This is a genomic window from Acinetobacter sp. NIPH 284, assembly GCF_000369425.1.
Taxonomy (GTDB): domain Bacteria; phylum Pseudomonadota; class Gammaproteobacteria; order Pseudomonadales; family Moraxellaceae; genus Acinetobacter.
On record NZ_KB850006.1, the window covers coordinates 1 to 57,671 of the forward strand.

General features: G+C 36.5%; 42 protein-coding genes and 9 pseudogenes (1 of these 51 running past the window's edge). 21 read left to right on the top strand and 30 right to left on the bottom strand.

The genetic code is table 11. The features are described from left to right. Window positions 1-95: 95 nt before the first annotated feature. Window positions 96-1,123: pseudogene (locus tag F908_RS00340) on the bottom strand (ISNCY family transposase); the annotation flags it as partial. A 314-nt stretch (window positions 1,124-1,437) separates the two neighbouring features. On the opposite strand from F908_RS00340, the gene F908_RS00350 reads away from it, so the two are divergent. Next, window positions 1,438-1,725 (top strand): BrnT family toxin, encoded by a 288-nt coding sequence (locus F908_RS00350; protein ID WP_005155676.1) that lies wholly within the window; start codon window positions 1,438-1,440, stop codon window positions 1,723-1,725. Continuing rightward, window positions 1,712-2,023, top strand: coding sequence for a BrnA antitoxin family protein (locus tag F908_RS00355; protein WP_005155677.1), 312 nt, complete (start codon window positions 1,712-1,714; stop codon window positions 2,021-2,023). The genes F908_RS00350 and F908_RS00355 overlap by 14 nt, the downstream gene beginning before the upstream one ends. Window positions 2,024-2,101: 78 nt before the next feature. Here the strand turns inward: F908_RS00355 and F908_RS15815 are convergent. Further along, window positions 2,102-3,193 (bottom strand): annotated as a pseudogene (locus F908_RS15815) (IS4 family transposase). 130 nt (window positions 3,194-3,323) lie between these two features. Further along, window positions 3,324-3,545: a helix-turn-helix domain-containing protein gene (locus F908_RS00370; RefSeq protein ID WP_034602463.1), complete on the bottom strand. Its 222-nt coding sequence runs from the start codon at window positions 3,543-3,545 to the stop codon at window positions 3,324-3,326. Window positions 3,546-3,740: 195 nt separating this feature from the next. Between F908_RS00370 and F908_RS00375 the strand changes: the two genes are divergently transcribed. Next, window positions 3,741-3,992: a hypothetical protein gene (locus F908_RS00375; RefSeq protein ID WP_005155685.1), complete on the top strand. Its 252-nt coding sequence runs from the start codon at window positions 3,741-3,743 to the stop codon at window positions 3,990-3,992. 65 nt (window positions 3,993-4,057) lie between these two features. On the opposite strand, the pseudogene F908_RS00380 reads toward F908_RS00375, so the two are convergent. Next, window positions 4,058-5,107, bottom strand: a pseudogene (locus F908_RS00380) (RNA-guided endonuclease InsQ/TnpB family protein). A 144-nt stretch (window positions 5,108-5,251) separates the two neighbouring features. Between F908_RS00380 and F908_RS00385 the strand changes: the two are divergent. Next, window positions 5,252-5,431 (top strand): annotated as a pseudogene (locus tag F908_RS00385) (IS5/IS1182 family transposase); the annotation flags it as partial. An 11-nt stretch (window positions 5,432-5,442) separates the two neighbouring features. Here the strand turns inward: F908_RS00385 and F908_RS00390 are convergent. Continuing rightward, window positions 5,443-5,634 (bottom strand): transposase, encoded by a 192-nt coding sequence (locus F908_RS00390; protein WP_034602465.1) that lies wholly within the window; start codon window positions 5,632-5,634, stop codon window positions 5,443-5,445. After that, window positions 5,635-6,831 (bottom strand): tyrosine-type recombinase/integrase, encoded by a 1,197-nt coding sequence (locus tag F908_RS00395; protein ID WP_005155689.1) that lies wholly within the window; start codon window positions 6,829-6,831, stop codon window positions 5,635-5,637. A 241-nt stretch (window positions 6,832-7,072) separates the two neighbouring features. Here F908_RS00395 and F908_RS15295 point away from each other — a divergent pair. The 3 genes and pseudogenes from F908_RS15295 to F908_RS00410 form a co-directional block, all read left to right on the top strand. Beyond that, window positions 7,073-7,997: pseudogene (locus tag F908_RS15295) on the top strand (IS5 family transposase). A gap of 249 nt (window positions 7,998-8,246) precedes the next feature. Then, window positions 8,247-8,996 carry a metallophosphoesterase family protein gene (locus F908_RS00405; RefSeq protein WP_005155690.1) on the top strand — a complete coding sequence of 250 codons (750 nt, stop codon included), beginning with the start codon at window positions 8,247-8,249 and terminating at the stop codon, window positions 8,994-8,996. 31 nt (window positions 8,997-9,027) lie between these two features. Continuing rightward, window positions 9,028-9,246: pseudogene (locus tag F908_RS00410) on the top strand (S16 family serine protease); the annotation flags it as partial. Window positions 9,247-9,440: 194 nt separating this feature from the next. Here F908_RS00410 and F908_RS00415 read toward each other — a convergent pair. Further along, complete coding sequence (locus F908_RS00415) at window positions 9,441-10,142, bottom strand: IS1 family transposase (RefSeq protein WP_005155693.1); 702 nt, start codon at window positions 10,140-10,142, stop codon at window positions 9,441-9,443. Window positions 10,143-10,389: 247 nt separating this feature from the next. Between F908_RS00415 and F908_RS00420 the strand changes: the two genes are divergently transcribed. The 10 genes from F908_RS00420 to F908_RS00465 all read left to right on the top strand — a co-directional run bounded on the left by F908_RS00420 (window position 10,390) and on the right by F908_RS00465 (window position 28,285). Then, a complete protein-coding gene (locus tag F908_RS00420; protein ID WP_005155694.1) occupies window positions 10,390-15,165 on the top strand; it encodes a hypothetical protein in 4,776 nt (1,591 codons plus the stop codon). Between the two features lie 102 nt (window positions 15,166-15,267). Then, window positions 15,268-19,320, top strand: a complete 4,053-nt coding sequence (locus tag F908_RS00425; protein ID WP_005155695.1) for a DEAD/DEAH box helicase — start codon at window positions 15,268-15,270, stop codon at window positions 19,318-19,320. 4 nt (window positions 19,321-19,324) lie between these two features. After that, the gene (locus F908_RS00430; RefSeq protein WP_005155696.1) at window positions 19,325-19,948 is read left to right on the top strand and encodes a hypothetical protein; all 624 of its coding nucleotides are present in this window, start codon (window positions 19,325-19,327) and stop codon (window positions 19,946-19,948) included. 53 nt (window positions 19,949-20,001) lie between these two features. Further along, window positions 20,002-21,030: an IS701 family transposase gene (locus F908_RS00435; RefSeq protein WP_081399852.1), complete on the top strand. Its 1,029-nt coding sequence runs from the start codon at window positions 20,002-20,004 to the stop codon at window positions 21,028-21,030. A 228-nt stretch (window positions 21,031-21,258) separates the two neighbouring features. Then, a complete protein-coding gene (locus F908_RS00440; RefSeq protein ID WP_005155699.1) occupies window positions 21,259-22,416 on the top strand; it encodes a PIN domain-containing protein in 1,158 nt (385 codons plus the stop codon). Beyond that, window positions 22,403-22,867 carry a PIN domain-containing protein gene (locus F908_RS00445; RefSeq protein ID WP_005155701.1) on the top strand — a complete coding sequence of 155 codons (465 nt, stop codon included), beginning with the start codon at window positions 22,403-22,405 and terminating at the stop codon, window positions 22,865-22,867. The genes F908_RS00440 and F908_RS00445 overlap by 14 nt, the downstream gene beginning before the upstream one ends. A gap of 10 nt (window positions 22,868-22,877) precedes the next feature. Beyond that, a complete protein-coding gene (locus F908_RS00450; protein ID WP_005155702.1) occupies window positions 22,878-23,981 on the top strand; it encodes a coiled-coil domain-containing protein in 1,104 nt (367 codons plus the stop codon). Window positions 23,982-23,998: 17 nt separating this feature from the next. Further along, window positions 23,999-25,840, top strand: a complete 1,842-nt coding sequence (locus F908_RS00455) for an AAA family ATPase (RefSeq protein ID WP_005155703.1) — start codon at window positions 23,999-24,001, stop codon at window positions 25,838-25,840. Then, on the top strand, window positions 25,840-26,427 hold the full coding sequence (locus F908_RS00460; protein ID WP_005155704.1) for a 4Fe-4S single cluster domain-containing protein: 588 nt from the start codon (window positions 25,840-25,842) through the stop codon (window positions 26,425-26,427). The genes F908_RS00455 and F908_RS00460 overlap by 1 nt, the downstream gene beginning before the upstream one ends. Before the next feature lie 7 nt (window positions 26,428-26,434). After that, window positions 26,435-28,285 (top strand): HAD-IA family hydrolase, encoded by a 1,851-nt coding sequence (locus F908_RS00465; RefSeq protein ID WP_005155705.1) that lies wholly within the window; start codon window positions 26,435-26,437, stop codon window positions 28,283-28,285. An 18-nt stretch (window positions 28,286-28,303) separates the two neighbouring features. Here the strand turns inward: F908_RS00465 and F908_RS00470 are convergent, their stop codons facing one another. The 8 genes from F908_RS00470 to F908_RS00505 form a co-directional block, all read right to left on the bottom strand. Further along, window positions 28,304-28,774, bottom strand: coding sequence for an IS5/IS1182 family transposase (locus tag F908_RS00470; RefSeq protein WP_005155706.1), 471 nt, complete (start codon window positions 28,772-28,774; stop codon window positions 28,304-28,306). After that, window positions 28,722-29,117 (bottom strand): transposase family protein, encoded by a 396-nt coding sequence (locus tag F908_RS00475; RefSeq protein ID WP_005155707.1) that lies wholly within the window; start codon window positions 29,115-29,117, stop codon window positions 28,722-28,724. The genes F908_RS00470 and F908_RS00475 overlap by 53 nt, the downstream gene beginning before the upstream one ends. Window positions 29,118-29,240: 123 nt before the next feature. Continuing rightward, window positions 29,241-29,945: an HAD family hydrolase gene (locus F908_RS00480; RefSeq protein WP_034602477.1), complete on the bottom strand. Its 705-nt coding sequence runs from the start codon at window positions 29,943-29,945 to the stop codon at window positions 29,241-29,243. Continuing rightward, a complete protein-coding gene (locus F908_RS00485; RefSeq protein ID WP_005155710.1) occupies window positions 29,923-30,486 on the bottom strand; it encodes a histidine phosphatase family protein in 564 nt (187 codons plus the stop codon). The genes F908_RS00480 and F908_RS00485 overlap by 23 nt, the downstream gene beginning before the upstream one ends. Next, window positions 30,479-31,051, bottom strand: coding sequence for a D-sedoheptulose-7-phosphate isomerase (locus F908_RS00490; protein WP_005155712.1), 573 nt, complete (start codon window positions 31,049-31,051; stop codon window positions 30,479-30,481). The genes F908_RS00485 and F908_RS00490 overlap by 8 nt, the downstream gene beginning before the upstream one ends. Then, the gene (locus F908_RS00495; RefSeq protein WP_005155716.1) at window positions 31,029-32,273 is read right to left on the bottom strand and encodes a DUF6270 domain-containing protein; all 1,245 of its coding nucleotides are present in this window, start codon (window positions 32,271-32,273) and stop codon (window positions 31,029-31,031) included. Before F908_RS00495 ends, F908_RS00490 begins: the two co-directional genes overlap by 23 nt. After that, window positions 32,263-33,432, bottom strand: a complete 1,170-nt coding sequence (locus F908_RS00500) for a hypothetical protein (RefSeq protein ID WP_005155718.1) — start codon at window positions 33,430-33,432, stop codon at window positions 32,263-32,265. The genes F908_RS00495 and F908_RS00500 overlap by 11 nt, the downstream gene beginning before the upstream one ends. Window positions 33,433-33,434: 2 nt before the next feature. Continuing rightward, the gene (locus tag F908_RS00505) at window positions 33,435-35,117 is read right to left on the bottom strand and encodes a carbamoyltransferase family protein (RefSeq protein WP_322782732.1); all 1,683 of its coding nucleotides are present in this window, start codon (window positions 35,115-35,117) and stop codon (window positions 33,435-33,437) included. A gap of 213 nt (window positions 35,118-35,330) precedes the next feature. On the opposite strand from F908_RS00505, the gene F908_RS00510 reads away from it, so the two are divergent. Beyond that, entirely contained in the window at window positions 35,331-35,825 is a 495-nt protein-coding gene (locus F908_RS00510) for a hypothetical protein (RefSeq protein WP_005155723.1), read from the top strand. Here F908_RS00510 and F908_RS00515 read toward each other — a convergent pair. From F908_RS00515 to F908_RS00535, 5 genes and pseudogenes are all read right to left on the bottom strand, one after another. Next, window positions 35,814-36,035: a type II toxin-antitoxin system RelE/ParE family toxin gene (locus F908_RS00515; RefSeq protein WP_228127610.1), complete on the bottom strand. Its 222-nt coding sequence runs from the start codon at window positions 36,033-36,035 to the stop codon at window positions 35,814-35,816. The two genes, F908_RS00510 and F908_RS00515, sit on opposite strands and share 12 nt — an antisense overlap. 141 nt (window positions 36,036-36,176) lie before the next feature. Further along, window positions 36,177-36,758 (bottom strand): annotated as a pseudogene (locus tag F908_RS00520) (recombinase family protein); the annotation flags it as partial. Between the two features lie 27 nt (window positions 36,759-36,785). Next, window positions 36,786-37,457, bottom strand: coding sequence for a BREX protein BrxB domain-containing protein (locus tag F908_RS16470; RefSeq protein WP_005155727.1), 672 nt, complete (start codon window positions 37,455-37,457; stop codon window positions 36,786-36,788). A gap of 16 nt (window positions 37,458-37,473) precedes the next feature. Next, window positions 37,474-38,085 carry a DUF1819 family protein gene (locus F908_RS00530; protein WP_005155728.1) on the bottom strand — a complete coding sequence of 204 codons (612 nt, stop codon included), beginning with the start codon at window positions 38,083-38,085 and terminating at the stop codon, window positions 37,474-37,476. 10 nt (window positions 38,086-38,095) lie between these two features. After that, the gene (locus F908_RS00535) at window positions 38,096-38,962 is read right to left on the bottom strand and encodes a WYL domain-containing transcriptional regulator (RefSeq protein WP_005155729.1); all 867 of its coding nucleotides are present in this window, start codon (window positions 38,960-38,962) and stop codon (window positions 38,096-38,098) included. A 207-nt stretch (window positions 38,963-39,169) separates the two neighbouring features. Here F908_RS00535 and F908_RS00540 point away from each other — a divergent pair, with 207 nt between their 5' ends. Next, the gene (locus F908_RS00540; protein WP_004726791.1) at window positions 39,170-39,499 is read left to right on the top strand and encodes a DUF4236 domain-containing protein; all 330 of its coding nucleotides are present in this window, start codon (window positions 39,170-39,172) and stop codon (window positions 39,497-39,499) included. Between the two features lie 277 nt (window positions 39,500-39,776). On the opposite strand, the gene F908_RS00545 is transcribed toward F908_RS00540, so the two are convergent. The 8 genes from F908_RS00545 to F908_RS00585 all read right to left on the bottom strand — a co-directional run bounded on the left by F908_RS00545 (window position 39,777) and on the right by F908_RS00585 (window position 50,620). Further along, window positions 39,777-41,009, bottom strand: a complete 1,233-nt coding sequence (locus F908_RS00545) for an ATP-binding protein (protein ID WP_005155730.1) — start codon at window positions 41,007-41,009, stop codon at window positions 39,777-39,779. A gap of 227 nt (window positions 41,010-41,236) precedes the next feature. Continuing rightward, window positions 41,237-42,312 (bottom strand): IS3 family transposase gene (locus F908_RS00550; RefSeq protein WP_155756587.1). Its coding sequence is split into 2 segments (ribosomal slippage): window positions 41,237-42,060 and window positions 42,060-42,312, totalling 1,077 coding nucleotides; the frame shifts between segments, so codons are not numbered across the junction. A gap of 199 nt (window positions 42,313-42,511) precedes the next feature. Then, the gene (locus tag F908_RS00560) at window positions 42,512-43,858 is read right to left on the bottom strand and encodes an ATP-binding protein (RefSeq protein ID WP_005155734.1); all 1,347 of its coding nucleotides are present in this window, start codon (window positions 43,856-43,858) and stop codon (window positions 42,512-42,514) included. After that, complete coding sequence (locus F908_RS00565; RefSeq protein WP_004827102.1) at window positions 43,858-44,520, bottom strand: response regulator; 663 nt, start codon at window positions 44,518-44,520, stop codon at window positions 43,858-43,860. The genes F908_RS00560 and F908_RS00565 overlap by 1 nt, the downstream gene beginning before the upstream one ends. 144 nt (window positions 44,521-44,664) lie before the next feature. Next, window positions 44,665-45,972 carry a TolC family protein gene (locus F908_RS00570; RefSeq protein ID WP_005155736.1) on the bottom strand — a complete coding sequence of 436 codons (1,308 nt, stop codon included), beginning with the start codon at window positions 45,970-45,972 and terminating at the stop codon, window positions 44,665-44,667. After that, complete coding sequence (locus F908_RS00575) at window positions 45,969-46,295, bottom strand: DUF3240 family protein (RefSeq protein WP_004827107.1); 327 nt, start codon at window positions 46,293-46,295, stop codon at window positions 45,969-45,971. The genes F908_RS00570 and F908_RS00575 overlap by 4 nt, the downstream gene beginning before the upstream one ends. After that, complete coding sequence (locus tag F908_RS00580; RefSeq protein WP_005155737.1) at window positions 46,288-49,371, bottom strand: efflux RND transporter permease subunit; 3,084 nt, start codon at window positions 49,369-49,371, stop codon at window positions 46,288-46,290. Before F908_RS00580 ends, F908_RS00575 begins: the two co-directional genes overlap by 8 nt. Window positions 49,372-49,381: 10 nt before the next feature. Beyond that, entirely contained in the window at window positions 49,382-50,620 is a 1,239-nt protein-coding gene (locus F908_RS00585; protein WP_004907155.1) for an efflux RND transporter periplasmic adaptor subunit, read from the bottom strand. Between the two features lie 103 nt (window positions 50,621-50,723). On the opposite strand from F908_RS00585, the pseudogene F908_RS00590 reads away from it, so the two are divergent. Both F908_RS00590 and F908_RS15305 read left to right on the top strand, forming a co-directional pair. Further along, a pseudogene (locus tag F908_RS00590) lies at window positions 50,724-51,653 on the top strand (IS5 family transposase). Window positions 51,654-51,754: 101 nt separating this feature from the next. Continuing rightward, window positions 51,755-52,000: pseudogene (locus F908_RS15305) on the top strand (IS30 family transposase); the annotation flags it as partial. A 359-nt stretch (window positions 52,001-52,359) separates the two neighbouring features. Here the strand turns inward: F908_RS15305 and F908_RS00600 are convergent. Both F908_RS00600 and F908_RS00605 read right to left on the bottom strand, forming a co-directional pair. Next, window positions 52,360-57,411 (bottom strand): tyrosine-type recombinase/integrase, encoded by a 5,052-nt coding sequence (locus tag F908_RS00600; protein ID WP_005155744.1) that lies wholly within the window; start codon window positions 57,409-57,411, stop codon window positions 52,360-52,362. Beyond that, on the bottom strand, window positions 57,408-57,671 hold the 3' portion of the coding sequence (locus tag F908_RS00605) for a hypothetical protein (RefSeq protein ID WP_005155746.1). 408 nt of this gene lie beyond the right edge of the window; only the last 264 of its 672 coding nucleotides appear in the window; its start codon lies off the right edge, out of view; it ends in the stop codon at window positions 57,408-57,410. The genes F908_RS00600 and F908_RS00605 overlap by 4 nt, the downstream gene beginning before the upstream one ends.

A 57,671-nucleotide genomic window follows, 5' to 3' on the forward strand; every position in this document is an offset into this window, starting at 1 on the left:
ATCGTCTATCGTGGAATAGCGATACCTATTGTTTGGACATTGCTCAATAAACGTGGAAATTCAGATACAAAAGAGCGTATTGCTTTGATTCAACGCTTTTGATTTTCTTCGGTGTTTTCCAGGAGATATACGCATTTATCATAAGTAATCGTCAGGCTATTCGTGACTCTGCGGGGTTCACGCCAAGTAAAAATATCATCTAATTCTTCGGCTGTTTCAGTGATAGGCCGATGTGGATTCTTAGGATTAAAAGCCAGCTTGGCGAACTTCTGATTGAACTGCTCAATGAAGCAGGGTAGCCAGGCATTAGCTTGCTCAATCGAACAGATACATTTCAGGTGCATCTCCTTGATCAGACGATCCTGAAGGGTTCTGTTAGCACGTTCCACACGGCCTTTGGCCTGCGGTGAATTAGCGAAGATGATATCGATTTCAGGGTGCTGAGTACACGTCCAAACTGGGTAATCTTAGTGTCTTTCTTGCTGCTTTGATTCACTCTAAAGACTGAATGTTTGTCGCTGTAAAATGCTAAAGGCTTACCGTGCTGTTCGACATATAAGCGTGTTGAAATCATATAGTCAAAGGTTGATTCTGACTCACAGAAGCGTAAATGCTGCAATTTTCCTGTAGCATCATCGATAAACACCAGCAGACAGCATTTAGCAGCGCGTCCTTCAAACCAGTCATGGTGTGAGCCATCAATTTGGATCAGTTCACCAAAGCAATCCCGGTTGTAACGAGGCTGATACGGGCGTTTCAGGCGCTTGGATCGAGGAATCCATAAGTCAGCTGCAATCATCCAGGAACGCAGGGTTTCTACTGAAAGATCGAGTCCATGTACGGTGGTGAGCTTTTCATGCGCTAAAGTGGGCCCGAAACCATGGAGTTGGTCAGAAACAATATTGAGGCATTTGAGTCTGAGTTCTTCAGGAAGTTTGGAATTGCTGATTTGGCCACGACCGGCATGGGCTAATGCAACTGGACCTTGGGCTTTGTATTTCTGCAGTAAGCGTCTGATCTGACGTTCTGAAATATGAAGTAGCTGAGCAGCCTAGGATTGAGTTATGCGTTGATCGCAGATTTCCTGCAAGACCGACAATCGTTTAAGTTCTTTATCCGACATAGACACCAACATATCAAACCGTCCGCTAAGGAAATTGCAGAAGTGCATATTCTAAAAGCGGACATTTTTACTTTGGAGAAACCGGACATTTCTATTTTGGAGTTACAGTTCTTTAAAAAATTATTGTTTTTCATATAGTTAAAAAATTTCAACCACCCTAAAAAACAGCAAAAGGCCGATTTTGAAACAAGTCGGCTTTTTATTCAGCGAAATTGTCACTTTCAGCCAATAAAATTGACCAAAAAAAACTCTATTCAGCTTGAGCGATACAATTATGTGATACATTATTGTATATACAAATTTGAATGTTTTTTATGGAACAGTATTTCGAATGGGATGAGGCAAAGAATCGAAAGAATCAGAAAAAGCATGATATCTCTTTTGAAACTGCAAGCCTTGTTTTTGAAGATCCTCTACGGATCTCAATCCAAGACAGACATACCAATGGGGAAGAGCGTTGGCAAACCATTGGTAAGGTTAAAGGCGTACTGATGTTATTAGTCGCTCATACCATCTTTGATGAAGATGACTGTGAAATCATACGAATCATTAGTGCAAGACAAGTAACCAAAGCGGAGCGCAATCAATATGAGCATGGTTAGATATACACGCGAAGAGCTGAATGAAAATTTCAGCAACAAGCAAGATGCTGAAGTTGAACACTTGCTTGCTAAGGGAACGGTTCCTGACGATCAGCTAGATCTATCAGATATTCCTGAAATTACAGACTGGAGTAATGCTATTCGTCATGGGCAATTTTTTCGTCCAGTGAAGCAACAAACGTCAGTTCGTCTTGATGCGGATGTATTAGCATGGTTAAAAGCACAAGGAAAAGGTTATCAAACACGTATGAATAAAATTCTGCGTGAAGCAATGCTAAAAGATTTAAAAAATCATTAATAAAAATGGGAGCTTAGGCTCCCATTTTTAATTTAGTATAACGTGTATTATGCTAATTTTCTCTGTAAACGACAAATTTCATAGGGACCTTGTCCTATCAGGCTTTTTCTTCCTTAAAATTGCGAGCACTTTCTTAAATTTTTCTTTTTTTCCAAAACCAATCAAACGTAGAATAGCCATTTGAACATAGTCCAAACCGTAGCGAAATAAACTTACTGAAAGTCGTCCATGCTTCTTTCGTTTTATCGCTTTTTTTTTGATCATGTTGCCATTCACCTGTTAAATAGCACCAACAGAAACCGATCGCTAGCACTGCTATCAATTTCTTGACTCGTCTAGGGTCTGTTAAACGAGTATTTTCAAGATTGAATCCACGTCCTTTGAGACAACTAAATAAGGTTTCGATTTCCCAGCGTAATGCATAATCACGAATAGCAGAAGCATTAAACATAGGAGAAACAACAAGTAAAAGTTCTCGATCTTCTAATCGTAGCGCACTAATATACAGTTTCACTCGACCAACCCAAATACGTCGTTTACGACATTCAATTTGACCAACTTGAAGATGATGAAATAAATCACTAATTTTATGATTCTTGGCTAAGTGATTGGTCACAATAAAGTTTTTTTAACACGTATACAGAAGCTAATGTCATTTTCAATTAACCATGTAAACCATTTCTCACCGATAAATTCTCTGTCTGCAAACACATTTACAATATGATCTTTACCAAAAATGGAGATAAAGCGTTGAATCAAAGCAATACGCTCTTTTGTATCTGAATTTCCACGTTTATTGAGCAATGTCCAAACAATAGGTATCGCTATTCCACGATAGACGATGGCTAACATCAAGATATTGATGTCTCGTTTTCCCCATTTCCAGTTGGTTCTATCCAAAGTTAATTGGACTTTATCGAATGAAAATATATTGAAAATTAACTGAGAAATTTGACGATAATTGAAATACTGATCTGCAAAGAAGCGTTGTATACGTCGATAAAATGATTATGGTAAGCACTTGATGGGTAAGGCTTTAGATGCAGAAGAAAGATTACATGTCTGTTTTACAATTAATGCCAGCATAATCAGTGTAAAACATTTTACATGTGCCTTGTTCCACTTTAGATATTTGTTTAAGATGATATGTAACCCATTGAAATGTGTCATCATATTCGTCGTCAGAAAACAAGTATTATGCCATTATTTCAATGAGTTATCTTTTTTTGTCGTGTACAAAGTTATATTTTATAAACTCAGCATGAGACCAGTCGAGTAAACTTATCAAACGAAGTATTCATTAATTCTGCTCTTCAAGAGCATCTACATACTCAAACAAGTCACTCATCGTACAGTTAAAGTATTTACATAACTTATCAGCGACTGGTAATTCAATACGTACAGCACGGTCATAATACATACTTGTGAGCGTATTGCGATTGATACCTGTTGCATGCACCACCTCACTTAATTTTAAAATTTTTCTATCGCCCATGAGCCTAGATAACTTACAAGTAATCATATTTAAATTAACTTACAAAAAAATAACTTGCTGCGGGTTATTTTAAGTTGTTGCCTGAGTAATACTTTGCTAAAATTAACCTACAGCAGGTTATTACAACTTATAGAAAGTATATTTTATCCATTTCAAATAAATTATAACTTTTTAAATATAAGGATTGAACCTGCATTAGATTATTTTGTGGAGATGACCGCCGTGCTACCGAATGAGTTATTGATCAGCCAGCAAGCTCGTGACTTAGGAAACCAATTAATTAAAGAAATGAACATCAATAGAAGTTACGGAATGGCTAATTTTCTTGGAGTAAATACTTGCTATGATAATCATCAGGCTGTACTTATTTGGACATTTCAACTTCTTGAAAGGAAACCTACCTTAAACGAATTAGCAGAAATTAAAAAATATTTTCTTTTAATCTTTCCAGATAGTGTTTATCAATTAGCCTAAGTTGTTTTTAAAAATTAGACCTCTTGCGAAAGTAAAAACCACCTCAATTTGACATCCTCCCCGACCTAAAGGACGGGGATTCCTCCTCCGAGACGCTCATGTCCGAGCGCAAGAATATTCAGTGCGGAATTTATATCCCGATCCCATGAGCTACCACACTCACGACACTGCCATTCTCTTATTCCAAGTCCTGCTCTACCTTTCGGACTACTGGAGCGTGAGCCACAGCACGAGCAAGTTTGGGTGGTATAGGCCTCATTGACTTCTTCATAACATACCCCTGCGTTCTCGCATTTATACTTGAGCATGGTTCTTAGTGTTGTCCAACTGGCATCTAGCACTGATTTAGCCAATCTAGTCTGTACTAACGCTTTGGCATTCACATTGCCAACGAAGATGGCTGCATGTTCATTCACCAGTTTATGGCTGAATTGATGCAGCATATTTTGACGGATATTCTTGATCTTGGCGTGAATCGCTTTGACACGTTTCTTGTTTTTTGCACGGTGTGCTATGCCAAGTTTTTATTCATATTGCCGATAGATTTTAGGGGCTTTCAGCTTTACACCGTCTGAACAAGTCGCTAAATCTTTTAAACCTAAGTCTATGCCGATTGATGTTTTGGCGGTGGTTTTTTCAGTTTTAATTGAATCCACAACCAAACAAACGTACCAACGCCCACGGCTATCTTCTACGAATGAGCCTGTTTTGACAGTGTATTTTGATAGTCCATAGCTATCCCATAGCTTGAATTGGTGTTTACCATATTGAATATAGCCATCAGCATATTTAATTGCTACTTTCTTGAATGGAATCCAACCTAAAGAACGCCTAGCTGATTTTTTATTACTGACACGCCATTTTAGTTTTGCTTTCTTAAATTGCTTACGTCTTGTCACTAACTCTTCGGTCACTGCCTGTATGGTTTGGCTGTGCAAGTTACATTCTCTTGATGTACCTTTAGTATATTTCGCTACATCATAGGCTGAAAAGAATTGCTATTTGCGCTTGAAACACAAATCATTGACATAATTCCAGACAAAATTTACTTCGGACGCTAACTGATTTAGCACCTTGTAATGTTTGTCTTTTATGCGTAATTTGAGTGTCTTCATCCAATTATTTTAACAGTATTTTTCTTAATAGTGACTATAGTACAAGGATTTAAAACGACATTTCATGTCGTTCGTATGGCTTACACTAGTCGCTTATATCCTCGGGCTAAACCCCGAGGTTTTACGCTCCAGTGGATAAATTTCATGAGATATCAGAAATTAAATCGTTTTTCAGATTCTGAATTCAAACGCTTGGTTGGTGTACCTCGACAAGTTTTTACTGAAATGGTAGAGGTTTTAGAAAAAGCAGAATCACTCAAAAAGAAATCAGGCCGTCCTCATACTTTAGATATAGAGGATCAGTTGTTATTAACTCTCAATTATAGTCAAACCGCTTAATTACTCATACACTCGTTAAAGAAACGACCAAAAAGCTTATCTATTGAGTTAACCAACCATTTTTTCCTTTTTGCTTTCACCCATGCCCACATTTTTTCAATAGGATTAAGGTCAGGACTATAAGGTGGTAACCAAAGTATTTGATGCCCATGTTGGAGAGTTTTTCTATATAAAAGTATAGTAATCACCTAGCCATTACTTAAATAATCACCCCACCACTGCATCATTTCAGTCCGTTGAACTAAGTAATCAGCATGATTATAACTGGCACGGGTACGGTTCTTATCAATATGTGAAAGTTGTGCCTCAATCCAATTATCTTGAAACAAACCTGAGTCATTCAAAATGGTACTAAAAGTGGAACGTAGTCCATGAGAGGATAATTGATGTTTTCCATAGCCCATCTTACGTATAGCCATATTTAATGTATTAAAATGAATCGGTTGATTGTGTTTCCGTGGGCTAGCAAAAATGTACTTTTCACCGTATGACCATTGCATGACGTCTTTTAAAATATCTAAAGCCTGATCTGAAAGTGGAACTAAGAAGTCGGGAATCTCATGGCCTAATATGACTTTTCGTCGAAACTGTTTAATATGCAAGGCAGGTATTTTCCAGATTTTTTCATTTAAATCAAAATGATGAGGCTCAGCCAATAACAATTCAGCCCCTCGCACGCCAGTATGTAATTTGAACAGCAGTGCTTTTTTAATAATCGGATGGGCATCCAATTTTAATAAATTTTTCTTAAAATCTGATATATCCTCCGCTTTCAAATACGGATAATTCTTCTTGATTTTACTGTTAATGGCGATTTTATTTAAACCATGCGCGATGTTGAATTCACAATAACCCATCGCTACAGCGTAGTCATAAATTTGGTTCAAATAACTACAAGCTTTCTTGACAGGTTCTTTTACTTGGCGTCCCTCTATTTTTTTGATTACTGAAACCAGGTCATAACGCTTGATGTTTTGAAAAGGTAAATCCTGAAGGTCTGGATAAATATCTTGCTGTAAACATCTTTCTGCTAACTGTAGTACACCGCAGCGGGGTGAATCATTAAATGCATTTTTCAGTTTGAACTGCAGCCACTCCTCCCCTACCTTACGAAAGGTGATGACATTAGAGACAGTATCATGCTCAAAACAATAATTATTGTCTTTAAAGTCATCTTTGACTTGTCGTGCCTTTTTCAGCGATAAATCAGGATAAAGCCCCAACTGAATGCGGCGACGTTTTTTTGTTTGTGGATCTGTATAGCGATAGCACCAAGATTTTCTTCCAGTCGGCTCAATCTTCAGGCTAAGTCCATCTTCATCGGATAAAAAACAAGTTTTTTCCTTGCAATGAGCTTGGCGAACTTTAATTTCAGTAAGACTCATGAAATTTAAATGAAACCTATCAGCGGATTGACGAGATCCATTATATCAAAATAGAAGAAAATATATATGATGCGTACCATACGCATCATATATAAATGTAATATATTGTTTTATATATTTATTATTGAAAATGCTATGGTTTTAGTAACCAGTATAGTTACCATCATTACATACTTAAATATCCAACGGCTTTGTTGCACAAACCTATCTCTAAAGGCTTATTCCACAATATAATTTTGAGATGAATAAGCCTACACCTAAAATCTACCGTCAACCAATTGGTCAACATACAACCGAGCTCTCATTAATCGTGGGAATATTGCCATTTGGTTTGATCCAAAAACACAATGGTATGCTCAACCAAAAAGCAAACATGGTCGAAATCAAACTTACTCCAACACAGCCATCCAATGCTGTTTAATGATTAAATCCATATTTCGTCTTTCTCTACGCATGGTCACTGGCTTTGTGCAAAGCCTGATTAAACTTTGCGGATTAGATTGGGCGGCACCAGATTACTCGACCATTTGCAGAAGACAAAAGCATATTGATATTCAAATTAACTATTAACAGAGTTGCAATGGGCTGCATCTACTTATCGACTCCACTAGTTTGAAATTTCTAGGTGAATGGAAGCGCAAGAAACATCAGCCTGAATATCGTCGACAATGGCGTAAACTACATATTGGTATAGATGCTAAAACCCTACAAATACGTGCAGTTCAGCTCACTATGAATAATGTGAGTGATTCAAAGTCCTCGGGGATTTACTTGATCAAATCCCGTTGGATGAACAGATTGATTCAGTTTATACAGACGAGGCTTATGACATAAAACAATGCCGTCAGGTCATTGTAGATTGACAAGCGCATGCAATTATTCCACCCAGAAAAAATGCAAAGCCGTGGAAAGATACAAAAGTTCATTCGCAAGAGAGAAATGAATTACTAAAAATAGTTAAGCGCCTAGGACGAGTCCTTTGGAAAAAGTGGTCTGGTTATCATCGGCGAAGTTTGGTCGAAACCAAGCTGCATTTCATCAAATTGTTAGGCGATAAACTCTGCTCAAGGAATTTTGACAGCCAAGTGAACGAGATCTATGCACGTGTAGCCGTATTAAATAAATTTACAGAATTAGGCAGATCTCATACCCAAGTTGTAACCTAAATTTTAGCAACTTAGGAATACTTTACCTTCAATGGCTTTATGCAACAAAGCCTCTTATGTGCATAAATTCAATTGGTCAAATTTTATGACTAATATTTAATCAATTAATTCAAAAAAATTAACTATATTCTTAAAGGCTTAAGCATACAGATGAATATCTTCTAAACTCTACAATATTTAGTTGATGCATAAAGTGATCAGCTACTTAACCCTATAAATTTAGTAATTCGATTTAATCAAGGAAATATATTGAAACTGCAAATTTTATCGGATACTCACAATTCCAAATATTCAATATCAGAAGAAGCTGACGTAATTATTCACGCTGGCGATTTTTCTAATCGTTTGAGTGGTGTAATTGAGTTTACAGAAATATGTAAAACGCTGAATAAAAAATTTATCTTTGTTTTGGGTAATCATGATTACTATTACTCTAACTACAATTCAGTCGTAGATTTCTTGAAAGAAAACTACCCTGAAAATGCACTACTTGATCACAACCATATCAAGGTACAAGATAAAGTATTTGTAGGTGGCACACTATTTTCGAACTTCCGCTCCAATTCCCCACTTACATCTCATAAGGTACTTTTACAGTCCCAAAAAGTTGCTGAACAATCGATTTATGATTTTGATCAAATCATGATTGGCAGTGATCATCGAACTATAACTGCTAATGACTACCTAGAACTATTTAAAAAATATCACCAAAATATTATGCAATTTAAGGGTCAAGATAATGTGATCGTCATTACTCACTTTCCACCTCATTTAGCTTGTCTTGATCCATATTGGGGAAAGCATCCTATTGCATCAGCCCTAAATCCTTATTTTATAAATGACTTGGATGTTAAAGGTTTCAAACTTTGGATTTCAGGGCATACGCATACATCAGTGGATACTTTAGTCGACGAATGTAGATTAGTAATCAATCCTTTAGGTTATCCACAAGAACAAGGAAAAAATGGGTTTAGAGAAAATTTGATCATCGAAGTTTAAATTGTCATACTCGTATTAAACCCATTCAACCCTACTGGGGAATATGAGTCTGGGTGGAAACGTCACACCGGTTGAAAGTATTGCTGAATGTCTTCAGGTTGCATTCGATGCCGGAGCCAAGAAAGTCGCTTTGCCAATGAGTAGTGCCGCAGATATCCCAACCATTCCAGTTGAGCTGTTTACCAAGTTCCAGACCAGTTTTTATGCTGATCCAGTAGATGCTGTGTTTAAAGCTTTGGGGGTGGATTAAGTTAAATTTGTGTAACTAAAATAAGATATTCCAAAATCATGATGATTTTGGAATAGATCTATACTGTATATGAGCTATTTAAAAATTCGGTTGCACTCGCAATTAATCCAATTTCTTGTTTTATTTTTCATATATATATTTATAATTTCTTCACTAAATAATTATTTGGCAGTGTTTCAAAAAGTATGCTGGCATTAGACGAATCCATTGTTGATATAAAAGAACTCTAAATCAAAGGCTTTGAGATGATTCTCAAGCTTTTTGGAGAAGTTGCAACTTCTCCTAAATCCTCGCCTGATTCGATGTCGTAATCGACAATTATTGCCTTCAATACCCACAGTGAAAAACTTACCAATCAATTGTTTACACTTTTGAAAGGTTGTAACAAAACTATCCCAGTTGTCACTCGATATTCGAGCATAGCTTATTCCTAGCTGCTTTAATCTTGCCTTAAGCCGTTTTGCAGTCGCTAAATCTCGCTTACCCCAAACATAAGCAACTATCTCACCTGTTTCTCGATGATAAGTATAAATCAACCATTGTTTATTCTGCTTATTGCCAACAAAAGTCCAGAACTCATCTACTTCAAGGGTTTCATAATGACTTTGCTGTGCTTGGATCTGATATTTTGATTGACTCAGTGTACGTAGAACTTTACCAATACTGACTCTTTCAACTTCTGCGATATCTCTAACGCCACTACCTCGCGCCATGAGGTGTAATATTTTGGTTTTTATGCCTGAGTGGCAACCTTGATAGCTAAGTGCATGATCACCGATAAACTGACGTTTACATATTTTACATTGGTAATTTTGTTTACCATCCACTTTTGTGCCATTTTTCTTTATACTGTCGCTCAGGCAGGTAGGACATTTGATCTGTAGAGTGATTAGCATTTCTCTATAGTATCAAATTCTTACCTGTTTTTTTTATTTCAGCATACTTTTTGAAACACCATCAAGATAAGATAAGATAAGATAAGATAAGATAAGATATTTACGATAGATCATGAATGAGCAACTTATTCAATAATTTAGTATTTTTTTGTATAATAATTGTGTTTGATAAAATATTTTATGTGAGATTGTATGTATGGCATACAAATATTAAGAAAAGAAGAATTGTTCTTAAAAGCTGGTGGTTATGTACGTTTATATTTCAGAAACTTGTCAACAAGAAGCGAAACTTTATCAAATCGAACAAAAACTTGAGGAATTGGCAAATTGGGTAAAAAAAGGCAGCCGCCCAGATTTTTTTAAACTCTTTGAAATATTTCAGCATCCTTATTATGTACGAAAGAGCATTGGTTACCGCTATCGGCTCTTAGCTAAAATGATTGATGTACCTTTTGAGGAAAAAAATTACCAAATTGTGGTATTTTTTCGCTTATTTTTGCGAGGTGATGATGAGTATAAAACGTTGTTCTGTCAAGCAGATAAGCATGGAGATTTCTTTTATAACCAACAAAATCTATATATAGAAATCGCTAGCTATGTCGCAAATATTGCGAATTCTAGCTACAAGTCATCAAATGGGCCAGTTGCTGTAAGAATTAGTCACAGTGACAGTTTAGCCTATTTTATTCAAGCAAAGACTAATCTCTTACAACTTAGTCAACGCGCTAATAATGAAGAATATTACCAAGAAGACATAGGATGGTATTATGGTGCACGTCCCTTTTTGACTGAGGATGATTTACAAACAATATATCAACATATTCAAAAAGGTCTGGATACCCTAGAGCCACAATATTTTGACATTAATGACACCTCATTAGAGTTTCAAACATCACCACTACGGCTAAATTTAGCACATGATGCACCTTTAGAAGCCTTTAAGCGTTATTTGCCGTCTGATACAGTATTTGACAGCGATAGTTGGTTAGCACAGCAGCGAAACGCTTTACCGTTATATCTCAATGCTTTTCAGCAAACCGTCTGTGATGCAATCTTTCAGCAAAATGATAGTTTTCCTTTATTGGTAAATGCACCTGCCCTACATGGTAAAACGAGTCTCCTTGCCATATTGACGGCTCATTACCTCTTGCAACTGCCTGGTGTTAACCAAAATGTATTACCTGTCTTATTCATTTGCCAGACGCATGAGAAATTACCATTGCGATTAGCTATTGCTAATTACTTGTATTATCAAGCCAATAATAATAGTAGCATTCAATTGGATTTCAGCACGCTTACAAGAAAAATTGAAGCATGTTGCATGGATATACAGGAACTTGCTGAAAGTTTAGTAGCGAATCTTAATGCAAATTTTGATCAAGACTTATTTATTGACCGTCATAAATTTGACAAGCTATGGAACAAAGCTCCTTTTATTAAAAATCAAAAACTTAGTTATATTCCTGCTGAGTTAGCGTGGTTTGTAATACAACATATCATCAAAGGCAAACAAGACATCTTGGGTGAAGGTAAAGCTTTTGGTGAGAGCTTAACAAACTATTCAGGATCAACAACCGAACTGCATCAGCTAATCCATGATGAGATTTGGCTTGATTGGTATCAGCCACTGCAAGAAGAGGGCTATTGGGATTTACATGACCTCTTAGCCTTTGTTAATCGACAAAGCGATTTTTCACAACGCTATGCCAGCATTTTGGTGGACAATGCTGAGCAGTATTCGAATCTAGCTATGCAAGTCATGTTGCGCTGTAGCGAGTGGTGGGAGCGACCTAACTTATTTATTCAAGCTCCGATTGTCTTTATTGGCAATATCTACGCTAGTATTCCTCATAAGATTTACCACTGGCAAAACGAATTAAATACCCTGTTGTATCGCTTATACCGTGATCAAAGCAATGATGAACAATTACAAACGCAACGTATCGAGTATGACGTAGCCGACTTCGTAACCACCACGAGTTATGCATTGCAAACTCAACGCAGTAAAACCAATCTGATAGCATTCGATAAGAGCTTAAATGCTGAAACGGTATTAATGGAAACGCAGCTTTTATTTATCGATACCAATGATGCTGCTTTAACCCAAGCTTTATTACTCAATCATAAAATAGCCTTGGTTGTGAATAGTAATAGTCGTGATGCTAAAAATATTTTAAAAAACACCAAAATGGTAGGTGATTGGTTTTACTATGCAGATGTCACACAGATAGAACGAAGTTGTTATAGCCTAACGTTGCTACCCACTAAGCAGCATAGTTTGGCCTTGTTTGGCTTTTCTCATCAAGATTTTTCCTATTTTAAGCAAGATAGTAAAGAATTTGCGTTTTTAGACTTTGAGAAGCGCTATCAACTCAATAGCATTTTAAATTCGCTTAGGGCCGCTGTTCAACAAGGCTTAAAACGGATTTTAATTTTGGGGAAAACTGAAGAGTTACCGCTCTGGCAAGCCCTATTTGGCTCGGTTTTAGGCGCAAGTACTATTCAAACTGCCACATTTGAAGATGTTAATCCTAGCTATCAACAACAGACTGAGCAGTTTCTCATTCAGAAACAGCAAGCCCTTGAAAGTAGTGATATTGAGTTGATATTTAATGTTGCGTTACAACATTACCAACGTTTTGAATACCCGCAATATTTTTATTTACTGCTTCATATCTGCGAGTTAACTCAAGATTATCAAGATTACTTTGACAACTTAATGAATGAGCAACAGCAGCAGCTCACCTTTGAATATTTATGGCAACATGAGAAAGTTCAAGTTATCTTAGATTATCAAGACTACTTTACTAAATCGGCTCGCTACAACATCATGGGCTTACAAATCATCAATGATTTGCCATTATCTTTATCTTTTGAACAAGCATTTGTATATGTAACCAATCAATACGTCAAACAATGTCAACAACAGCCGTATGCAACCTATTGGCAAGTAGTTTTTGAAAGCATACTGCAAAAGTTATTTGATGAAACGCTGAGTATTAACTGGTCTGGTATTCTTAATCAACTGCATAAGTTAAAAGACGCGGGTATCGATATACCACTCACTGTGTTTGCAATGAGCTATTATCAACAAGGTAATAGCGAAAAATCCATGAAACTATGGCAGCAAATAGAATCCAATGATTCTACGGTCCTATTACCAAAAACCTATTATGAACATTGCCTAGAAAAAACCACCGATTGGCAAGAGCAAGTATTAATTGTAATAAAACTAAAAAATTTGGGTGCACTGATGAATATCCTAACCAACCATGAACTAAACGACTTACAAGCTCACTATTGGGATAAAATCCTACCTTACCTGACCGAAGAAGATGAGCTTGAGACAGTCCTATTGACGTTATTACCTCAAATTCATGCCCCAGAAGTCTTAGAGAGAATCTATCAATATTGCCAATTTGACGCTTCAGAGAACTTTTTGGTGCGTCTGCAGCGGCTAAAAACGCTTCAAGCTTGTTTGCAGGGGGACTGGGATACAGTCATTGAGCGTCTACAACATTATGTCCCTGTTCAAGATACTGACGACATGATGAGCAAGTTGTCGCAAGTGTTTACCACTAAGAAGGTCATGCGTGGTCCAAACCATATGCAGAAAACTGTGATGCGAGACAAATTACCCAAACCTAGCGATGAAATTGTCGATGTATTATATGCATTGAATCTTAACCCTGATATTTATATGCCGATGACCGTGGCAGAATTTGAAGAATATCAGAAAATAGTTCCTTTTCAAAAAATATTTGATTTAATTCGTCAGAATCTATCATTACAGTCAAACGATGATTTTAATGATGTTTTATGGAGTATTGATTTCCCTGCGGTACGTGGCCTAGCTTATTTATTGGAAAAAAGTGACGATCCCACAGATGCCCTCGTATTCTATGCCAATATTACAAGTTTCAGTAAAAATAAAAAGCTCATTACGTTTGCGATGGAGCGTTTGTATCTCTTACTCAACCGAGCTAAAAAGTTCATTGAGGGTGGTTTAGATATCTCAAATTTCACCTCAACTAACAGCGAAGAGGAAGCCACAGATGATCTAACCACGCTCATCAATAAGCTTGAAAAGCATTATGGTAAATTATTAAAAGACATCCGAATTAATGATGACGCGATCAATTTACCTACCCTAAAAACCTGTGAAGAGCTTGTTAAGTCAATTCTAGCCTTGACCGATAAAGAACATCGAGAAATTCAGCGAATTGCACAAGAACAACGCCAAGCGATGAAAAAGCAAGAAGCAGAAGCTAAACGTATCGAAGAAGAAGAACAGCAACAAGCTGAGCAACGTGCACGAATTGAACATGCCTTGCGCCTAAAAGAGATTGAAGAAGAACAGCGAATTCAGGCTGAACAACAAGACCAGCAACGTTTAGAAAATGAACGGTTAGAGCGTGAGCAATTGCAACAAGAAATTGCGGCACAAGCAGAGGTAGAAGAGTCAAAAACAGGTCAGGAGCAAAATATAGCTGTCGATGTCGAGCAATCCTCATCATGCGCTCAAGCTTTAACCAAGTCTGAGCATTTAGACGAATGTATTGCTCACTTTGATAAGTCATTTGAAGAAGTCCTTGTACTAGATGATTTAGATACATCTAAAATCTGTGTAGTCAATGAAGACTATAATGAAGCTAAGCTGCAAGACACCAAACAGATGGCTGAACAGCCAAATAATATTAAACAAGCTATTGGAAATCCTGCTTTGTCTCAATACAATACGATAGCCAAACCTGCGATCATGAAAGCAACAAGCGAGTTGCAATTTTTTCATTGGCGAGTATTTGTTAGTCGTATGCTTAAACGTGTGAATATTGAAGACACAAATACGGGGGAGCGTTGCTCTGTCACTTTAGAGGATGGTGTTTTCAGTAGTGATTGGCCTTATTCTCAACTCGAGGAAGCTTTTACCTTTATCGCAATACCCTTGATGATTATAGTTAGCAAAAATAGTGTGGTCTTAAGCCATATTGAGCATGGCATAGAGCTAAAAATTCATTTTTAATTCTCTATATAATTGGATTTGAATAAGTTGTTATAAACTGAAGGAAATTTTTTAACTTTACTAAGATGTTTAATATCTAAAAATCATATAAGCGAGATTTTAATGTTCTCATTTGCAGATTTATTTAAAGCTGATTTAAAGCCTGAAGAAGTCGTAGGCCCTACTTTACCTACAGATAATGTTAATCCTATCTCAGAAGTAATTAATGAAATAAATACTACTAGCATAAAGAATTTTATTTTTTGGCGATTGCCTGAAAGTGAAGCTCGACACCCAAATCAGGTTACCTTGGAAAAATTAGGTCAGAAGGTTGTTCGCACTTTCCGAAATTATTCAAACCAATTTCCGGAATTATCAACTAAGGATTTTGAAGAAGTTGCTCAAAAATTTTGCGAAAATTTTTTCCTTAGTGATTTTGATCAAGATATTACAGCTTATCTTGCTAACTTATCTTTAAATGATAATTCTGAGAAACGAATTTCTTTATCAATTCGTATCCCTGCTCATCCGATTTTTAATGAGCATCTATCACAAACTATCGCCGTAGCTGTGATTGGCTATTGCCCTACATCTACTAATAATCCCATTTTTATTCCTGAAAATGTTATTTTGACACACGGTAATATTGAACCAACTAACTATGAAAGTGAGGTTCAAGCTGAATTTCAGATGTTGAATTCAGAACAATTTCCACCAAGAAATCGCCAAAATCTACTTAAAAAAGAATTCACTCAATCATTACCAAAATATGCTGTAAAAACTAAAGAAAGGCTATCAGGTTGGCTAGACTTCTTACGTTTTAAAAATAATTTAATAAAACATAAAACGCAAGGTTTACGCTATTTGAATTGGCAATTTAATGAAGAATTAGGACAGGTACAATTTTGGGTAATTGCTGAAAATGAACTTGCACTTAGGAAAGCACGTTCTGCATTTAATCGACAAAGTCTGCATGCATTCAATGTTAATGTCTCTACTGAACCATTTCGATTCAATTTAAAACAAAATAGTGACAGAGTTGAAAGTAGTTTTGCAGGTTTAGGGCAACTATTAGCAAAAAACGGCATTCAAAAAATTGATATTAAAAAAGATAAAAAATTAGTAGAACAGATGCAAGCAATAGCAACATCTTTACTAGAGGATGGAAAAAAAACTAATAGCTTTGATATTTCTCAAGCAGTATTTGCGACTGTTTCAGTGGAAATTTCTGAAGATTTAGCGAACAAATTGTCGCAAATAACTGATGAAATAGATGAAAATGGACTAAATAAGCAAGAGAAAATAGAACAAGTATTCAAAAAGCTTCCTCATACAGGATTTTTATCTATTTCATTAGTAGGTGATTTAGCTTTAGTAAAACGTCATGAAAGAGCTGTGAAGAATTTACAACAAAATGAAGGATGTTATGCGCCTTATTTATCTAGCTACTTATTTGACATTGCAAACGCCAACGAACCTGATCAATTAGTTGATGTAATAGAATGGTGTAATAAAGAGCTTAATGATAAGCAAAAATTAGCTGTCCAAAAAATGTTGTCTGCACCAGATATATGTCTCATCCAAGGACCACCAGGTACAGGCAAAACTACAGTTATTGCCGAAGCTTGTTTGCAATTCACAAGACGTGGAGAGACGGTGTTACTTGCAAGTCAAGCACATGATGCCTTAGATAACGCATTATCTCGCTTACAAGATAACCCTGAGTTACGTGCAATTCGTTTGGCTAAATCAGTTAATCGTATCACTGATGAAGGTAAAGAATTTACAGGTGAGAGTGTTTTAGCTAAGCATTATCAGTCTTTAAAACGGCATATTACAGATGAGTATTTATCCCCTATTGACGATTTGAATGGAAAAATATTAAAACTAAAAAATTGGAAAACGGATGCAGAATTTATTGCAGCAGATTTGCAAAATCTACGCCTTGAATACCAACAGAAAAATAATGAATTACAGGAAGCGAAACAGAGTTTATCAATTCATCAAACAGAATTTGATAAAAATATGGCTTTTTTCAATAAACAGACTCAAGCCGTTGAGTTAATAAATACATTATTAAATGTACTAATTAGCAAACAACCATCTCAAACTCTATCCAGTATTCAGGGTGGATTACCAAAAAGTTTACTACCTTTAGCTCAAAAAATTTGCCAACTAGAAAGTATAAATATCAAACAAAGTTTTAGCTATGAATTATTGTTAGCTGATACAGATAATCAGATCGCAATTTTTGCCAATTTATGGAGTAATTGGTGTAAAGTGAAAGAGTCTGCTGGAAAAATGCAGATTGATTTAGAAAAAATAAAAAATCAGTCATCAGGTACTTTAATTGATACAGAAACGCAGTTAAGAATAGCTGAATTGACGCAAGAAATTGACGATATTACCCAGCGTTTAGATGAGGGTGAGGACAATGATGAATTATCTGCATTGTGGACACAAAAACGCCGTGAACGTAAAGCTTTAAAGGATAACGCCATAGCATCTGGCGGACTCAATCTTGACGTGTACAAAATATTTGAGGATAGTGCAAGTTTTACTCAGAACAACAATGTAGCGGAATTAAAATTATTATTAACACATCGTTTGCAAAAAATACATTCGATTGATGCTGATATCAATAGTCTGTTAGTAGATATTATCCATCAATTAACTAATGAACTAAATAGTTACAATATTCAAAAACCAAGCGATGAGCACATTATTCTTCAGAAGAAAAACATTAATGAGCTTGAAATTAACTTAAATAAAATTGTGGATCGTGGTAAGGAAAAGAATGAACAAGGGAAGCAATGGTTAATTAATGGAGGCTTTAATAATAATTTAGATTTTATAGAAACTGTAAAGGTACAGGAAGAAAATATTTTAAAGCTTAATCAACAATTAACTGATATGCGTTCCCAAAACAAAGATTTTTTACCTTTGCTTGAACGCTTTGACACAATTTTAGGTAACCCTACTGAACATGCTCAATTAGATTGGAATGAATTGGAAAAACCTTTTCTTGAAAGTTGTAATTTGGTCGCAATCACCTGTAATGAAAATGAACGTACCTTAAGTGAAAATGAGTTTGATGGTTTTGATGTAGTCATTATTGACGAGGTTTCAAAAGCAACACCCCTAGAGTTACTACTACCTTTGATGCGTGGTAAAAAAGCTGTTTTAGTTGGTGACCATCGACAATTACCTCCTGTATTTAATGAGGCGGACGGCTTAACTTTTGAAGATGAGGTTGAAAGCAACGCAAGCGATGAAGACCAAGAAGTCTCTAACACTGATTTGACTGAAGCAAATCTACACAAATATGAAAAGATGGTTACCGCCAGCTTATTTAAAGAATTATTTGAACAGGCACCTGAAAGTTTGCGTGAGCGGTTAAACATCCAGTTTCGTATGCATCCTGATATTATGAATATGATTAATTTTTTCTACGATAAGCAGCTAGTGTGTGGCAACCCAGAAAAGGAAAGGTTGCATAATATCGCATTCAAAGGATTATTATCTAAACAGGATCATGTGCTATGGATTGATACCACAGATGATGAACAAGGCAAACGATTCAAGATTGACGATGGTCAAGGAAATATTAATAGATTAGAAGCACGTATGATTGCTCAAACGTTAGTAGAAATAAATCGACAATTGGAATTAGAGGGTTATCATAAAGATAATAGAATGAAAGTGGGTGTGGTGTCATTCTATCAACCACAATGCCGTGTAATTCGCGAAGAAATTCGTAAAGCTACAGGTAAAACAAAAGGTTGGTTTTCTGCATTAGATTTGGAAATCAATACTGTTATTCGTTATCAAGGTAAAGAAAAACCAATTATTTTACTTAGTCTAGTCAAAAATAATGGTGGGGATTTAAATCAAAGATTTCGTATTGGGCGTGCCAATATTGCACGTTTTGAATTTATTAATGTAGCGATGTCGCGGGCACAAAATCTTTTATTAATATTTGGTGCGAGAAATATGTTAGAAAACCGAGAAGTCAAACTACCAAGAATGGATGAAAAAGGTTTTGATAAAAAATTGGTTTATAAAAATATGTTCAAGTTTTTAGAATATCAAGCTGAGAGTGGGAATATTTGTCTAGCACAAGAATTTGCAAATGTTTTGCCTAAAGTATCATCTAAATTGAACAGTAAAGGTTAGCACAATGAGAAAACTAAAGACATCTATTTTTGGCTATCCTATTTATACAGTTACGACCACTTATCATTATCGCAAGGTTGGCGTACCCACAGTTTTTGAAGAGTTGCTAATGAGTCTAGCGGCTGAATTTCCACAGTTAAAGCAAAAGAGCATAGGACAAATAGCGAAGGTTCTCAAGCTAGAACCTACATTTATCCGTCATACCTTAAGTACGATGAAAGATATAGGTATGATTAATTTAGATGATACGGAAAATTTAGAAGAACTAGCAATTGCAAATTTAACATTAACTGATACAGGTAAACAATTCTATCAAAGTAAAAAAGTTCCAGGTAGACGTAGAACTGCGATTACTGAATTCTATTTTAATCCAGTAAGTCAAAAATATGACAAACTTAATAAAGCCTCAAAAATAGATATTTCTTTTGAACAGTCTTTATTCTCTATTGATGAAACTTTATTGCCTACATTAAGTCGAAATGAAGTTGAGTCTCAGCAGTGGTTTGATAGTGATGTGGCGTTAGAAGATAATGGCATTACTCATTATATCGAGCAAGAAAACTTCCAATCAGTGCCTGTAACCTTGTCTCTTGATGATAATTTCCACCTACAACTTGATAGTAGTTAGGACTTACGCATTGACGGATTCAAAAAAGTATTAAAATAGTTTATAAAGTATCTGTGATCAGACGAACTAAACATGCTTCTACAGCAACTTGTACATTACCCATTTATATGGGCTTTCTCATGACAGAACCGAACTCTATTAGCTGCACACAACTTGCCGAGACTTATAATATCTCGCATGATAGTGTAAATCGCTTTCTGGAGCGTGAAGACTACACACCTCACGACCTATATCAAGAAGCAATTCAACATATTGATAATAATAAACTTATAGTCAGTATTGATGATACTGTTTTAGATAAACCATATAGTCAACATATGGACTTGGTTAGCTATTTTTGGTCAGGCAAACACCACCGATCCGTCAAGGGGATTAATCTCATTACCCTGTATGCGACAGATCAGAATGGTCAAAATATTCCAATTAATTTCCGAATTTATGACAAATCTGAGGGTAAAACCAAGAATGATTACTTTATGGATATGTTAAGTGAAGTACTTAGTTGGGGTGCAAAGATTCAATTTATTACAGGTGATAGTTGGTATTCATCGACTGGAAATCTAAAAACCATAAGAAAATATGGTATTCGATTTATGTTTGGTATCGACTGTAACCGTAAGGTTTCCCCAGAAAAAGGACAATGGTTTCAACTGCGTTTATTGCCAGATTTTCATCAGGGTCAAGTGGTCTGGCTCAAAGATTTTGGCTTTGTACAATTATTTAAGACTCAGTTAAAAGAACAGCAGAGGTTTTATATTGTGCATCAAGATGAAGATGATTTATTGTCCTTTGAGGGTTTTCATGAATTACATTCAAGTCATTGGAAAATAGAGCAATATCACCGAGTGATTAAACAGGTTTGTCATATTGAAAAGTTTCAAGTAAGACGATCTAAACTGATTTTGAATCATATTTTTGCAGCCTTGATGGCCTACGTCGAGATACAAAAGAACCAGTTTGAGCGGATCTTTGAAAATGTATATCGTTGGCAGAAGAAATTATTTAGACCAATCATCAAAGACTTCATTGATGACTTTATTCTCGATAAAAATCATCTCCTACCACAGAGAATCTATAAATAATAGTGCGTAAGTCCTAGTAGTGATAAATTATTTAATGAATGGATTAAAACTCGATCATCAGATATTTTAGAGACTAATATTCTTAAACCTTTACTAAGTGCTCCAAATAAGATTTTAAATGAACATATTATTGAGTTAGAAAATAGCGATAATTATGAAATTTTATCGCTTGTATTAGCTGACCAAAAATCAGATTTAACTAAAGTTGAAAATACGATTACTGTTCAATTGCTAGATGCACAAAACATAGCTAAAAATATTCCTGCTTTAATTTTATCAAGTAATTCAACTAATGCTGCTCTAGAGGGAAAACATTTATCCATACCAAATCCCCTATCTATAAATGACAGTATTACTCAATTATTTTTCCAATTTAATAGTGATAATATATTTATAGAAGAAGTAGGATCTCTATTATGCTATTTTGATCATCAACCTTATCACCTACCTGTTAAACGACTCTCTAAACAACAAGGTAATTGGATTATCAATCTACCAACTTTTATTTCGCCTAATAATGACACGTTAATATTCTTGGCAAACTTTATACAAGAAGATGTACTTTTGGCAAAATTGCCCATCATGAATGTAAGTCAAGCAGTGCAATTTCATAAGGATGTGGTAAAGACATGGAATAAAGAATTCATGCCTAAATTGTGGACAGAAAAAATAAGTCCAATTTCTAATGAAAAAGAGTTGCAAGAATTTATAGAATATTTCAATCATGCATCACTCAGCTTGAAGCAAATTACTAACGAATTACAGTTCTCACTATTTGATTTAGGCATTAAAAATAGTAAGTCACCTATCCGAAAAATTGTAGAACTTGTTGAATTGTTTGATATGTATGACTCATTAAAACTATTGGATTTTGAACATTGGGATTTAAAGATTATTAATCTAGATACATTAAATAAAATTCAATATTGGCAAAATGCATGTGACAAGTTACGAATAAATTATCCAAATTTCTACTCACAAACTTTACAGCAGTTCTCCGAAAAACTGCTAACGTGGGAACAGAAAATAAGAAAAATATTTAAGTTACAGCAAAGTAAATTTGCTATTTTAGACACCAATTTTATTCGCAAATATTCAGAAAAATTGCCTGAGATACAAACTACTCATACGGTGATTCTTCCCAAAGTTGTTTTGAGTGAATTGGATTTCCAAAAGGAAAAAAATAGAAAAGAGATTGATAATGTAAAAGAAGAATTAAATCAACATAACATTCTACATGAGCGTGAGTTAAAGGTAATTGGTGGATTTACTGAGAAAATTAAAGCAATGAATTCAAGTATTACAACCGTAGAAGATGAATTAGCAGAACTCAAAAAGAAATTAAAAGGTTTAGTTGAGGAGGAACGAAATAATGGCAAAGAATAAAAAAACAAACAATTCCAAACTCGAAAAATCACCAGAGATGCTAGTAATTGAGCAAAAAATAACAGAGTTAACTCAAAAGAAAATACTATTAGAAGCACAAAAATCTGAGTTAAATAATAAGAAATCTCATGCTGAAAGCAATATGCGTGAAACTGAAAAAAAACAGCTAGAAACCACACGTGTATTAGAAAACTTAGAGGCCGAGGCTTATGAAATTAGAGAAGCAATTCGTAATATTGAAAACCTAAAATTGGCAACCAATATCGAGTCTGCGCGCGATGAGATTCTTTCCCTTATATCAAAGGGTACGCAAAGTAACTTTAAGAACAGTCAAAATGATGATGAGCTTTTAGCAGTTGCTTTATCGTATAAATTAAATGATGTAGTTCTCTATACAAAAGATAAAAATTTAAAGAACAAAGCAACTGCATTCGGAATTGTGGTGGCTTAGGAGTATAATTATGAGTGCAATTCATGAAAGACAATGGCGATTAGAGCGGGAACGACAAATACGTGAAAAAGAACGTAAACGTCGTGAACAAGAGATTAAGCAAATGACTTCAAGTTATTTGCAACAATATGAACAACGACTCCAAGCCTTAGAACAACAAGGCTTGGCACAATTTGTGAATACACAAGTTAGTCAAATTCGTAATGAGATAAATCGCATTCGTTTGATGAATGCTTATGATGGACGTAATCTAAGTTTTGAAATAAGAAATCAGATTCAATCTTTGTGGTCAGAGGCGATAGAGGCTAGGCGAATTGAAGAAGAACATCAACAATTTTTGGCTCAAGAAGCACAACGTGAGGCGGAGCGATTACAGGAACAAAAAGAACAGGCATGGCAGCAAGCTACTAATTGGGAAAATAAATTAGCAAGAAATTTAGCATTTAAGACCTTATCTTTTTTAAAGAAAAAGGTTAAAGATGAAAATTGGGATATTATACAGATTCAAACTGCTATCACTGCTATAAAACATGAGTTTGAACAAAAAGCTTTTGAAACGCAAGCAACCTCAGCCAAACAAATACAACAAAAGTTAGTCAATGAAGAAAAACAGAACCTACTTAAAGTAATTGAAACCACGAATTTACCTCAAAGTCAGTCAGAACTTTTGAAACAACAGCTTAAAGAAAGTGATGGCGAAAATTTATCTGAGCTAGCAATACAAATCAATCAAGCTGAAGACGTTACTTTAGAAGATGAAGCTGTGCGTAAAGAAATGGTAAAAGCTGTATACCAATCATTAAAACAGGCAGGTTTTACTGTATTAAATCCTAAAAAACAAGGCGATGGAGATGATAGTGTTGTAGTAATCCAAGCTAGTCGTCCGCAAGGCAACCAAGCAAATTTCCGTGTGAAATTAGATGGTTCTGTGAGATATGAATTTGATAACTATAAAGGACAAAGCTGTAAGAAAGATATGGCTCAAGTATTACCTAAATTATCAGATATTTATGGAGTAGACTTATCGGATGAGCGTGTAATTTGGGAAAATCCTGATGATGAATCAGCAACATCAAAACCGATAACACCTATCCATACATACCAAAAACGCTAGAAAACGAGATTAAGCTAATGAATGAATATATAAGTGCTTGGCTAGAAAATTTTGAACGTCAAGTGATGATACGTCGAGCTTTAATTGTAAGTGGTAATATTATTGACTTAGCATTTAATCGCTTTAATGCGCTAACACCTATAAATAGAGTCATAGAAGGTAGTTTAAAAACTCAAGGATTCAATCAAGTTATATTTTATTCTCGTCTTAATGGTATCTCTGGTATTTCTAGTGATGAGTGGAATCAGTTAACTCAAATTGGTATGAAAGTTGAACAGGGTGAAGAGTATAGCTTTGATGATGACACGCAAACGACTACCCAATCAAACTCTAACTCTGGACGCATTCCAATTGAGCCTCAAAATTTCTTTGCAGTTGCTGAAAGAGTAATGACACAAACTCAAAATAAAGTTGCCTTTATTATTGATTGGTCTAATTATTTGTTTGGTCAGGTAAATGCACTAAGTGAAACTGAAAGGGCGTGGTTACAGCAAATTTCAACTAGTTTACGAGACAGTGAGCAATCTAATTCACCTCAAAGTATGGTGCAAGCTCAAAGCGTATTAATTTTTTTATGTGCTGGCACTAGTATCCTACCACCATCAGTCTATTTGAATAATCCTTTTTTCGCTGAAATTAATATTGCTCTTCCTAGTATACAAGAGCGAGAACACGCTATTCTAGCACGTCAAGTGCAATGGAATATTTCTGATAACTTAAGTGTGGGTAGCCAAGCTTTAGCTAATTTAGTTACTTTGACCGATGGATTATCTCTTAGAGATATTGATAACTTAGTAAGATTATCACGTCAGCAATCAGGTGGTATTAACATTAATAATTTAGTGTCTTTATATCGTTATGGAAAACGACAATCTCCTTGGGAAAAACTAAATTATCAACGTTTAAAAGAAACTCAATCCATATTAGCCCAACGAGTAAAAGGACAAGAGCAAGCTATCCAAGCGGTCAATAAAATTTTGATTCGTGCTTATACGGGTTTTTCAGGTTTACAACATTCAATCAAAGCACGCACCCCAAAAGGTGCTTTATTCTTTGTTGGTCCTACAGGTGTCGGTAAAACAGAATTAGCAAAGTCATTGGCAGAGTTCTTGTTTGGGGATGAAGATGCCTGTATACGTTTTGATATGTCCGAATTTAATCATGAGCACGCAGATCAACGCTTAGTAGGAGCCCCCCCAGGCTATGTGGGTTTTGAAGAAGGTGGGCAGTTAACGAATGCTGTCAAATCTCGCCCATTTTCTTTATTATTATTTGATGAAATTGAAAAAGCACACCCTCGTATTTTGGATAAATTTTTGCAAATTTTAGAAGATGGTCGTCTAACTGATGGTAAAGGTGAAACCATTTCATTTGCTGACACATTTATTGTGTTTACATCAAATATTGGTGCTGCTCAAATTTTACCTGATAATGATGTAAATATAGTTGCACAACAATTCAAACAAGCGGTACAGTCGCATTTCCGTGATGAATTAAATCGTCCAGAACTATTAGGGCGTATTGGTGATGCTAATATTATTCCGTTTAATTTTATGAAAAATACTGATGTATTAAAAGATATTGCCCGTGCTAAGCTTAAACCCTTAATTGAACGCTTAAAGGATAAATGGGACGTTGAGAATGTGGTTTTTGATAATGAGGATAAAGCGTTAGAAATGTTGGTTAAACAAGTCAATCTACAACATGGTGGTCGTGGTGTATTAAATATTTTAACCCAAGCATTATTTGACCCTTTAGCAGAATTTATTTTTGAATGTGCACAAAATCCCACTCAGATGAAAGATAAAACTTTGCGAATTGTTCAAGCTGGTAAGTTGTTTGATTTTGAGTGGGAATAATGATGCCCTTGTTAAATATTGCGAATATTGTAGAAGCGACCGAAGCTGAAGGGCCTGGACTGCGTTTTGTAGTCTGGGTTCAAGGTTGCTTAAAACGTTGCCAAGGCTGTTGTAATCCGGAATTGTTAAAAATTAAACCTACTCATATCTTTTCTTCTAAGGAGATTATTGAGCAATTGTGTGCAGCTAAAAAAAAGTATCCTTCATTAGAAGGCATTACCTTTTTAGGTGGCGAACCTTTTTTGCAAGCGAAAGGTTTGGCAGATATTGCTAAATATGCTCATGAAATCGATTTATCAGTGATGGTCTTCACAGGTTACTTGCTTGAGGATTTAACGGAAAGTCAATTCTTTGGTAGTCAAAACTTATTAAAATATACAGATCTACTGATTGATGGTGAGTTTGATTATACACAGCAAGAAACTATTCGTAACTGGGTAGGATCAAAAAATCAAAATTTTCATTATTTGACACCAAGATATTCTGAAGAGATTGAGGTTAGAAGATTAACTGTTACAAACGAATGGAGAATTAGCTCAGATGGATATATAGTTAGTAATGGGCTCCCTTCTAAAATAGCAAATTGAGATAGATATGCATAGCAATATAGATTTATATTATAATTCAGAAAACTTTAGGGCCGAGCCTAAGGATTTATTAAATAAACTTTGTGAGTATGATGTTATTTCTTTCGATGTTTTTGACACATTGATTTTTCGTCCATTTACAAGTCCAAGAGTGCTTTTCTCTATTATGGAGAGCAGATTGGGTATATATAAATTTTCTAAAATCAGGGTCGATTCTGAAGATGAAGTAAGAAAACTTAATCAAGAAAAATATAATCATGATAATACTACTTTAAGCGAAATTTATAATTTAATTTCAAAAAAAACAAATTTATGTCCAATTAAAACAGCACAGTTAGAATTTGAATTAGAACTTAACTATTGTTATGTAAACCAATTTTTTCAAAAAATAATTTCAGAATGTATTAAAAACAAGAAAAAAATCATTATATGCACAGATATGTATTTATCTAAACAGCAAATAAGAGAGATATTAAAAAATAATGGATATCCCCTTATTGATGAAATATATGTCTCTTCCGAATTAAATAAATCTAAGAAAAGAGGTGACATTTATCACATTATTAAAGAAAAGTATAAAAATAAAAAGATTATCCATGTTGGAGATAATTATATCTCTGACATCGAAAATGCTGAAAATTTAGGCCTTAATACTTTCTATTATAAAAACATAAATGACATTGGAAACAAAAATAGAGTAAGTAGTATGTCATATATTGCTGGAAGAATATACTCAGCAATTATTAACAATCATCTCTATTGTCAAAACAATGAATATAGTGAAGCCTATAAATTAGGCTATATATATGGCGGAATATACATCTTAGGGTTTGTACAATGGGTGAATAAATTCTCTACTACTCGTAATATTGATAAAGTTCTATTTTTATCAAGAGATGGAGATGTTTATAGTAAGGTGTATGACAAATTACCGAATCATAAAAATTGGCAATATTTTCATTGGTCTAGATTAGCGGGTACAAAAATTACGGCTTTCGAAAATTTTTATGAATTTTGTCGGAGGATGATTTGGCACAAAGCAAGAGGTGTTTATAATATAAAAATAGAGCATTTATTAAATTTCTTGGGAATTGAATATTTGATTGGTAATTTAGATAGTTATAATTTATCAAAAGATGATATTTTATCAAAAACCACTGCTCAAAAAATTGAAGATTTATTTTATGATAATAAAACACAAATCATCGACTCTTTCAAAGATGATATTAATGCAACAGTGGAATCTGTAAGACAATCAGTTGGTAATTCAAAAAGCATTGCAATTGTTGATGTGGGTTGGGCAGGTACGGGTCCATTAATTCTAAAAAATATTATTAATAACTATTTAGAATTAGATTGTCAGGTATATTCTTTGCTTGCTGGGTATACACAACCTATTGAAAACATGGCAGCGTTATATACAATGGATGATTCAATTCATTCGTATCTATTCTCTAATACATTAAATAAAGATTTACTTGATTTGCATCTAAATTATGGCACAGGAAAGAATAATTTGTTATTAGAGTTATTTACCCAATCTTGCACACCATCATTCCTGGGCTACACCAACAACGGTTTGAAATTTGATAGGGCCGAGCTACAAAATTATGAAATAATAAAACAAGTTAATCGAGGTAGTGAGGATTTTATTAATTTTTATATCGACAAATTTAAACATGATGCATTTTTGTTAAATATATCTCCATATGATGCATATTTACCATTTAACGAGTTAAAAAATTCAAGTAATAGGTTAAAGAACATTTTATCTCAATTAATTATTTCTCGTGGTAAATTCTATGATGCTGAAAATTTATCAAATGAAACATGGCTTTCTTTCTTTAATAAGGATTAAATAGACCTCTTTCATAAGTCATTTTTCACTCAGTTCTAAATTATAGATTCCTGCAATCAAATTAAATCTTAAGCCCAGTCTTTTTCCTCGATTGCGATAACATCCAGCAAGAATCTTAAAGGTTTTGAGCCTACCAAATACATGCTCAATTCCAATTCTTCTTTGATTGATTTCTCGGTTATAAGCTTTCAGTTCAGGATGCAATTTACAGTGTCTTTTTGCTTTTAATGGCAATAAGCTATCCGTAAACACCGCATAGATTCCTTGATAACCTTTATCTGCAAGGATAAAAGCACCGACAGGAATTTGGTTTAAATTATGCTTGAATAGTTCGAAATCATGAACAGATCCACGACTGGTACATAAACTTAGAATTTGATGAGTTCTGTAGTGAATGATTGCTTGTAACTTAAATGTATGTGCCTTTTTCTTGCCACTATAGCTTTTCTTCTGTTTTTTTAGGTCTTTGGATTGGAATTTCAGTGGCATCTACAATCACCACATTCCAGTCTATACCATCACCTTGAGGTAATTCTTTCGGTAAATTAAATAAACCTGATTGAATCAAAGTATCCTCAACTTGACGAACAATTCTAGATGCGGTCGGTTCTGATACGCCATAACTTGCAGCAACATGAAATAAAGTGCGATATTCACGCCAATAGCTTAAACAGAGTAAAACTTGATCTTCAAGGCATAGTTTGGGTGGTCTACCTTTAGCAGGGATTTGCATCTGCATTTGTTCAACCATAAGAGAAAATATTGAACTGGATATGCCTGTATAACGCTTAAACTGAGAATCAGAAAGCTTTTTGGATTCGAGATATTTCATGGCGCAATTATGCTTTAAAATCTAAAGTTTTGCAGAATGTTTTTCGACCTAAAAGTTGTATATTTTTTGATTTATGAAAGAGGTCTAGTGAAAAATAGCGTTAAAATAAGCTATTTATCATTATTAGCTAGTTCTTAAATATTCTAGTAAGTTGGGAAGACTGGTAAACTTTAAACTTACTATTTCTTCATTTACTCCCATTAAAATTGGAGTGAATCCAATATTCTTTGCTCCATTATAATCCTTTTCTAAAGAATCTCCAACAAAATATACTTCTTTAGGATTTTTAATTTCTAATCTATTTATCACGTAAGTAAAAATTTCTTTTGAAGGCTTTCGAAAACCTATATCAGCGCTAGAAAATAGTTCCTCTATGTATTTTCCAATGCCTAAATGATCTAAATGTATTTTTAAGTTAGTTCCAGAAAAGATGCTATTGCTTAATATAAAAATTCTATAATTATTTTTTATCAAATATTTTAAGAGTTCATGTGTACCATCGATTAATTTTTCTCTACGAAAAAGATGAATGAAATTTAACTCAACTGAAGTGAAATCATCGTAAATTTCGATACCCAATGTAGTTTCAAAGAAAGTTAACTGATTAAAAAATGAGTTTTCTTTATTTGATTTTTTTCTATCTTCAAGATATTTAGCTTTGAATATTTCAGATAATTTTTTTAGTTCTATAAACCTATTTTCAAAATATGTATCTGCCAACCATTTCAAGGCTTTATCATAATCATTTTGATTGTCATCAATATCAATTAGTGTGCCAAATAAATCAAATATAATAACTGCCATATTATAGCTTAAAAATATATCCATCAAGATAGTCGACCCATTCATGATCAACATTTTTATAATCAGTCAAATTTAATGCATATCCAGTACAAGCAACTGTACCTGATTGGCTGATATAAAGAGTTATGCCATCATTCTTAAATGAAGTTTTTTCAAAGAAAGAAATCACTCTTTCCTTAACAATTTCTGGTCTGTGCATAGCTTCACAACACTTTCCTCTTTTCCATTCGCTAAAAATATCTCTACAGCGCATAGTATCTGTAAGTTTTGCATATTCAATTTCATTCTTTACTTGTATCCCTGGTTTTCCCAAAGCGCTTGAGAGGGAAATATTACTACTCTCTCCATTTACCCTATTGTTTATAATAGTTGCGGTTTCTATGCATCGTTGTTCCGGGCTTGAGAATACATTAATTTCTTTATTTAACAAGTATAGTTTTTCAGCAAACTCTAAAGATTGCTTTTTCCCTTCACTCGATAAATCATATCCATCAAGATTTTTCTCGCCATGTCTTATAAAAATACATATATTACCGCTATTCTGTAACTGATTTAAACTAATCATATTGTTTATTTTTACATTCTCTAATTAATGTAGAAAGAAGATGGCAGCAAAATAGATGCAAGTCCTCAGAAATTTGCATATTATTTACAGGAGCATGAAAACAAAAATCAGAAATTATTTTCAATCTCCCACCATCGAATCCAACCATAGAAACTACAACATTGCCTTTATTTTTTGCATATTCAGCCGCTTTCACAACGTTAGTTGAGTTTCCGCTACCTGATATGGTTATGAGTACATCTTTTTCGTTTAGAATGAATTTTAATTGATGCAGAAATACATCATCATAAGAATAATCATTAGAAATAGCCGTTGTTGTTGATAAATTATCAGCTAGACAAATAGCTGGCATGGATTTTAAAGTAATTGAAAAAGCATTATTTAAATCAGTCTGAAAATGTGAAGCTGTAGATGCAGACCCACCATTTCCACAAATATAGATCTTTCCTCCCCTGCTAACAGCAGTAATTAAAACATCGTATATATTTATAATCTGATCATAATTAATACTTCTACAACTTTCGATCACATTGCCTATATAACTACTGATTATATCTTTTTTCATCAACCGAGTCCCGACTTAAAAAAGATATTATATCGTTAAATAACTCTTTATAATATCCACTTTGATAGTGAGATGGTGAAGCACCTCCAATCATTGGGCTAAAAACATCACTTTTCCAATAAGTAGTTCTTTTATCTATATAAATGGAATTTGGTATTTCCTCTAAGAAAATTCTATCAACCTCATCCCAATTTTTGTTGACGTTTAATATCCACTCCATCTTATCATTCCATGGACTTACTTGGTTTGTTTGTTCATTAATTTTATATTGACTTTGTCTGCCTCCAATTAAAATAACGTTTTTAACATTATATTTAGTCAATATATTCCTAAAATTAACTATGCTTTTTCGATATAACTCTAAATGCTGTTTTGTTCCTGGATATATAATATCACAAGAAGAAAATAGCCGCTTAAAGATAGATTCTGCTAGATATTTATTGTATGTTAAAAATGAGTGAGTGCCGCATTTTATAATCGGACTAGTTGCATCTATATAATTATCTATAACGACTAATTTAAAATTATTATCTATAAACTGTTCATCTAGATTTTTTATAAATTCTATTCCAATGTATAAAGCTGCATCTCCCATTATTAAATCCTCGACGTTAGAAAAGGTATAGTTAACAGGATCAGAAAAAAGAGAGATAAATGAATTGTGGAATAGCGTCTTTTTTAGATGAAAAAACTCTTTATATCCAGGATTAAAATATTCATGTGTCTTAAAGACACTTCTACTAAAGCATGAACCAATATTTAACGTATCAACAGGTAATACAGTAATGTTTTCAAGTTCTAACTTATTTTCATATTGAATTTTAACTTGCTCATTTATCAGTAGTTCATTCTTTGGAATCGAATCTCTATTATTAAAAGCTAAAAGCTCCTTAGTCAGCAAAATATCAATATCATTTAGATATATGTTTTTAAGGTTCGAGGAAACCTTATAGGTAATTCTTTTAGTCATTGTAGATAATGAAAGTTTAAACGATTCACCAGGGAATTCTTTAATAAAAGATTGTAATGCTTGATTTTCAATTACAATTCTTCGTTTTTTATTATCAACTTTGATATAAAATATATGAGGCTTATATTTATTTTTATTTTCTAACCATGCCTCTATTTCCATTTCTTCTGAGCTATCAATATCAAAAAAAATCGTAATTGAATGCGTATCTATATATATTTTTTTAATGAAAATTTTATTATCACTTTTCATTAATAATTCTCCAACCGTGAAAGATCACAGTGTTCAAATTATTAATTGAAATTAAAATTTTATCCAATAAATTCGTTTCACTATATTTTTCATATAACATATCATCTAAATTTTTTTTAGAAAATACCGTATGGCATCTGGTACTTAGGGAAATATTATGATTGTTTAATAATAATTCCATTCTATCCCAATAAAAAATCATTTGGATAAATGAATTTCTAAGTCTTTCAATGTACTCGCTTCCGAAAAAGAGAATGAGCTCATTACTCTTAAAGACATCATCTATTGTCATTGAATATTGATTTAACCATGCAACTTTTTTTCTTAGGAAAGAAATCATAATATACATTGAAATTATCGTATTCTTGAAAGCCTTTTTAAGATTTGACACTTCAATTGCATCTTCAAATAAATATTCATTATAATCAAAATTATAATTTGAAAAGATATTGTTTTTATTTTCTAATTTCACTAAGTCTCCAATAAAGTCATGTTCCGTGGAGTTTTCTATTATGAGAATAGAATACAAGCAATCAATATTACATTGTAATGTGTACTTTTCTTGATAACCATCAATGAGTGATTGATAATCTCTTACATTCTTTATGCCCATGATATTTTCAATTAAAGCTTCAGGACCACATTTATATTCAATAAAAGCCTGATCAAATTTCAAAATATATAAATTATCCTTCTCCGTTAAATTATCAAATTCACAAGTTATAGGATAATGCTGGAATTTTCCATGAATATGATCTATTGAGTGCTCAAACACATGGCAAATAGAGTAATAAATTAATTCTTCTGCGCATTCAAAAGTATAACTTTTCTTTTCATCGTAACAAAAGGTTAAGTCAATATCACTTTCAATTCTATCAGTAAATTTTGTTAAACTACCAAATTCATAAATTAGACAATTATTTGGTAAAAATTTACGAAATTTTTTAATAATTTCATTAATTATATCTTGTCTAAGTTTTCGATATTTATCTCTAAACTCAGTATATTCATCTGGACGATTATTCCAAACTGCAGAATTAGTAATATTATATATATCAAAAAGGCTATTTCTCTTTTCATCAAATTTGCTTTTCAAAGTATCAATAAAATCGGTATATTCTTTATAACTAATAAAACTAGAAACATCAAAAACAAACATTCTTAAACCTTCTTAATAACAATATTACCAATTACTAATACATCTATTTGCCTTTCTAAAAAGCAGTCTACGGCATCCTTAGGAGTATTGACTAAAGGCATACCTCGGCTATTAAATGATGTATTACACAATACAGGAACACCAGTCAATTTAAAGAATGCACTAATTAACCCATAATATTTATGATGTTTTTTAGGTACTACTTGAGGCCGAGCCGTATAATCTACATGAACGACCGCAGGAATATTTTTACGTTTGTCCTCTTTAACAATAGTAGCGACATTCATAAAATATTTTGAATCTGCATTGCCTTCAAAAAAATTGGAGTATTGCTCTTGTAAAATACTTGGAGCTATTGGCCTCCACATTTCTCGCTCTTTAATTAAATTTAATTTAATTAAACTTCGTCTAGTTCTTGGATCTGCAAGTATGCTGCGATATCCTAACGCTCTTGGTCCTGCTTCAAATCCCTCCTGTACCCAACCAATAATTTTCCCTTCTGAGATTTCTTTAGCAACTGAATCGAACATTTCATTCTCTTTGAGTATGGAGTAACGAATTCTGTCTTTATAATTCTCTAATACGAGTATAGTATCATGCTGTGTGTATGAAATTCCTAGTCCAGCTACTCTAAGCGTTTTGCTAACCTCTTCTTTGGCATACAACTGATGATACACCTCTAAGGCAGAACCGATAGCAGTTCCAGAGTCAGAAGGGAAAGGTGGTATAAATATATTTTTAAAAATACCAGATTTTTCAATCTTTCCATTTGCAGAACAATTAAGGGCAACTCCACCAGCAAGAACTAAATTGTCTATATCTGAAAACTCTTTTAGCTCTTCTACAAAATCAATTAAAACGTCCTCTAATGCTTTTTGTACAGATGCAGCAAAGTTTGCATAACTCATTATTTCTTCAACATTTCCGGTTTCGTAAGGAAAACAATTTTCTTCAAAATACTCTTTAAATTGTTGTTTTCTTAATGAGAGGGAATTGAATATGCTTTCATTTTCTATATTTGGAAAGCTAGCAAAAAGGAGTTTATTTCTCGATGGTATTAATGGCATTGGCATTGTGGGTTGACCATATGAAGCTAACCCCATAAACTTCCCTACCTCTCTATGCTTACCATATAACCCCGTAAATTCAGCAGCTCTATTATAGAAAAGACCAAGCGAATTTTGAATGTTGATTTCTTTAAAGAAAGTAATTTCTCCATTCTTTGCTATTCCTAAAGAAGTTGAGAACTCCTCCCCCCGATTGTCTACTACAAGAATAGCACACTGCTTAAACCCACTTAGTCTATAGGCACTAGCTGCATGTGCTAGATGATGTTTTATTATATAAACTGGAGGTAATTTATCTCCAAAAATTTCTGATGGTAAAAACCAATCTCTATTTTCAAATTTTTTATACTTATCTCTTTCTTCTTCAGACATTTCATATATATTATTTCTATACTGCCAGTCCATCCCGACGGATATGGCTGAAATATCGTGAATAGAAACTCCCTCACTATTTAAACATGCCAAAATAGCATCAATGGGTGGTTCGCCCAGTGCCATCTTATTTCTACTGATTCTTTCTTGCTCAATATATCTTACTACTTCTCCATTTTTAATAAGCGCCGCCGCAGAATCATGATTACCAATATTTAACCCTAAAATATAATTATTAATTTTTATTACTCCTGTTCACACTGTATACAAAAAAAATCACTTAAATATCTGAATCGCCTTATTTATCTTTAAGAATCGAATATAAAGCGCTAGTAACACCTCCTATTAGAGTAAGCGGGACTACAACTGGTGTTGCAACTACACTGGCAGCACCCGTAGCAATAGCCGTTCCTACCCCTATTCTAGTAGCTACTCACCATCGGCTCACAAAAACAGTCAATGGACAATCAGCGTAATGTCGTTAATCACACCGGTAGTACCGTGGGCGCCATTGATGGCAATGTGGTAATTAATGCGGGTAACCATTATCAACAAACTGCCAGTGACGTGGTTGCTGGAATGGGGGCTGATACGGGTAAAGAGATAATTGATCCAAATCGTGGCAACATTGACATTACCGCAAAATCGGCTGATATCGTCAATGTCACGGCAACTGAAGACAGCCAATCACAACAAAAATTTAAGCAATCAGGATTAACCGTCAGTGTCAGTAATGGTCTGGTCGACCAATACAACAGTATCAATGGACTTGTTAAAGCGGGTGAAAACGCTGATTCTGATCGCATGAAAGCCATGGCGGGTATTAGTGCCGGATTAAAAGCGAAAAATACCATTAAAAACCTTGCACAAGCTAAGGATCCAGTCACTGCAGCAACTTCTGGTCGTATTCAAGCCACTTTAGGCGCGCAGTCAAGTCTGACCTTATATGGTTAAGTACAAGCGATAGCCTGCGCCAACAAATACTCGCATTTCACTCACTTGGCCACCCACAGATTTGATATCGCCTAAGTTGCCTGCTTCTGCTCTGGTTAACCGTAACACAATTGCTTTAACAGCTTGTCTGTCTTTTAGCTTTCTCAACCATGTATCAAAATCCGCCGTTGTCCGAATATCATACATGCCCAAACCTAATTTGTAGCTCATAGGCTATTTTATCACAAATTTGGTAAAGTATAAAGGCTGCTCCCGCGTTATCTGTCTTAGACAAGTATAGAAAAACGAACAACCTAATATAATAAGAAGGTTTGTTAAGCCTGTTAGACGACGCTTACATACTAATTGCTGCTAAGGTGCTTTTGCTAGCAAATCCACTCCTGCCTTTTTAAGCTCCCCTTTCGCTGTCACATAGTGATATAGCGTACTGCTGGGAATATCGCCAAGCTCTTTGCAAATCGCTGGAATACTCTTGGTTTGATCAGCCATCAGATGCTGGGCATATTTAAGTTTCTCAGCCGTCATGATTCTAGGTCTCCCACCTTTACGTCCACGAGCACGAGCACGAGCACGAGCAGCAGCTATCCCCTCTTTCACTCGTTGACGAATGATATTACGTTCCATCTCCGCAAAAGCGGCTTGAATCTGCAAAAATGCCCGTCCTGCAGGGGTTGTGGTATCCATCGGTGAGTTAATGGCTTTAAAGCCAATGTCTTTTTCTGCCAGCTCATCAATGAGTTTAATCAGGTCACTGGCTAACCGCCCTAACCTATCCAAATCCAAAACAACTAGCACATCCCCTTTTCGCAAATAATTGAGACAATCATCCAGGCCTTTTCGTTGGGAGTTACTACCCGATGCTTTGTCTTCAAAAATTCGCTCACAGCCAATTTCTTTCAACGCATCAACTTGACGATCAAGGTGAACCGTACCGGGTTTGTCGGAGACTTTTTATTTAAGTTAGGCCACCTGACCTAACAGGTTAATCTTATCATAGTACATTGCTTCAAAATCAAAAGGGGATACATAACCCAGTGAACTGTGTACACGCTTTTTATTGAACCAATCTACCCAGTTGAGTGTCGCCAGTTGTACATCCGCTAAACCTTGCCAATCTGCTTTTAAATATTCAATCACCTCTGTTTTGTATAAGCCATTCACCGTTTCAGCCAAAGCATTATCGTATGAATCACCAGTCGTACCGACTGATGCTCGTAAATTTGCTGCTTCTACCCCAGTCATCAACACAATATCTTGTGCATTGGTGGCATATTTACTCACCAGATAGGGCGCGAACTTATCCATATGCAGTGGGCCCTTTAAGGCTTTGAGCAGCGCTTCATCGCCTTTGGCTTTTTGCATTTGAATGGCTTTATCGATGAAGTTACGCTCATCCAGATAATCCACCACGGCTTGCAGCAGGTTGATATTCACCACCTTCAGCTGACTGTGTTTTTTCTCCAGCATCCCGTCTAGAAAATGCAGATATTCGCGCACTTTCAACTCATCTTCAGGTGCATAATCAAAAATCCAGAAGCCAATTTCATTGCCCAATCCTTGTCCAGTGAGAAACTCAGTGGAAAGAATTCGCTCTGGAATCTGGTTCAGACGCTCATGTATTGTTTGACTCATTGCTGCCCCTCTACAACTACCGCGTCCATAGCGACACTTCCATAGATCTTTTAATGCGTTGTCTATAATGTTCTTCCAACAGGCTACGCAGCTCTGCTCTGACGATCACGCGCTGCAACTCCAGCTTACGGGTACTTTTTAAGTAACCGGCTTCTGCCAGCATGCGAAAGACCACCTGCCCCATTTTTTTCTTGCTGGACTCTTTCCAATCACAGATATCCGGATCTCGTTGTGAACGCTCCTCCAGAAAATCTGACCAGATATAACTGTCCAGGTATTGAGCCTGAGAGATATAGGCCTCTCTCATCACCGTTTCCATAAACTCAAGCAGCAACAGGTTGCGTTCCAGTGCCCCACAAAAAGCCACCTGGGTCGCCAGCTCATCATCCCCATCACGCAAAGCTTTCCAGAAATCAGGCTCCAAGCGCTCCAGACGCTTACGAATAGCGGTGGCATTGCGTTGAGCTGAAGCAGGTGTTCTTTTTTGCAGAATATTGTCAACCTGAATGGCCTGATGCCATATTTCTGGAGTCGCTTCTCGTAATAACAGATCCGCGATCAGCCGGCTTTCACGCACCATCAGGGAACCGCCAATCAGGTCACTGTCATAATGAAATTGTTCTAACATAGCCAATCTCCTATGAAGCTTGATCAAACAGGTAAGACGACAGCTTTTCGATATCTGAACGTTGTAACACTAAGGTATATTTCAAGGCATCTTCCGCCTCAGCCAGCGTGATCGCGACCTGATAGCGCTGCAAGGTATAGTGAGCCAGGGCTTTTTTCACCAGAATCTGTAATCTACCATCAGGCATGCCGAAGTCTTTTTCGACCAGCGCTTTTTGAGCTTCATTCAATTTTGGATTAGGGATCAGCGTCAGTACAATTTCTTCATGCCATTGCTGATCCTGAGCAGGGTCTACTGACTCAATCGCCACCACAACAGGTGTGCGATCAATTCTGGAGAGTAAAAAGTCCTTAAACTGCTTGCTCTGATGGCAATAGGCACGGACATGCCAGCGAAAACCGGTATACACCAGGGTATGTGGGGAAATCATGCGTTCATGCCACTGCGGATTTTGCATGGAGGCATAAATAATTTTGAGACAGCTTTGTGTTCGACAGGCACGCAACACTTCCCTGATGACTTCAGGACGCACACTGCGATCGGGTAACTGGACCGCTGATAGATTCGGTTCTGGTGTCGCAATCAGGGCATGTGATTCACTGACCAAGCCCGAGAGCATATTGAGATATTCATTGATATGCGCTGTAGTCAGTACAGGCTGGAAGCTGGCTTTAGGCACATAACCCTTGACTGAGGGATCATGAATCAAGGCATCGGGGTTATACAGCGTATTATAGCGCTTGATATCCGCAGAAGCCTGCTGTCGACTCAGTCCAAACCAACTCATCAAACGATTGGTAACCAAACGACCTTCCCAGTAAGCAAGCAGCTCGATCGCTCGCATTCGTAGCAGGACTTCATGCTTATCTGTCGTCATATACCAATCAGTCAAAAAATAGTAGTTTTAAGATTACCCTACAGCAAATATACAGTAAAGATTTTTGACGGTATTTAAAGATAGTATTGCAATCACCAGATAAAAAATATACTAATATCGTGATGATAGCCGTCAAAGTACGATCTCTAGCAGATCATGGATCCTGGTGTAGAGCGTAAATTGAGCTAAATTTAGAATGAGAGAAATATGGGTTTTAGATTTCGTAAAAGTATTAAATTATTCCCGGGTTTTAAAATTAATCTGACCCATAAAGGCATCAGCAGTGCCAGCATTGGCAAACCTGGTGCTTCTCTAAATATTGGGAAAAAAGGTACGCGAACCAGTGTCGGCATTCCAGGTACGGGACTATCTTACTCTAAACACCAACCTTACTCTAAAAAGACCCGTGTTCCACAACCGACATCGCTAGAACACACGGAATATAATCCTCAGAATTTAGAACAACCGAAGACAAAGATCTGGCCTTGGATTATTTTTGGAATATTGTGTTTTATTGTAGGTGCCGTCATTTTTTAGCAAGAACAGCATTGTATTTTGATCAAAAAAAATGCCCACATGGATGAATGGGCAAACTAAGGAATTAATATCCTTCAGAAACTCCAGCGCAATTCTCGCTACTTTCAGTAAGCGACTCTGGCTCAATCATGAGGGTCTGACTCAATCGAATCGAGGTAAATCGATCCATCACAATTGGAGCAGAAATTATGCTTGAATACATTCTTGGATGATGCTGAAAAGTCTTTGAGTTTTAATCTGCGTCAATAAATAAGAGTATTCATGTCTACCCTCAACTTTACTTATTTTCAGATAGCAACCATTCGAGAGCACTCATTTTTACAATACCATTATAATTTGCTTCAGCCCCTATCGTGTCTAAGGTAAGTAAATATTTGGGATACGAATCAGAAATTTTCTGTAATGGACGTAACTCTCGGCTGAGTGTCTCCTCATTGAGCGTTTCTAATGCCACTTGATAATAAGTTAAATTCTGTAAAGTATCGACAGCAACAAAATCAATTTCATATTCATCAACCCGCCCTACATAGACCGTATAACCTCGTCTGATAAGCTCAAGATAAATTACATTTTCTAAGATATGACCTTGATCAGCATTAGCATCAGGCAACATAATCCGGCGCAATCCGACATCAACTAAATAGTATTTTTCAGAGGATTGTAATAACTCACGCCCGCGTACTTTAAATTGTGCAGCACTATAAAATAACAAACTGTCCTGTAAGCCCTGAATATAGCGTTTTACTGTTTCAAATGAAATTTTAACCCCACTTGAAACAAAGGTATTTTTAATTTTATTGATGGAAATAGGTGAGCCTGTCACGCTTGCCAAATATCTTGCGACACGCTCGAGAGAGTTAATATCGGCAGTATTCAAACGGGGAATAACATCTTTAAACATTACACTGGCATAGACCGCTTGCAAGTAATCATAAGTTTCTTGCTGGCTAGTCATGGCAAGCGTATAAGGGAAACTACTGCGCGTATACATGGCATATAAATCACGATTGGATAATTGTTGGATGATCGGATTATTTTCAATATGCCACTGTTTAAATTCTTGGAATGACAAAGGTAGAACATGTTGCTCGATATAGCGTCCTGTAAGTAAAGTCGCAAGTTCTCCACTTAGAAAGAATGCGTTTGAGCCTGTAATATATAAATCGATATAATCCCGAACATATAAAGAGTCGACCACTTTCTCAAAATTGGTAACATGTTGTATTTCATCTAAAAAAACATAGTTTTTTTTACTTTTATCAACTTTGGACAATACATAATCATGTAGTTTACGGTAATCGGTGAGTTCTTCAAATTCCATAAATTCGAAGTTGATGGCAATGATGTTTTCGGCTTGTACACCCTGTGCTTTTAGGTCTTGTTGAAACATCGCCAATAAGGTGGATTTTCCAGAGCGACGTACACCTGAAAGTACTTTAATGACATCACGGTTTTGCCATGTATTCAGAAATTTTAAGTAACCATCACGTCGAATATTAGCGCTTCTCATTATTTACACTTAGAATCTAAATTTTTAATAAATTCTATCAAATTTTAGAACTCATATGTAAATACATTTAACTTTTAAAAAAGTTTAAAGGTTAAGTGAAACATTCAAAGCTGCTGTTGAAGCATGCGGATAGTAAATGAAACTAAGATGTTAACTAGAGTGGAACTCATTTTTGTGTTGCTGATGGTGGTAATCCTCCCATAAATAACCGAAGTTAAAAGTAGAGGTTAAGCAGCCATTAGAGGTGGCTTTCCTTTGTTAGCTTGATGTGGTCTTTCATGGTTGTAATGCCACAACCAGTTTGTTGCATAATCTTGTACTTCATCCAAAGTATCAAATAAATGCTTGCTCAGCCAACTATAACGTATGGTCCGATTATAGCGTTCAATATACGCATTCTGCTGTGGCTTACCCGGTTGAATATATTCAATACGAATACCGTGCTCAGTAGCCCAGCGCACAAATTCGTGACTGATAAATTCGGGACCATTATCGCATCGGATCACTAACGGTTTTTCTCTCCACTCCAGCAATTGATTCAACGTACGAATAACCCTGATTGTGGGCAATGAGAACCCTGCTTCAATGGCTAGGCCTTCGCGGCGGTAATCATCAATCACATTCAATAATCGAAACTTGCGACCATCGGAAAGCTGATCATGCATAAAATCTAATGACCAAACCTGATTTTCTCGGATTGGTTCTTTCAATGGTTCAGGCGCATGCCGTTTTAGTCTTCTTCTCGGTTTAATACGCAGATTCAGTGCCAACTCACAGTAAATGCGGTAAACCCGCTTGTGATTCCAGCAGCAACTCTCAACATGCCGTAAATACGAGAAGCACAAACCAAAGCCCCAGTCGGAATTCTCCTCAGTGAGTTCAATGAGCTGTTCAGCAATGAGTGCATTGTCATCGCTGAGATTGGCTTGATAGCGGTAGCAGGTTTCACTAATGCCAAATGCTTTACAAGCCAAACGAATACTAATGGCATGCTGGGCAACTGCCTGTTGTGCCATCTTACGCCGGCAAGATGGCTTTACCACTTTTTTGCCATTGCTTCCTGGATGATTTCGGCCTTTAATCGCTCTTCAGCATACATCTTTTTAAGTCTGGTATTTTCGGCTTCTAGCTCTTTCAGTCGAGCCATTAATGATGTATCCATACCACCATATTTGGCACGCCATTTATAAAAGGTAGCATTACTCATGCCGTATTCACGGCAAAGGGTCGCTACAGGTGTGCCAGATTCTGCCTGTTTCAAGATGGACATGATCTGACTGTCAGTAAATTTAGATGTTTTCATGCAGAATCTCCTGCTCGTATCTTAAGAGAAAATTCTACTTTTAGATCCTATTATTTTTAGGGGGATTACCAGATTAATCTATAAAGTTCAATAGCTTTATTTAAAAAAATCATTATCATAAATTCAAACATACTATCCATATTTTATTTATTCCCTCCACTATTATAATACAATCAATATTTCTTTATAAGAAAATCCATTATTTATTAAATTCTATTCTAATTAAAAAACCACCTATGGATGCTTGACTTACCTCTATTTTTCCATGATATAGATCGACCATTTGCTTTACGATCGACAGTCCCAAACCACTACCAATCACACTACTATTCTGGTTCGCACGATAAAATCTTTGCAAGATATATGGCATTTTCTCTTCTTCCACGCCAATCCCATTATCTTCAACCTGAAAAAATGTACGATTTTCAATACAGCCACAAGTTATCTTAATTATTGAAATGCCATTTTGACTGCGATATATAATTGCATTTTCTATAATATTACGTAATATAATTTCTAGATGTTCAGCTTTAGCAAGAATTGGAGCAGGCTTTAAATCTAATTGTATATCAATATTTTCTTTAACGATTTTAAAATCCATAAGTGTAAGTGTCTTTTGGATAATAATACACAAATCAACTGAAACTTCACTTCTTTCATCTAAATGTTCAATCCTAGCCAAAGTCAACAACTGAGTGATCATTCGAGAAGCTTTATCAATTCCAATCATAATGTCTTGTGCTGATTCTCTCGCCTCTTCTGTAGAACGAGCACTCAATAAAACTTGTGCATGCATACGGATAGCAGCCAAAGGAGTACGTAACTCGTGTGCTGCATTTGAAGTAAAACGTTTTTCACGTTGCATGCTTTCTGCTATTTCACTTAATAGTGTATTTAATGAATTCACCAATGGTTCTATTTCTTTGGGTACAATAGGGTTAATAGGTTTTAAATGTTCAATCGACTGTTTTTCTAGGTTTTGACTGATACTAAATACAGTGGCTAGATGACTACGTATGGTTCTTATAATCAACCAAGACAATAATGGAAGAAAAAATCCAGAAACCACTATCAAAAATAGCAACATATCACTCTGAATATCCTGACGAATCGTCCACACCTGAGCAATTTGCACCTGTATTGTGTGTGTGTTGTCCCAAATCGAATAGCTACGATACGTTTGATTGTGAATCTTAATCCAACCAAATTTGGCTTGCTGAACAAACGGGTGTGTGTCTACACCAACAGAACGATAGATTAAGTTTCCATTTTTATGCCAAATCTGGAATATAATTTGATTATAATGCTCGCCTTGAGCTTTCTCAATTACAGTATGGTCAGGGACTCGCCCTTCTAATGTACTTGATGTTGTTGAAAGTAAAGCATGGGCTGTTTCGGCTAATGATTTATCAAAAATATTATTAGCTGCGCGCTGCATCCCCCAATAGATACATCCCAAGCTACCCACCCAGACACTAGTTGTAATCGCCAGTAAAATTAATGATAAGCGCCGTGTCAGTGAATAACTTCGTATTAAATTAGGCATCAATAATTCTCATCCATGATATACCCAAAGCCTTGTACTGTTCGCACGATATTTTTTCCAAGTTTGCGGCGTAGGTTATGAATATATACCTGTATAACATTACTACTCACTTCCGCATCATAAGCATAGAATGAGTTTTCTATACTCTCTCGTGAAATAATTCGACCACGATTAAGAATAAGCAGTTCAAGTAAGTGAAATTCTTTTTGGGTTAATTCAACTTCAATCTCATTGATAAATACTTGTTTAGCTGATTGATTGACAGCAATATTGCCTATCTGAACCAAATCACTAACATGACCTGATATACGGCGTAACACTGCTTGAACCCTGGCGATAACTTCGTATAAATCATAAGGCTTAACTACAAAATCATCTGCACCTGCATCCAAACCTGCAATTCGTTCCTGAATTTGATCTTGGGCAGTCAAAATAATAACACCTACTTTATTCTTTTTACGGCGCAGTGACTTTAAAACTTCCAACCCATTCCTGTCTGGTAAACCTAAATCAAGCAGAATAAACTGATAATCATAACTCGCCAAAAAATGATAGGCTTGCTCTGCTGTGGTGGCTATATCGACCACAAAATTTGCATGATCTAAGCCCCGTGCAGTTGCCTTAGCCAGTAAGGCATCATCCTCAACTAACAATATTCTCACGTCTAAGCTACCCTCTCATTCTGCTACTTATAAGTCAGCCTATATTTATTTCTGTGCAAGCTGCAGGTACTCTGGCCCAAGCAAGACAAAATACCAACCGAATAATGATCATACAAGACATTGATATATCAGCACTCTACTATTTTACTCTGCCTGATGATCCTCATGTAGAGGCCATAACTGATGAGAATTTAGCAATAGTAAACTCAAGCTTTCTGCATAATCAATTTTGGCTTGATCAATTCGACCACGCGCATCAACCAATTGCTGTGAATGAAGTAATAGTTCATTTAAACTTAATTCACCAAGCTTATATGCTTTTTGCATCAATGCATGTTGTTGCTGTAACTGTGCCACATTCTGTTGAGCCTGCTCACTCCGTACTGATGCCGACTCCATCTGCGTGAACCAGTATTGAGTTTCCTGACGCAAACGGTTTTCTACTCGTCCAATCTCAAAATTAGCCTTTTGAGCTTCCGCCATTGCCATACCAGAAGCTATTCGTACTTGCCGACTGGCGAGTGGAATTGAAACGCTCACACTCATCAAATTTTCAACGCCAGACTGCTCACGACTATAGCCCACTCCTACCGTAGGATTAGGTATCCGATTAAGTTGCTCTCTTTTGACTAATGCATCTTGCTGTGCTGCCTGCGTTTTGGCCAACTCAAGCTCATGATTAGCAGACAAAACCTGCTGTATCCATTGAGTCTGTGTATATTCGAGTGGTTGAATTTTGATGACATCACTGCTCCAGTGCTCTGGAATTTTTCCCTGATAATCACGTGATAATAACTGCTGTGCTTGGTAGTAAGCAGTTTTAGCTTGCATATATTGTTCTTCGATTTGCCGAAATTCATTGCTGAGCAGCATCAGTTCTAGTCGTGAAGCATCTCCAGCACGGATACGCTGCTGGGTCATTTGCATATATTGCTGTATTCTTTCCTGCTGTTCCTCAATGCGCGTCAATTGCAAAGCACTGCGCATATAGGCAAACCACTGATTCAGCAAAGTTTTGGCAACTTCATGTTTGGCATCTTCATATTTTAATTCAGCAATAGTCATTCCTCGTTGCGCCAAATCCTGATCCAACTGGTATTTGCCAGGTAAACGAATCTGCTTTTCAACACCAAAGTTCGGCTCATAATTATTGGATTTGGTTTGACTATCTTGGACGTTACTGTTTCGAAGCTGCATACCCGCGCGCACGGTCCAAGGTTGGCCTAGTTTTAACCCTTGTCCTGAAAAATTGGCATAATCCTGATCAGAGATTGCCGACCGAACAGTTGGATGCTGTGACAAACTATGCTTAATCGCATCAAGCGGTGGCAAGATTTGATCTAATTCTGATTTCGCAGATACGACAGAAGTAATTATCATACAACAGCCTAGGCATAGTAAACGTGTGGCTTTACCCAGAAAATGTGGTTGAGTTTCAATCTCTCGTTTCATTCGTTCACGCCTCCTTGACTGGCATAGCCTGATGTTATCGTTGGTATTACCCAATAAAAACAGTCACTTGATTTAAATTTAATTTGAATATGAGCTAAAACTAGAGGTACATTTTCAAGAGGCAAAATCAACAGAATCAAATTACGCTCAGTTGCACCCTGAATTTTTTCTTGAATGTTGCGATAATGTTGGCGGCTACCGAAACCTTGTGCCGAGATACAGGTACATCCTGTCACAATCTCGGGAATGAGCCATAAATGGCTCATTAATTCTTCGGCAATATCACTGGAGATGTTGATAGAGAGTTGGCACATTTCAGACATGAGTATCTCGCACTAAACCAAATTGTTTGAACAAGTTAGGAAGTAAAATCAGCGTCAGTAAAGTGCATGAAATTAACCCACCAATCACCACGATCGCTAATGGACGCTGAATTTCAGCACCTGGCCCAGTGGTAAAGAGCAACGGAATTAAACCCAAAGCAGCGATACTTGCAGTCATCATTACGGGACGTAAACGTCTCATCGCCCCCTCGCGAACCACTTCTTCAATTGCAACGCCACGTGAAATGAGCTGGTTAAAATAACCAATCATCACCAAACCATTCAGTACGGCAATCCCCATTAAAGCAATAAATCCAACAGAAGCAGGCACCGATAAATATTCACCAGTGATGGCTAAGGCTACGACTCCCCCAATTAAAGCAAAGGGGATATTCACAAAAACCAGTACTGCCTGACGAACAGACCCTAAAGTTGTAAAGAGCAAGAAGAAAATCATGGTCAACGCTGCAGGGACAACCAGCATCAGACGCGCTGCTGCACGTTGTTGATTTTCAAACTGTCCACCCCATTTCAATGAATAGCCAGCCGGTAATTTAACTTTCTGGGCAACCTGCTGTTTTGCTTCCTCGACAAAACCAACCAGATCCCGGTCACGCACATTGGCACGGACAACGGACATTCTTGAAGCATTTTCCCGGTCAATTTTGACGACTCCTTCCGTCTTGACCATTTCTGCTAAAGAGGACAACGGTACAGCCGCTGAGTTTGCAACAGGTAAATTCATGTTCGCGAGGGCAAAACTGGATTGTCCCAGACGCGGATCACCTTTCATCATCAATGGAACTGGTCGCCCCTGTTCAATAATCGAACTAATCTGCTGTCCTTCGATGAGCATTTTGAGTTGTGCCTGTATGCTTTGGCTATCTAGCTGATTGCGGACAGCCATATCACGACGAATACGTAATTCCTGATATTGCACCCCAGAATTTTCCAAAGTCATGACGTCTTCGCTGCCTTTGATCCCTTGTAGAACAGTAGAGATTTGCTTAGATAGCTGATTAAGCTGGTCTAAATCGGTACCAAAAATTTTGACGGCCAAATCTCCACGTACACCCGATAACATTTCTGAAGTCCGCATCTCTATAGGCTGACTAAACGTGAGATTGACCCCAGGAACATCGGCCAATACATGGCGAATCTTAGCTAAAATCTGCTCCTTGCTTTGTCCGTGCCACTGATCTTGCGGTTTCAATATGATAAAGCTATCGGTTTCATTTAAGCCCATGGGATCCAAACCGAGTTCATCCGACCCAGTTCTTGCCACAATGCGAGACACTTCAGGAACTTGTTTTAAAATTCTTCTTTGAATGTCTAGATCAAGTGCAATTGAATTTTGTAGGCTGATCGAAGGCATTTTTTCCAGCTGTAATATGGTGTCACCTTCATCCATAGTTGGCATAAAAGATTTACCAATGAGTGGAAAGATGAGTGCAGCAACCACCAAAGCGCCTCCGGCCAAAGCATAAACACGTTTCGGATGGGCTAAACTTGCATTTAACACCTTGCTATATGCCTGTTCCAGCTTAGCAACAATATACGGCGTGTGATGTGCTTGAGATTTTAAAAAATAGGAACACAGCACCGGAATAATCGTTAATGAAAAAATCAGTGAGCTCGACAATGCAAAGACAATGGTCAGTGCCACTGGAGAGAAGAGTTTCCCTTCTAATCCTTGCAATGTCATTAACGGAATAAAGACCAGCATAATAATGATCATTCCTGCAGTCACAGGTACCGCCACCTCACAAACTGCACGATAAATGACGTTCAGCGGGGGTAAAAACGAACGGTGTTTGGACTCGTGTGCATCTGCCAGTTGCATTTCGATATTTTCAACCACCACAACCGCCGCATCGACCAGTAAACCAATGGCAATGGTTAAACCACCCAATGACATCAGGTTGGCACTTAATCCAAACTGACGCATCATTAAGAAAGTACTCAACGCAGATAAAGGTAAAATCGCGGCAACCACCAAAGCGGCTCTTAAATTGCCTAAAAACAACAGCAATAAAATCAGGACTAATACAATCGCCTCGACCAAGGTTTTACTCACGGTATGAATGGCACGATTCACCAGTTCACCACGGTCATAAAAAGGCTTGATCGTAACGCCCTGGGGTAAGTTTTTCTCAATGTCATGCAAATGTTCACGCACACTTTGCACAACCTGACGTGCATTGGCGCCTTTTAAGGTGAGGACAATCCCTTCAACAGCTTCACCCTGACCATTTTCGGTTACCGCTCCGTAACGGGTAAGGGCACCGGTATGAACATCGGCGACATCCTTCACTTGCACCAGCGTCCCCTGATGATTGGAAACAATAATCTCACCCAGCTCTTGTAAATTGGTGACACGACTATCGCTACGAATCAGTAATGATTCTCCATTTTCATTCAGACGCCCCGCACCGTCACTTGCATTATTTAATTCAATGGCTTGTTTTAACTGATCAAGAGAGAGACCTCTCGATGCCAGAGCATCCAGGTTGGGTGTCACTTCAAAGGTACGTGCCAAACCACCCAGGACATTGACATCCGCTACCCCTTCAATTTTTCTGAGCTGTGGACGGACGACCCGATCGAGCAAGGTTCGTTTTTCCATATCACTCATAGGACCATGTAAAGTGAACATAAAAGATTCACCTAATGGCGTCGTCATAGGCGCAATCCCGCCAGAGGCATTGCCAGGCAAAGCTGACATGACTCCAGTCAAACGCTCATTGACCTGTTGTCGGGCCCAATAAGGATCTGTCCCTTCTGCAAAATCCAGGGTAATGATTGCAATAGCATATTTAGATTGTGAACGTAGTACAGTTTGATGAGGGATTCCCAACATTTCCTGTTCTATCGGTACCACAATACGGCTTTCCACCTCTTCTGGCGTCATGCCAGGAGATTTCATCACAATTTGAACCTGTGTGCTTGATACATCGGGAAAGGCATCAATCGGCAATTTGGTAAATGCCAAATAACCCGCAACACTGATTGCCATACCCAATAACAGCATTAGGATTCGTTGACTCAGTGAAAATGCAATAATACGTTTTAACATGTGCCTAACCTCAATTCACCGCAGTGCTACTGCTGGCAGGTGGTGCCTGCTCTGCACCGAAACCTGACCAAACGGCTTTTAGACGTTCGACACCCCGCACAGCAACTTGAATTCCAGGTTTTAATGCATTTCCAATCACATGACTTTGCTGCTGGTTCGCCCCCACTAGTTCCACAGGCGTTGCCACGAAACCATTTTGGTTCTTGATAAAAATGAAGTGCTTGTTATCTTTTAAAGTTAAGGCAGCACTCGGTATTACCCATGCGGTTTTTGTTGTCGGGTTATGGCTTTGAATATTCGCTTTAACAAACTGTTGTACTTTTAAACAGTTATCCTTGGCCTGCATTTGGACTAGAACATTTTGAGATTGCGTATTGCCTGAAAGTGCTGGTGCAATTTGTTGTACCTGCCCGGTAATTTCACACCCCTCAACTTTGACCAAATCGCCAATCTGGATATATTTGCTATCCGCTAAAGGGGCTTGCAGCATTAATTGCAAAGGTAGATCACTATTCACCAACTGGCCCAGTACTGCACCGGTTTCTACATACTGACCTGCAGATACCTGTAAACTTTCTACACTGCCTCTGGCTGGACTTTTGACATACACCACGGGATTCAATCCCTGACTGCTACTTCCGCCCATAAACTGCAACATGCGTTGCTTGGCATTCAGATCAATATTCAGTCGTTGCACTACATTCTGGGCTTCCTGTACACGTTTTTCAGCAATAATCCCTTCTGCATATAAACTGCGTTCACGTGCCAAATTTTGGCTGGCTAATTGCAGTTGTGCACGAATTTGTAAAATTTCATTTTGAATCTGAATTAAATCGGGACTGTGAATAGCCAGTACAGGACTATGGAGACCAACTTCGGCTAAAGGTTGCACTAGTACCTGTTGCACTATACCCGCTACAGGACTCGTTAAGACCACTTTACTTTGAGGTGACCACTGCGCTTGCCCCTGCAAAGTCAGGGCGAGTTGTACATCTCTTGTCGCTTGTCCTAAAGTTTGTAATTGAATACCTGCTTGTTGAATCTGTGTGGGCGAAATTAAAATCTGATTACCAGACACATCTATTGTTTCTGTTTGATTGGCTACTACATTTTGTGTCTTTGATTTTTTCGTTTTATTTTTATTGAGTAGTAAACTGCTACCCCACCAAATTCCTAAAATCACCAAGACAAATGTGAAAATACTAATAAATACTTTTTTATGTCGTAATATATCCACTTGATGATTCACAGGTCTACCCTCAAAAATATTTTCCTCAGGGTAAAATCAAGTTCTTAAGATCTTATTAAGTTGGCTTTGTTGCATAAATAAATTTCATCCCCATACATGTTAGATGAATACAGAATAAAAAAGCCGATACAAAACAACGAACTGGTCTGAGTACAATCAAGCTTTACGTCAACGGGGTGCTTTCACCATTTGGTTTGATCCCCAAATGCAATGGTCTGCAACACCTAGTGGAAAAAAAGGACGTCAACCTACCTACACTGATATAGCAATTCAATTTGCCCTGACGATACGAAACCTGTTCCAACTGGCTTTACGCCAAACACAAGGTTTCATTCAAAGCCTTTTTCAAATGGCTCACCTCGACTGAAATGTTCCAGACTTCTCAACATTGAGTCGGCGAGCAGATAAGCTCCAGCCACTTCTACATAAATCAGCAAAAAATCCACAGGAAGACTTGCATATTTTAGTTGATAGCACAGGGATCAAAGTTACAGGTGATGGGGAATGGGTGCGTAAAAAACATGGCGTAAACCAACATCGTCAATGGCTGAAATTACATCTTGCGACAGATGCAAACAGTGGAGAAATACAAGCGGTTGAAGTCACGACCTGCCAATATGGTGATGCTGAAATGCTCCAAGCTCTTTTAGATCAAATTGATGAACCCATTGCATCTGTCACGGCTGATGGTGCTTATGACACAGTGAATTGTTATGATGCGATTTTGAAACGGCAAGCAAATGTAATTATCCCTCCTCGTTCCAATGCTGCTTTATGGGTAGAAAATGAAATTGGTAAAGCAAGGAATCATGCAGTACAAGGCTGTTGAGACAGGGGTCAAAAGCAGTGGAAACGAGATATTGGTTATCATCGACGATCCCGAATAGAGGCTAAAATGTTTGCCTTGAAACGACTTGGACAAGGTGTATCTAGTCGATGCTTTAATCGTCAGGTGGTTGACTTGCAAATAAGAGTCGATATTTTGAATAAATTTACTCAACTTGGTACAGTTAAAACGGTGGCTGTTGCATAAATATCTGAAGATTAGAACAACTCTACCTTTCGTCTATTTGTGCAACAAAGCCCATCAATAATGGCTTCATTTAATGTCAGCATACTTTTTGAAACACCACCATATATTTCTGTGACCCACATTCACCCTTGCAAAAAGGCACATGCGAAAATATGAATGGTTGAATTAGGCAATATTTACCTAAAGAGATTGATTTAAACCAGGCAGATCAGCATTATTTAAATCAAGTAGCCACGTCACTGAATACTCGTCCTAGAAAAGTGTTAGATTGGCTTACACCATTAAAGAAATTTGCTCAGCTTGTTGATTATCATAAGACTTTTGAAACTGTCGCACCTCATGTTTGAATTCGCCCCCTTTTAAACTCAAATATTTTTTGGGGCGGTTACCGCTTACGCTTAGGCTATTTCCCATAAGGAATCATGTTGTACAGCTTCCAGCAGCAGACAGAACGCAATAGATAATGTGAATTTTTTGGCTCTGTTGATCCATAAAAAATACCTGAGTCTCTATTATTAAGCGATAAATGAGCAGCAAGAAGTTTTCCTAGTCAGGTAAATGATATTATTCATGTACACATAGCTGTCTTTAACAAATTCACAGAATCTAGCTGCACTTATACCCAAGTTGTCACTTGAATTTAGCTCAATTAGGGTAGCGCTGTCTTTCAAACCTTTGTGTAACAAAGCGTGCGTAAGTCATATACTTAGATTCTGATATGATCTCCACTCGCTAAATATCGTACACTCAACCACGCAAGTACCCATCGCACGGCGCTCAATGACGCTTGTTGAGACATAATTCTAAAATAATTATATTTATTATGTTTCATCATCATCGGAAAAAATTGATGTTCTGTTAGGATTGAAAGCATAGGTTCATCCTCTGCGGTAAAATGCATCAATACTTTTGTTACATTACTTTCATACAACCATTTTTTTATTAACCAATTATAAGTTTCTGATTGGTTTTGTTCTAAATAATCAAATCGCTCTAAAATCTCTTGTGCGGAATTAAAATCTATAGCACTTAGTAATTCAGGCAAACGTGCTAACTTTCCTTGTGTCGATAATGGATGTCTTCCTATATTTGAACCACGTTTACCTGACGGAATGTTTGCCATCGTAATTAAAGCTCTCTTCCAGGACTCAATATCTAATCGTGGCTGCCCCTGCCCTGAAATAAGATACCGCTCAATATCTTCAAATTGTTGAAATAAATCGTGTTTAATTACTTTTTCAGTCGAATTCCCTCTTTTTTGAGCATAGATTACCCACCTCTGACTTTGTCTTTTTTTGAGTACATATTTTTCGATGGTATCTCTCAACTCATATTTTAGATTACCATTCTGTTGATGAATCGCTTGGAAATGCCTGAATAAATTACTCCGACTCATGACTCGCTTAAAAAATGCAGTATGTAAATTGGGTTGCTGTTGTTGCATGCTATAGGCATAAGTAGCCAGAAATAAAATATGAACATAATGCTTTAATGTTGTCGATTCATGTAAATGTCCAAGCACTCGACTAATCGCCTTAATCCCTTGCCCAACCTGTCCTTCATTGCCTACTAGCGTATTAAATTGCTCATTCGATGGCATCCAATTTTGTAGCCATGGCAGTTCTATCGTGAGCGCTTTAAAATCCACCACAGTTTGCAAACACTTTAAAGTATATGCACTTGCAAACGTATGTCTTAAATGATGTAAGCTGAGATCAACATCTCCAGTGACTTTCTTTAATATTTGAGATATTTGATCAAAAAAAGGCCTATGCTCACTGTCCTCATCAGACATTAATATCGAATATTTTTTATTCTTATAAATATCATCTAATCCCTTTTGAATCGTCTGACTTAATAAATTCATCGGAACAACACGTTCTGATCCAAGTGTTTTTAACTGATGCTCACCATAAGGACGAATTCGGAGCATATCCTCATCAATATCTAAGGGCCGTAAATGAAGTGTCTCTGAACGGCGTACACCCATCGCTGCAGATAAACGAAAATGACGCTGAATCTCTAGACGTAAAGCAGCATCACTCACCCCAGATTCTACAGATTGTAATATTTGAACGATCTGCTGCACTTCATTTTTTGCAAAAACTTTAGCACTTGCTTGATGCGCTGTACGCTTGTGTAACTTTATACGATCATCATTTAACTGAATTAAAAAATCTCTAAAGCGATTCCACGCAGCGAGATGCTTGCGGTGTGGAAAATGCTCTTGCGTCAACTCCATCCATTTTTGAAATACATCTTCATCAATCTGGCTATCTTTTGTTAAATCTTCTGAAAACCCCAATATACCTGCACTGACGATGGCCAAATGTAGATGAATCATATTTCGATTCTGTAGACTTAACTCTTCTGCATCACAGCGTAAAATCAACCATTGCACAAAGCACGTTAATAAATTGACTGAGTAGTGATTCGTTTTATTATTGGCAAGCTGTTCAAGCCAAATGCTTGATCTAGACTCACCTTTTAGTTGCTGAATCATCGCTAAAATATCAGACAAATGTAGTTGCTCATCGCCTATTTCTATTTCACTTTCTGGCTCAGTGCTATCTAAACCTGTGGTTAATTTTTCATATTCGGATAAGCGTAATAATTCATTTATTGAAAGATCTTCAGTCAGGACTTGGCCTGCTATATAACCTGCAATTAACGGAGTGCTATTTAACATCACATTTTGCTGTAAAGCTTTCAACCATTGAGCTAATGATAGAGTTGACTTAATCCCTATTTGTTTTAAATATGTATTAAAACACTTTTGCCAAGCCGTTCTTTGTTGATTTCTTGACTGTGCTAAAATCTCTTTTAATCGGGGCTGTAGATACTGTCGGTCTACTAAAATTAAAGTCGAGACATAAGGACTTAACAGTACTGTACGGCGTATCTTCGTCACAGATCTATCATTATTCACTGTCAGCTCAACGAGCCGACTATTCCCCATAGCGACTATATGTTGATCAGAAGCAATAAACTCCAACATCGCTTGTAAATGGCTTACCCTGCACAGTTGTGAATACATGGAGAGTACAACCAGCAAACGTCCTATTTCAACCTCACAATTTTGATGTTCAGGTAAATGTTCTAAATCCTTCTGAATAAGATCAAGTAAGTTTTGTTCAATATAACACCATGTACTAAAACTATTTTCAGATGTCAGCCATGTACGATTAGCTTTTTGAGGAAGTTGAACGAATAAAGGAATTTTCGTTTTATCGCGAATGTAAGCACAATATGCCTTGATCGCTTGTGGCAAATCAATGTTTGTATTTTTAGCTAAATGGGAAGCTAATACATGTCCAAGCTCGAAAGATACGTTTGGCTCAGGATTTTCCTCAAAAATCAACTGACAATAGGACTCATACTCTGAGTTTTCCAGCCATTCTTTTACATCATTTTCTGAATATTGTATTCTCGGCTTCGTCTCTGCTTGAACTGTTTTAATCTCTTTGGTTACAACAAATGTTGGAATATTCAGGTTTTTAAAAAAATCAAAAACATCAAGACATTCGAAACCTAACTGTTTTTGCAGGTTTTCTTGTACATCAAGCCACTGTTGTTTAAATGTTGATACAGGAAATACTGATAACATATCCCATGGATAACGACCGCGTACCCAGTGCCCAAGTCCAGCATCCTTGAACCGTCCAGGTAACTGATTATTATCAGAGCGAACCAGCTTCCGTGCCCAATTTCTACCTAAACCTTCAATCTGATGAGAATCACAAAGTTGCAACGCATAAGATGATAAATCAACACGTGGTTCAACTTGATCCCCCAGCATTCTCATCAAACCACGTAAAACTTGAATCTGTTTGATAAATGCTGCCGTCAATGGCACATAACGATCGGTTGATTCATCTTGATGATGTTTATCTTGAATCAATGCCCAGCCTTGCTGACTTATCCACTTTGGAAAAGGTTGCTTAATCCCCCGTCCTGCAGTTGCAAGATTCATCCATAATTCTGTATACAACGTTAAGTTATCAAAGAGCGTCTGCCAATCTTTCTGTTCGGCAGCCTGATTTATTCTCTTCTTTATTCGTGTAATTTCATTTTGTATTTCAACAATCTTTATCCCAGTCGGGCTACCCACGCGTTCACTAGAAGAGTGCATATATTCAGGAATATCAATTTTTATCGTTCTTAAGCAATCAGCCCATAACTGCTCAAGTTTCCTCTGTTCAAAAGATGCATAATGAATTAAGTTATCATAATTCCGACCGGATGCATTAGTCACTGCTTTAACGACAGCTAAGTCACCTTGGCTATGCTCATATAACAACCGTGGAAGAAGATCTTTAATGCTTTTGAGGCTGATTTCTAACTCTTTCGGCACACTGTTAATAAGTCTTCTAACTTCGCGTTCAACTGCCGGTTGACGGGTTTTAATCGCAAGATTTTTGACTTGATTCACCAAATCATTGAGCTCACTTGGTAAAACCAAATGTAATTTCTTGGTCCATGGCACATGAAATTTAGACTCTTCTGGCTTTGTTTTGAGTGTCGGTGTGCCTGCTAAAACGCTCAATACGTATGCAGATAAAGTATGATCATACTGAATAGCAATATTATTCTGATCAGTATTTTGACTAAAACACGGCGCTGTTAATTCAGTAACCGAACGTCCAGTGAGTAAACTCAATATCAAAGCTAATTTTGCGCGTAAAATTAAGCTGGTATCAGCCTTAGATGGTTGACAGAGCCTAAACACATCTTGAATCGAATTTAATGACAATCGCCATTTGGTCCAAACTAAACCAACATTTGTAGCTTCAACATGCTGAGAGGTAGACTTAGATGCATAAAACCCTCGAATTAAATCGGATTGTTCGGCCAAAAAAAATGTAAACAATGGCTCCAATGGTGTTTCATCTTCTTCAATCTCATCATACTCAAATACTTCAGAGACTAGACCACGATGAATTTCATCTACATCCTCTAAAGGTTGGATAGCAATACTTAATGAGCCGTATCGTTGCAAGATCAGTTTTTGATGCTTTAACCCTATACGGTGTAAAAACTCTCGACGTTTTTTCTTATTTTTTAGTCGATTCTTTTGCCAAATTTGTGATAAAAAGAGCTTTAATGCATAAAAAACTTCATTTAATCGTTTGTCTTCAGAACCAGCGGACATCAAATGAATCAGTTGTTTCGGTCCGTTTTTAGTCAGTAATTTTTCGACTTGTTCTAAAATATCCTCATTACTTGGATCACCCAACAGCCTGATCGCTAAAAAGGCGTTATACACACGAGATCCTTTTTGATCTTTCAGCTTTATGCTTCCATCACCCTTTAAATAATGACTATAAAGCTTTAGAGTGTGTACATTTTTTTGAAAGTGAAATATTTGCTCTAAAAACCAAATGATTACAGTATCAAAACGCTCATTATTTCGACTTAGTCCTGCTTGAATCAATAGCAAATCACAAATTCCACTGTCTCCAGTGTATGGACGTAATGGCGTGAGTTTATGTTTGTTTCTATCTGTTGTTTCTGAGAAAAAATGTGAATGTTGATCAGAATCCTGCAATCTACTAATGATCTTTAACGTATTAAGCTCATCACGAAATTCTGGTAATTCATCATCCCCAATCAATGTGAAGATTCGCTGACAAATGACAACGATACCGGCTAAGCTATAATGTGCACGTAATAAAAATAATGCTCGGAGGAGTTTTTGTTCTTCTATAGGGGAATTCTGGTTTATCCATTCTAGCAGTTGCTTAAAATAAATATTCATAGCCCACTCCTAAGACGATAGATCCATGCTTTCCCAAAGTCTGTTAAAGCTAAAGCAACTTCTGCAGTTGGAGCCACGCGAACAATTTGCTTTTGATATTTTTGATAAAGTTCTTCTAGTTGAGGTAAAAGCACAAAAAAGTCAGCTATGTGAAAATAGGGTTGCACAGATTTTCCAAGCTCTTTTACTTTAATTTTTTCTAATGGCAAAAGCTTCTGAGAGATATAACCTGCTAAAACATTTTCGATTAAAAAAGTACC

Excerpts from the sequence above, each read along its gene's own strand:
- F908_RS00355 (WP_005155677.1), top strand. The coding sequence starts at position 1,712 with ATGAGCATGGTTAGATATACACGCGAAGAGCTGAATGAAAATTTCAGC.
- F908_RS00570 (WP_005155736.1), bottom strand. The coding sequence starts at position 45,972 with ATGAAACGAGAGATTGAAACTCAACCACATTTTCTGGGTAAAGCCACA.
- F908_RS00540 (WP_004726791.1), top strand. The coding sequence starts at position 39,170 with ATGGGTTTTAGATTTCGTAAAAGTATTAAATTATTCCCGGGTTTTAAA.
- F908_RS00510 (WP_005155723.1), top strand. The coding sequence starts at position 35,331 with ATGGACAATCAGCGTAATGTCGTTAATCACACCGGTAGTACCGTGGGC.
- F908_RS00500 (WP_005155718.1), bottom strand. The coding sequence starts at position 33,432 with ATGTTTGTTTTTGATGTTTCTAGTTTTATTAGTTATAAAGAATATACC.
- F908_RS00460 (WP_005155704.1), top strand. The coding sequence starts at position 25,840 with ATGATGCCCTTGTTAAATATTGCGAATATTGTAGAAGCGACCGAAGCT.
- F908_RS00370 (WP_034602463.1), bottom strand. The coding sequence starts at position 3,545 with ATGATTACTTGTAAGTTATCTAGGCTCATGGGCGATAGAAAAATTTTA.
- F908_RS16470 (WP_005155727.1), bottom strand. The coding sequence starts at position 37,457 with ATGAGTCAAACAATACATGAGCGTCTGAACCAGATTCCAGAGCGAATT.
- F908_RS00395 (WP_005155689.1), bottom strand. The coding sequence starts at position 6,831 with ATGAGTCTTACTGAAATTAAAGTTCGCCAAGCTCATTGCAAGGAAAAA.
- F908_RS00530 (WP_005155728.1), bottom strand. The coding sequence starts at position 38,085 with ATGTTAGAACAATTTCATTATGACAGTGACCTGATTGGCGGTTCCCTG.
- F908_RS00545 (WP_005155730.1), bottom strand. The coding sequence starts at position 41,009 with ATGAGAAGCGCTAATATTCGACGTGATGGTTACTTAAAATTTCTGAAT.
- F908_RS00480 (WP_034602477.1), bottom strand. The coding sequence starts at position 29,945 with ATGGATATATTTTTAAGCTATAATATGGCAGTTATTATATTTGATTTA.
- F908_RS00495 (WP_005155716.1), bottom strand. The coding sequence starts at position 32,273 with ATGAAAAGTGATAATAAAATTTTCATTAAAAAAATATATATAGATACG.
- F908_RS00490 (WP_005155712.1), bottom strand. The coding sequence starts at position 31,051 with ATGAAAAAAGATATAATCAGTAGTTATATAGGCAATGTGATCGAAAGT.
- F908_RS00475 (WP_005155707.1), bottom strand. The coding sequence starts at position 29,117 with ATGAAATATCTCGAATCCAAAAAGCTTTCTGATTCTCAGTTTAAGCGT.
- F908_RS00430 (WP_005155696.1), top strand. The coding sequence starts at position 19,325 with ATGAGAAAACTAAAGACATCTATTTTTGGCTATCCTATTTATACAGTT.
- F908_RS00515 (WP_228127610.1), bottom strand. The coding sequence starts at position 36,035 with ATGAGCTACAAATTAGGTTTGGGCATGTATGATATTCGGACAACGGCG.
- F908_RS00470 (WP_005155706.1), bottom strand. The coding sequence starts at position 28,774 with ATGCCACTGAAATTCCAATCCAAAGACCTAAAAAAACAGAAGAAAAGC.
- F908_RS00580 (WP_005155737.1), bottom strand. The coding sequence starts at position 49,371 with ATGTTAAAACGTATTATTGCATTTTCACTGAGTCAACGAATCCTAATG.
- F908_RS00350 (WP_005155676.1), top strand. The coding sequence starts at position 1,438 with ATGGAACAGTATTTCGAATGGGATGAGGCAAAGAATCGAAAGAATCAG.
- F908_RS00425 (WP_005155695.1), top strand. The coding sequence starts at position 15,268 with ATGTTCTCATTTGCAGATTTATTTAAAGCTGATTTAAAGCCTGAAGAA.
- F908_RS00535 (WP_005155729.1), bottom strand. The coding sequence starts at position 38,962 with ATGACGACAGATAAGCATGAAGTCCTGCTACGAATGCGAGCGATCGAG.
- F908_RS00560 (WP_005155734.1), bottom strand. The coding sequence starts at position 43,858 with ATGCCTAATTTAATACGAAGTTATTCACTGACACGGCGCTTATCATTA.
- F908_RS00575 (WP_004827107.1), bottom strand. The coding sequence starts at position 46,295 with ATGTCTGAAATGTGCCAACTCTCTATCAACATCTCCAGTGATATTGCC.
- F908_RS00600 (WP_005155744.1), bottom strand. The coding sequence starts at position 57,411 with ATGAATATTTATTTTAAGCAACTGCTAGAATGGATAAACCAGAATTCC.
- F908_RS00420 (WP_005155694.1), top strand. The coding sequence starts at position 10,390 with ATGTACGTTTATATTTCAGAAACTTGTCAACAAGAAGCGAAACTTTAT.
- F908_RS00455 (WP_005155703.1), top strand. The coding sequence starts at position 23,999 with ATGAATGAATATATAAGTGCTTGGCTAGAAAATTTTGAACGTCAAGTG.
- F908_RS00465 (WP_005155705.1), top strand. The coding sequence starts at position 26,435 with ATGCATAGCAATATAGATTTATATTATAATTCAGAAAACTTTAGGGCC.
- F908_RS00445 (WP_005155701.1), top strand. The coding sequence starts at position 22,403 with ATGGCAAAGAATAAAAAAACAAACAATTCCAAACTCGAAAAATCACCA.
- F908_RS00450 (WP_005155702.1), top strand. The coding sequence starts at position 22,878 with ATGAGTGCAATTCATGAAAGACAATGGCGATTAGAGCGGGAACGACAA.
- F908_RS00415 (WP_005155693.1), bottom strand. The coding sequence starts at position 10,142 with ATGCTAATCACTCTACAGATCAAATGTCCTACCTGCCTGAGCGACAGT.
- F908_RS00485 (WP_005155710.1), bottom strand. The coding sequence starts at position 30,486 with ATGATTAGTTTAAATCAGTTACAGAATAGCGGTAATATATGTATTTTT.